Source organism: Actinoplanes sp. NPDC051851, assembly GCF_040681165.1.
Classification (GTDB): domain Bacteria; phylum Actinomycetota; class Actinomycetes; order Mycobacteriales; family Micromonosporaceae; genus Actinoplanes.
In genome coordinates, this window is sequence record NZ_JBFAYF010000016.1 from 1 (window position 1) to 57,671 (window position 57,671).

Sequence of the window (57,671 nt, forward strand, 5' to 3'; positions counted from 1 at the left end):
GCCACCCCCCCCCCCACCCCCCGCGGGGTGGGTCGGTGGTGCGCCGGGCCCCCCCACCCCCACCCCCCCCCCCCCACGCCGTGGGGGGTCAGAGGGCGTCGAGGGTGCGGCCGCTGACCAGGACGGTCAGGACGCGGCCGGTGACGTTCGAGGTGGGGACGAAACCCTCCTGGCGGGAGTCTTCGGAGACCGAGCGGTGGTCGCCGAGCAGGTAGAGGTCGCCGGCGGGCACGGTGACCGTGGCGCACTCGGTTCCGGGCTCGTCGGCCTGCGCGAACAGGTAGGGCTCGTCCAGCGCGACGCCGTTGCGGTAGACCCGGCCGCCCTGGCAGGAGATGGTGTCGCCGGGGAGGCCGATGACCCGCTTCACCAGGGTGCGCGTGGTCCCGGGCCAGGTGAACGTGATGACATCGCCGTGGTCGACGCCGGTGGCGCGGAAGGCGACCCGGTCGACCACGTAGCGGTCGAGGATCTCGTAACCGGGCTGCATGCTGCCGGAGAGGACGACGTCGACGGTGAGCACGTACTGGTTGACCAGCGCGCCGCCGAGGACGCCGAGCACCCCGACGAGCGCGACCCGCCGCCGGATCCGGACGACGCGGGGGAGTGCGTTGCGGCGTTCGAGCCGGACCGCGCGCAGACCACCGGCGGCCCAGCGCACCGCCTCCCAGCTCCCGGTGGTCTGATGGAATTCGGCCAGGATCGCCTCACCCCACTCGCTGCCGCCCTCCCGGCGCCGGCGCACGGCGAAGGTCAGGACGGCGTGCGCGAGGCGGCGGAAGTCGACTTTGAATGGCCAGACCGGGCGGGGCGTCGGTAGCTGTCGGATCCTGATTATTCCGCCGGCCCTCGGCGACCAGCTGTGATCACCGTGACCATGGCAGATAACCCTACTGAAATTGTAGGGTTACAGGAGTCGCGTTCAAGATCAACAGCGAGGGTGTCATGTCGCACGCGGAACACGCCGTCTGGCAGCAGGAACGTCGCCGGGCGGTGACCGGGGCCACCGGGAACCTGGCCCTCGTGGAGACCCGTTGGGGTGCCGTCGATCCGGCCGCCGCGCTCGACGGGCAGCCGTCCACGGTGACCGCCACCACGCTGAAGCGCCGCGACCCGATGACCGGAAACGATCAGCACGGGGTGCGGCTCTGGGATGCCGACTCGCCGGCGATCCGGCACTTCGAGCGGATCGAGACGTACGACTACGACCCGGCCTGGGTGGTCGAGGCGCGGTACACCGACGTGGACGACGCGCGGAAGGTGCCGTTCCAGCACGCCCAGGACGCCGGTTTCACCCGCGACCTTCCCGTCCCCGGTGACCTGCACCTCAGCCTGGGTGGCCGGGATTACACGCTGAGCGCCTTCGACGACGACGGCACGCTGCTCCTGGTCTTCGGCGACCCCACGAACGGCGTCGACACCTACGGCTCCGGCCGCTTCCTCTTCGTGGAGCGCGCGCCCGGTCAGGTGACGGTCACCCTCGACTTCAACCGGGCCTTCGTGCCGCCGTGCGGGTTCTCGTCGCACTACAACTGCCCGCTTCCGCCACCCCAGAACCGGCTCGCCCTCCCGGTTCACGCGGGGGAGAAGCGCCCGGTCTTCCAACCCGGGTTCGACCACTAAAACCTGAACTTACCGAAAAACGGAGATAAATCCCCCATGAAGCGACGGGTCCTTCTTCAGACTCTGGTGGCAGGCAGCCTGGCCGGAGTCCTCGCGGCCTGCGGTGACAAGGACAGCGGCAGCTCCTCGGCCGACAGCAAGGACGCGATCATCCAGATCGGCTCGGTCTACGAGCCGCAGAACCTGGACAACACCGCCGGCGGCGGACAGGGCGTCACCGAGGCGCTCAACGGCAACGTCTACGAGGGCCTCTTCGTGCTCACCGACGCCGGTGCCGTCGAGCCGCTGCTCGCCAAGGACCAGAAGGTCAGCGACGACGGCCTCACCTACACGTTCACCCTCCAGCCGAACGTGAAGTTCCACTCCGGCAAGGCGCTGACCTCGGCGGACGTCAAGTTCAGCATCGAGAAGGTGACCGGCGACGACTCCAAGGCGGCCCGCAAGAGCTACTTCGCCGGGGCGATCAAGGAGATCACCACGCCGGACGACTCCACCGTCGTGGTCACGCTCAAGCAGCGGTCCATCTCGTTCGTCTACAACCTCAGCTACATCTGGGTGCTGAACTCGGCGGCGACCGACTTCGCCACCGCCGCGGACGGCACCGGGCCCTACCAGCTCGGCGACTGGAAGCGCGGCTCGACGCTCGCCGTGAACCGCTTCGACGGCTACTGGGGCACCGCCGCGAAGAACGCCGGCGCGGTCTTCCACTACTTCACCGACGCCACCGCGCTCAACAACGCGCTGCTCACCAACGCGGTCGACGTGGTCACCAGCGAGCAGAGCCCGGACGCGCTCGCCCAGTTCAGCGGCAACTCGTCGTACACGGTGAACAACGGCAAGTCGACCACCAAGCTGCTGCTCGCGTTCAACGACAAGGTCGCGCCCTTCGACAAGGTCGAGGTGCGCCAGGCGGTCAGCCAGGCGATCGACGACGCGAAGCTGCTGAACTCGATCTGGGGCGACTACGGCACGCTGATCGGCTCGATGGTCCCGCCGAGCGACCCGTGGTACGAGGACCTGACCTCGGTCAACGCGTACAACGTGGAGAACGCGAAGGCGCTGCTGACCAAGGCCGGCTTCCCGAACGGGTTCACCTTCACGCTGGACACCCCGAGTTACGACCCGCACCCGACGGCCGCCACGTTCATCAAGTCGGAGCTGGCCAAGGTCGGCATCACGGTGAACATCAACACCATCACCGCCGACGAGTGGTACACGAAGGTGTACCAGAAGCACGACTTCGCGGCGACGCTGCAGGAGCACGTCAACGACCGGGACGTGGTCTGGTATGCCGACCCCACCTTCTACTGGGGCTACGACAATAAGCAGGTCACCTCGCTGATCGATCAGGCCGAGCAGGCGAAGACCACCGACGAGCAGGCTACGCTGCTCAAGCAGGCCAACAAGATCATCGCGACCGAGGCGGCCAGCGACTGGCTCTACCTCTACCCGCAGATCGTGGTCGCCTCGTCCAAGCTCTCCGGCTACCCCGTCAACGGCCTCAACGCCCAATTCTTCGCGTACGGAATCACCAAGGCCTGATGCTCCACTACCTCGTGCGGCGGACAGCGATCCTGATCGGGTCGCTGTTCCTCGCTGCCGTGGCACTGTTCGTGCTGCTCCGGCTCCTGCCCGGGGATCCGGCCAACGCCCTGCTCTCGGTCGGTGCGACCGCCGAGCAGATCGAGGCCGCCCGGCGGGACCTGGGCACGGACGGGCCGCTCTGGTCGCAGTTCCTCTCCTGGCTCGGCGACGTCTTCTCGCTGAACCTGGGGAAGTCGCTGATCAGCACGCTGCCGGTGGGCCCGGAGATCATCGCCCGGCTGCCGGTCACCGTCCCGCTCACGCTGGCCGCTTTCGTGCTGGCGGTACTGGTCGCGGTCCCGGTCGGCGTGCTCGCCGCGGCGCGCGCCGATCGCTGGTACGGCCCGGTGATCAACGCGATCGCGCAGCTCGGCATCGCCGTACCGGCCTTCTGGGTCGGTCTGCTCCTGATCACCGTCTTCGCGCTCAACCTCCAGGTCCTGCCGGCCGGTGGCTTCCCCACCGATGGGTGGTCCGATCCGGTCAATGCCAGCCAGTCGCTGGTCCTTCCGGTCGTCACGGTCGCGCTGGTCATGTCCGCTTCCCTCATCCGGTACGTACGGACGGCCACCCTCGAAGTGCTCGGGGCGGACTATCTGCGTACCGCCCGCGCGCTGGGCTCCTCGCCGCGCCAGGCGATGTGGCGCCACGGTCTGCGCAACGCGGCCGTGCCGGTCGTCGCCGTGCTCGCCATGGAGCTGGCCACCACGTTCCTCGGCGCGGTCGTGGTGGAGAGCGTCTTCGCCCTGCCCGGCCTCGGCAGCCTGCTGGTCCGCGGCATCAGCCAGCACGACTACCCGATCGTCCAGGGCGTCATGCTGGTCAGCACCGCGACGGTGCTGTTCGTCGGCTTCCTGGGCGACGTCACGCAGCGCCTGATCGACCCGCGGCTGCGTGCCTCATGATTCTTTTGAAGAAGCGTTCGCTTCATCTGATCATCGGGCTCACGCTGGTGCTGATCATCGCGGGCGCGGTCGTCGTCTCCTACCTCTGGTTGCCGTTCGCGCCGGACGACACCTCCGGCGGGCGGCTCGCCCCGCCGGGTGGCGACCACCTGCTCGGCACCGACAAGCTGGGCCGGGACCTCTTCACCCAGCTGCTGATCGGCGGCCGCATCGCGCTCGGCACCGGCCTCGGCGCGGTCGCCGTCGGCGGCGTGCTCGGTGTGACCTTCGGCCTGCTCGCCGGCTTCGCCACCCGCTGGCTCGACGACGCCGCCGCGGTCACCCTGGACATTCTGATCGCCTTCCCCACCCTGCTGCTCGCCATGCTGATCGTGGCCGGCACCGGCGCGTCCCTCGGCACCGCGATCCTGGCGATCGGCCTGGCCATGGCCGCCGTGGTGGCCCGCCTCACCCGGGTCCTGGTCAAGCAGGTGCTGTCCCGGGACTACATCACAGCCGCCCGGATCGCCGGGGTCTCCTGGCCGCGGATCGTGCTCAGCCACGTGCTCCCGAACATCGCCCCGGTCGTCCTCGTCAACCTGGCCCTCCAGGCCGGACTGGCCGTCCTCGCCGAGGCCAGCCTCTCCTACCTGGGCCTGGGCACCCCACCCCCGAACGCCTCCTGGGGCCGGATGCTCTACGAGGCCCAGGCCACCGTCCTGACCTCGCCGGTGGCCGCGCTCGCCCCCGGCATCGCGCTGGTCGCCCTGGTGGTCGGCGTCAACCTGACCGCGGACGGCCTGCGCGACCTGACCGACCCGACCCGGCGGAGGACGCGATGACCCTGCTCGCCGTGGAGGGCCTCACCCTCCGCAACACCGCCGGAACGACGCTGGTCGACGACGTCTCCTTCACCGTGTCGCCCGGCGACCGGACCGGCCTGATCGGCGAGTCCGGCTCCGGCAAGTCGCTGACCGCGCTCGCCGTGATGGGCCTGCTCCCACCCGCTATCACGGCCACCGGAACGGTCCTGCTGGACGGCGCCGACATGATCCGCGCCCCACGCGGCCGCGGCGACGTCGCCACGGTCGTCTTCCAGGAACCGCTGACCGCGCTCGACCCGCTGATGACGGTCGGCCGCCAGATCGGCGGCCCGCTGCGCCGCTGGCAGGGCCTGCGGGGCGACGCGGCGAAGGCGGCCGTGCGCGAGGCCCTTTCCGAGGTACGCCTGACCGACACCGATCGGATCGCGCGCTCCTACCCGCACCAGCTCTCCGGCGGCCAGCGGCAGCGCGTGGCGATCGCGATGGCGCTGGTTTGCCACCCCCGCCTGCTGATCGCCGACGAGCCGACCACCGCGCTCGACGTCACGGTCCAGGCCGAGATCCTGGAGCTGCTGGACCGCCTGGTCACCGAACGGGGCACCGCCCTGCTCTTCATCACGCACGACCTTCCGGTGGCGGCCCGGGTGATCCACGGAACCCACGTGATGCGCCACGGCCGGATCGTCGAATCCGGACCCGTCGCCGGCCTCCTGTCCGATCCCGAACACGAGTACACCCGGACGCTCGTCGAGGCCGCCCGGCGATTCGATGCCGCTTTGGAGAACACCCGCCGTGAGTGACCATCCGATCCTCGAGGCCGACCGGGTGGGATTCGCCTACCGGGGCGGCGCGGCGGCGCTGACCGACGTCTCCCTCGCGGTGCATCCCGGCCGCAACGTCGCCCTGGTGGGCGAGTCCGGCGCGGGCAAGACCACGCTGCTGCGCCTGCTGCTCGGCCTGGCCCGCCCGACCAGCGGCGAGATCCGCTTCTCCGGCACCGTGCTGAACCGGTCAGGCCTGCGGGACTACCGCCGCGCCGTGCAGGCCGTCTTCCAGGACCCGTACTCGTCGCTGGACCCGCGACAGCGGATCGCCCGGATCGTGGCCGAGCCGCTGCGGGGCCTCGGCCTCGGCGCCGACCCGGCCCGGGTGGCCGAGGCCCTCGACGCGGTCGGCCTGCCCGCCGACGCGGGATCGCGGTACCCGCACGAGTTCTCCGGCGGCCAGCGGCAGCGCATCGCGATCGCCCGCGCCATCGTCTGCCACCCGCGCCTGATCCTCGCCGACGAGCCGGTCAGCGCCCTCGACCTGACCACCCGCGTCCGCATCGTCGACCTGCTCGCTTCCCTCTGCGCCGACCGCGACCTGACCATCCTGCTGGTCTCGCACGACCTGGGCGTGGTCGCCGAGCTCTGCCAGGAGACCGCGGTCCTGGAACACGGCCGCCTGGTAGAGCAGGGCGAGACGGGTCAGGTGCTCGGCGCTCCTTCCCATCCGTACACGAAAAAGCTCTTGGAAAGCGTGCCCCGCCTGCCCTGACACGCGTGCGCATCGTCGAACCGCTCACCTCGCTCGGCGCCGAGCGAAACCTGATCATCCTGCTGGTCTCACACGACCAGGGCGTGGTCGCCCGGCCAGCTGTGGCCGCCGCACCCGCTGTCCGATGTCGACACGTCGCCGCCGATCTGGACTGCCCCGTCGACTGAGCCGCCGCTGCGTTTGGCCCGCCAGCCGCCGAATCGCCGGGCCAGGGCACGCCAGCGCGGCGCCCACAGGATGCGAACCCGCCATGCGCAGCCATCGATGCCGGTCACGGCGGCTGTCTACCGCGGCTTCATCACGACGATCGGGCACGGCGGCCCGGGCGATTTCGGCGGCGCGGGCCCCTACTACCCGTCTCTGTCGTCGCGCAGGCGGGGACCGGTTGTCCCTGGATGAGCTGGGCGTTCATCAGGGCGGGCGGGGCGCGCAGGATCGGGGCATGGATGAGATGGATCTGCGGGGGAAGCTTGCCGTCGTCACCGGGGGCAGTGATGGGATCGGGCTCGGGCTGGCGCGGAGGCTGGTGGGCGCCGGGGCCGAGGTGATCCTTCCGGTGCGTGACGCGGTGAAAGGGGCGGCGGCGCTGGAGCGGATCGGGCCCGGCGCGTCGTTGCGGACGCTCGATCTGGCCTCGCTGGAGTCGGTGGCGGCGCTGGGGGAGCGGCTGAACGCCGAGGGGCGGCCGATCGACATTCTGATCAACAACGCCGCGGTGATGACGCCGCCGAAGCGGCGGAGCACGGTGGACGGGTTCGAGCTGCAGTTCGGGACGAACTATCTGGGGCATTTCGCGCTGGTGGCGCGGATCCTGCCGCTGCTGATCGCCGGGAAGGCCCGCGTCACCACCCAGACCGCGCTGGCGGCGGCCATGGTGAAGGGGATGAACTGGGGGGATCTCCAGTTCGAGCGCGGGTACCGGGCCTGGCCCTCCTACGGGCAGTCGAAGCTCGCGGCGATGATGTTCGGGCTGGAGCTGGACCGGCGGAGCCGGGCGAACGGGTGGGGGATCGTCAGCAACGTGGCCCATCCCGGCTTCGCCCGGACCAATCTGCAGAACGGGTCGCCGTTCGATGTGCCGTTCCGGATTCTCGCGCCGCTCGGCTGGCCGGTGCAGCGGGTCGAAGGGGGTCTGCGGCCCGCACTCTACGCCGCGACCAGCCCCGATGCCGAGGGTGGGCGGTTCTATGGGCCGCGCGGGCTCGGGCACCTGACCGGGGCGCCGGTCGAGGAGAAGCTCTACCGCGGCGCGCGTGATCTCGAGGAGGCGAGCCGTCTGTGGGACGCCTCCTCGGAACTGGCCGGGGTCGTGTTCAGCCGATCGTGAGCGGGGTGCCGCGCCGCCAGACGGTGCACAGGTTCAGGGTGTCGTCGATGCGGGTGGTGGGGTCGCCGTCGACGAGCAGCAGGTCGGCGCGGAGGCCGGGGGCGATGCGGCCGCGGTCGGTGAGGCCGAAGCGGCGGGCCGGGGTGGCGGTCGCCGCGCGGAGGGCCTCGGCCGGGGTGAGGCCGGCCCGGACCAGGTAGCGCAGCTCGTGGTGGACGCTCGCGCCGTGCGCCACCCCGGCCATGAACGGCAGCGGGAACGGGGCGGCGTCGGTGCCGACGAGCAGGTCGACGCCGGCGTCGTGCAGGGCCTTGACCGAGGCGAGCACGTCGGCCAGGCGGCCCTGGGGGTAGCGGTCGTAGCTGCCGCGCAGCAGGGTGGTCCACGCCTCGCCGAGGCGAGGGCCGACCCGGGGGTCGTCGGCCAGGTCCGCCGCGGTGATGCCCATCATGGAGGCGTTCAGGACGACGCACGGGGTGACGAAGGCGCCGGACGCGGCGATCGCGGCGATGATGTCGGCGGTGTGCGGGCGGTCCATGAAGAGGTGGGCGAGGCCGCCGATCCCGGCGTCGACGGCCATCCGGGTCGCGTCGACGGTGAGGGTGTGCGCGACGGTGAGCATGCCGAGCCGGTGCGCCTCGGCCACGCCGGCGTCGAGGGTGGCCTGGTCGAGCATGGGGATGCCGGGGTGGCCCTCGACGGAGCCGTCGTCGACCATGAACTTGATGTAGTCCGAACCCGCCTCGACCAGCCTCGGTACGAAACCGGCGGCCTCCTCGGGGGTGGTGGAGAACGGCATCAGGGGCATGGGGCCGTCCGGTGCGGGGCCGCCGAACTCGAAGTCGTCGGGGATCAGCTCGCTGGGGTGCCCGCCGGGTGGGGTGATGCCGAAGCCGGCCGAGCGGACGTCGGCGAGCGTGTCGTCGCCGGTGATGTGGGAGCGGTTGTCCCGGGTGTTCGTGCCCTGCATCTCGAGCTCGGTCGTGACGCCGAACCGCAGGGCGGTCGCGAGGGTGCCGTCGGAGCTGTGCGTGTGCGCGTCGATCAGGCCCGGCAGCAGGGTCGCGCCCGTGCCGTCGATGATCTCGGCGCCGGCGGGTGGTGTCCCGCCGACCGCCGCGATCCGGGTGCCGTCGATGACGACCGTGGTGGCGTCGAGCGCCTTCTCGCCGTCGAAGACGCGCACGTTGGTGATGGCGGTGGTCATGGTGCTACCTCGATCCGATGGTGCCGTCCGTGTCATCTCGAACATTAATGACACGGTGCAGATGCATGCAACTTTGCATGTATGTGTGCTGCGGCACGCTATGCGCTAGGGTAGCGGGGTGACCAGCGAGAGTGTGGGCGAACGGGAATTGTTGGACGCGGTGGGCGGCGCCTTCGCCCGGATGCGCCGGCGGACGATGCAGGCCCCGGTCAACCCGCCGCCCGGCCGCAAGGACCTGACCCGCAACCTGGTGCTCAACCTCGTCGAGGAGGCGGAGGCGGACGGCCGGGAGATGACCGTCGGCGGCCTCGCCGACCATCTGATGGTCGACCCCTCGGTGGCCAGCCGGATGGTCACCGACTGCATCGCCAACCGCTATCTCGTCCGGGCCGCGTCCCAGCACGACGGCCGGCGCACGGTCGTCCTCTTGACCGAGGACGGCCGTGCGCTGCTCGACCGGTTCCGTCAGCAGTACCGGCAGGCCTTCGAGTTCGTCACCGCGGACTGGCCGGCGGGTGAGCGGCTGGAGCTCGCCCGTCTGCTCGTCAAGTACGCGGAGAGCGCCTCCCGCCTGCCATTGATCACGGAGCCCTAGTTGCGGGTCCAGAGCTGGTTGGTCGCGGAGGAGCACGTCCAGAGGACCAGTTTGGTGCCGTTGGTGGTGCCGGCGTTGTAGGCGTCCAGGCACTTGCCGGACGCGACGCCGACGATCGAGCCGTCGCTGTTGAGGGTCCACTGCTGGTTGGTGCCGCCGTTGCAGTCCCAGATGACGACCGTGGTGCCGTTGGTGGTGCCCGCGCCGTAGGCGTCCAGGCACTTGGACTCGTTCACCACCAGGCGCTTGTCGGAGTACGCGACCCAGGTCTGGTTCTCGGCGCCGGAGCAGTCCCAGAGCTGGGCCTGGACGCCGTTGCTGATCGAGTCCTGGTTGATGTCGAGGCACCGGCCGGAGCCGTTGCCCTTGATCTCGGTGCCGGCGGCGCCGGGCAGCGGGCGGACGGCGACGGCGTCCAGGTCGGGCGCCCAGGCCGACGCGTTGCTGACCGTGATGGTGTTGGTGGTCGCCTTGCGCAGCGAGACCACCACCGTCACGGTGCCGGGGGTGGACCAGGAGCCGGTCGGCGGGAAGGCGACCACGGTCGGCGTCGCGCCGTTGACCCGGACGGTCGCGGTACGGGCGGTGCTGTCGCCGTTGACGTACGCGATGGTGGCGGTCGCCGGGCCGGTCGCCGCGCCGGTCACGCCGGTCAGGGTGAGCGTGCCGCCGTTGCCGACGCCCCCGACGAGGGTGCCGCCGGAGCAGGCGGTGCAGCTCGCCGTGGCGGCGCCGCCCGCGAGGGTGCCCGCCTCGGCCTCGTACGTGGTGCTCGCGGACTCGGTGCCGGCGACGGTGAGCAGGACCGCCTCGCCGGCCGGGACGCTGGTGCTGTAGCTGGTCGCCGCCGTGGTGGAGGAGCCGGCCCAGACGTCGCGGACGGTCGCCGACGCGGTGGTCAGGCCGAGGTCGGCCCAGCGCACGGTCATCGTCGCGGCCGAGGTGGTGCGGTTGAGCAGGACCACGGCGCGCTTGCCGCTGCCGGTGAGCACCTTGGCGTACGTCTGCCGCCCGGTGGTGTCCTCGGCGACCTTGACCGCCTGGGCGCCGAGCGGGTCCTGGTCGACGGCGAGCATCTCGGCGTTGCCGAGCAGCGCGGCGGTGGAGCTGGACATGGTGGCCAGGTTGTTCCCGGCCAGCAGCGGCGCGCCGGAGATCGCCCAGAGGCTCAGGTGGGTGCGGTTCTGCGCGGCGGTCAGCCCGGTCATGCCGACCATCAGCATGTCCGGGTCGTTGACGTAGCCGGTGTGCTGGAACGTCGGGTGCTGCGCCTGGTCGAAGTTGGCGAAGACGCGGGACATCGTCGGGCTCTCGCCGTAGTAGATGATGTCGGTGCTGGTCCGCCACATCGGGGCGATGCCGGTGCCCCAGGTCCACGGCCGGTTGTATCCCCACTCGCAGACCGAGAGCACCATCTGGTGGCCGGTCTGCGCGGTGGCCGCGGCGATCGCGTCGCTGATCTGGGTGTACTGGGTCTGCGCGTCGAGGCCCTCGACGTAGCCGCCGCACCAGTCCACCTTGACCATGTCGTACCCCCACTGTTCGAACAGGAGCATGTCCTGGTCGTAGTGGTCCTCGCTACCGGTGCCGGCGTAGGCGGGCACGGTGGACGGCGTCGGGTAGTAGTAGCCGCAGCCGTCGTGGCCGGCGTCGGTGTAGATCCCGGCCTTGAGGCCCTTGCTGTGGATGTAGTCGGCGATGGCCTTCATGCCGCCGGGCCACTGGTCGGTGTCGACGGTGATGTTCCCGGAGCTGTCCCGGGCGCCCTTCCACCAGCCCTCGTCGATGTTGATGTAGTCGTAGCCGGCGGCGGCCAGACCGCTGGAGACCATGGCGTCGGCCTGCGCCTTGATCACGTCGTAGTCGATCTCGCCGAAGAAGGCGTTCCAGCTGGCCCAGCCGAGGACGGGCGGGGCGACGGCGACCTGGTTGGTGGTGACGGCGGCCGGCACCAGGGCGGGTGCCTGGCCGGCGCCGAGGGCCACGAGGGCGGCCGCGGCGACCAGCAACAGGGGTTGAACGGCGGCCAGCAACCGGCGCCGGTGATGCGAGCGGAGCATGGACGAACTCCCTCAAAAGACGTTTGTTAGCGTTAACAACAAGGGGTGCATCGGTGCCGGGGCAGGGGAGGGCGGGATCCCGGCATGTGTTACGCCGACGTTAAGGGCGGAGATTACGCGGTCCCGGGCGAAATATCCACGATCTTCGCTGTGAGTACTTTTCAATCACTTGACTTACGAAATGCGGGAGGATTGACTCAGATCGACCCGAGGAGGCACGCATGCAGGACAGGGTTCCCGTCGAGGAGCTGCTGAGCACCGCCGAGCTGCAGGTCGGCGCCGGGCGGACCGCCTGGCGGCACGTGCACGCCGAGTACGTGGACGTCGTCGACGACATCCTGGCTACCCTCGCACCGAGCGGCCCGTACGCGTACACGATCAGCCCGCGCCTGGAGGAGGGCCGCCAGGTCCCGACCCAGCGGATCGTCACCACCTACGACGAGATCGCCGCCACCTACCGCGACATGCACCGGTTCGCCGCGGTCGTCGAGATCCGGCCGATGACCGAGATCGGCGGCTCGTGGTACACGTTCATCTCCGGGGTCGGCCGGGGCCGGGACAAGAACACCGGCGCGGAGAGCGAACGGCCGACCATCGTGCTCTTCCCGACGATGGGCTCCGGCGGCATCACCGGTGAGCTCTTCTGGGGCCGGACCCGGCGCGACACGATGCCCGGCGACCCGGCCGAGGGACCGCTCGCCGCCCGGTTCGCGGTCGGCCGGGTGCAGCAGCGGCTGATCGGCGCGCTGCGCGAGGGCGACGTGCCGGCCGCGGTCGCGCTCGCCCACCCGGAGATCCAGACCGGACTCCGGGACTACGTACGGGAGACCGGCACCCTCGCCGCCCTGCACACCGCCGACGGGCTGCGCGAGCACCTCGCCGCGTTCACCGGCCGGTTCGAGGTGCTCTCCCTCGACGTGGTGCAGCGGCACACCGACGACTGGTTCTTCTTCCACGAGCTGCGCTGGCGCGTCCGGGACCGGGAGACCGGAGCCGTCCGTGTCCACCACACCGCCGAGTACGGGGAGGTGGACGCGGACGGCCGGATCGTCGCCTACATCGGGCACGGCACCGATCAGGCGGCGGCGAGCAGCTCCCGCTCCAGCCGGTACCCCTCCGGGTCGTAGGCGGCACCGGCCTCGGTGTAGACCTGCGCGCCCACCCCGCCGGGCCAGGCGCAGACGCCCCGGGAGACGAAGTGCACCCAGTCGGCGTGCACCGCGTCGGCGAGGGACTGCGGCGGGTTCGCGCCGAGCACGGTTTCGACCCCCGAAGCGTCCAGCAGGTCGAAGGCGAAGGGGATCTCCATGCAGTGCGCGGCGATCCCCTGCGCCGTGCGGCGGAAGTCGTAGAGCCAGGTGCGCTCGGCGCCCCGGACGGACGCGGCGTGCACGGCCGGGAGCCGGAACATCGCGCGCGCCAACAGCTGACTGCGGAGAAAGCCCGGCCCGATCTGATCGGTTTCGGCCATGAACGACCGTACCGAGGAGGAAGTAGCACCTGCTCCGGTCAAGGCGGCCGTCACCTCGGCCGGGTCCAGCAAAGGCGACGGGATCGGGAACTCGTGGAGCGTGGTGCCGAGCAGCAGCGGGATCGAGCGATGCGGGGCCTCCTCGAAGGGGAGCACCGTCACCCCGTCGACGACCGGCGCGAAGGCCAGGCCGATCTCCTGATCAGTGTCCCGGAGTCTCGCGACCAGTGAGGAGACCGGCTCGGGCTCGCCGACCATCCCGGCCATCTGCATCGGGAACTGGTGATCGAGAACGGTCTCCTCGCTGACCGCCAGCCACGACGAGAGACTGCCGTCGACACCGGCGGCCTCCGCCAGCCGTGCCGTGTTGGCGCGGGCGGCGGAAACGGTCAGGCGGCTCATCGCGCCGGACTGGGAGATCGCGCCGTGGAACAGGCCGCGGGCGAGCGGCGAGCACATCAGCGTGAGGACGCTGCCGCCACCGGCGGACTGACCGGCGATGGTCACCCGGCCCGGATCGCCGCCGAACTGGGCGATGTTCTCCTGCACCCACTGCAGCGCGGCGATCTGGTCGAGCACGCCGCGATTGTTCGGCGCGCCCTCGATGACCCCGAAGCCGTCGAAGCCGAGACGGTAGGAGACGGTCACCGTGACCACACCGTCGCGGTTGAAGGCACGGCCGTCGTACCAGGGGCTGGCGGCCGATCCGGCGAAGTAGCCGCCACCGTGGATCCAGACCAGGACCGGCAGTTTTTCGTCGACGGACGGGGTGAAGACGTTCAGATTGAGCGTCGCGTCGCCGGGGATACTCGGCTCCGGGATCGTGGTGACCGGCCCGAACGGTCGCCGTTGCGGGGTGGGGCCATAGGCGGTTGCGTCGAGCTCCTCGGCCCAGGGTGCGACCGGCGCGGGTGCCTGGAAGCGGTGCTCCCCGACGGGTGCGGCGGCGTAGGGGATGCCGAGGAACGCGAGGGATCCGGGGCGCTGCAGGCCGCGCACTTTTCCGGCACGGGTGGTGACGAGCATGACGAGCTTCCTTACCGTACGGACTTGATGGGCAGGACGAAGAGCGACGAGGCGACCACCGCGACGATCGCCCAGACGAAGATCGAGGCGTAGTTCCCGGCGAAGACCCCGAGCAGCCCGGCCGCGACGACCGGGGTGAGCGCCTGCGGGATGTTCGACGCGACGTTGAGGACGCCCAGGTCACGGCCCATGTCGCCCTGGGACGGGAGCACGTCGATCATCAGGGCCAGGTCGACGGCCATGTACGCGCCGTAGCCGATGCCGCAGATCGCGGCGTACACGATCATCGCGGTGGGGGAGGGCACGGCGAGCGGCACGGCGATGGCACCGGCCATCACGATGGTGGCGACGAAGACGAAGATCTTGCGGCGGCCGAGCCGGTCGGAGAGCTTCCCGAAGACGACCGTGCCGGCGACCATGGTGACCGAGCTGATCATCGAGGTGACGCCGTAGAGGCTGCCCGCGTCGGCGGTGCTCATGCCGAGGTGGTCGGTGAGGATGTAGAGGGTGTAGTTCTGCACCGCCTGGTAGCCGAGGACCATGAAGAACCGCCCGCCGAACGCCCACGCGTAGTCCGGGTGCCGCCGCGGGCTGACCCAGAAGCCGCGCAGGAAGGCGCCCCACCGGAACGGTGGGTGCTCGTCAGTGGCGCTGGACGTGTCCGGGTTGAGGAGCACGAACAGCACCGACATGGCGATCATCGCGACGCCGAAGGTGGTGTACCCGACGCCGAGGTGGGTGAGCTGCCGGCCGGCGAAGGTGATGCCGGCGGCCGCGCCGATCGCCACGCCGACGCCGGAGAGCGCCGAGGCGATGCCCCGCCCGTTCACGTCGACCCGGTCCGCGATGATCGCGGTGGTCGGGCCCTGCAGCGCGTTGAGCAGCACCTGGGCGAGTACCCAGACCGTGGTGAGCACTCCGGCGCTCGTACTGAACTGCAGGGCGATGACGCAGAGGCCGCCGCCGACGCCGCCGAAGACGATCCACGGCGAGCGGCGGCCCAGGCGGGAGCGGGTGCGGTCGGAGAGGGCACCGACGATCGGCTGGACGAAGAGCGTGGCGAGCGCGGACGCCGAGGTGACCAGGGCCAGGTTGCCGACCTTGTCGTCCGGGTCGATGTCGGCGACGTGCTGGGGGAGCAGGACGGCGATGACGCCGGCGTACGTCGCGAAGAGGACGAGGTTGCTGACGAGCAGCGACGTCATCAGGACAGAGCGGTGCCGTATATCTGCGGACTTTTCGGAAATAACCTCAGTGCTCACGCTGCTCCTCCTCGAGCCGGGCACGTGACCTACGTCATGTGGTGGCGGCATGTTAAGCAGGGATTACGAGTTAGTTCAACCCTTGAATCATGGGTTCATCGGTTGAACAATCGCGGTGATGCGAAGATGTGCCGGTGTCGACCGACTCCCGTGCCCACCTGGTCAGCAGCGACGTCCGCGACCACAACCTCGGGCTGGTGCTGACCACCGTCGATCGCCTCGGCGGTGCCGCCCGGGCCGAGATCGCGCTGGAGACCGGGCTGGCCCGCAGCGCGATGTCGAACCTCTCCGCCGTGCTGCTGGAGAGCCGTCTGCTGCGTCCCGCCGAGGAGCAGCCGGTGGCCCGGATCGGCCGCCGTATCGAGCGCCTCGAACTCGACGGACGGCACCTCGCGGTGGTCGGCGCTCAGCTGGAGGTGGACGAGGCACTGGTGCTCGCGCACGACCTGGGCGGCCGGGTGCTCTACCGCGAGGCGCTGCAGGTGCGGACCGCGCACGGCGACGCCGAGGCGATCGCCACGCTGATCGCCGAGCGGGTCACCGCCTGCCTCGCCGACCTGACCGCGCGCTCGATCACCCCGATCAGCCTCGACCTGGTCGTGCCCGGCATGGTCACCGACGGCGAGACCGTCAAGTACGCCCTGGACCTGGGCTGGATCGGCGTCCCCTTCCGGGAGTTGGTCGCCTCCCGGGTGCCCGCGTTCCCGGCCGGCGTGCATCTCGGCGGGGATGCTCCGCTCGCGGGATACGCCGAGTTCACCGCGCTGCGCGAGGAGCCCGGGCTGGCGGGGCTGACCAACATGTACTACCTCAAGTCGGCGACCGGCATCGGCGGCGCGGTCATCATGGACGGCCGGCTGCTCACCGGCTCGCACGGCACGCTCTACGCACCCGGTCACGTGATCGTCGTCCCCGACGGCCTGCTCTGCGCCTGCGGCCGGAACGGGTGCCTCGCCACGGTCGCCGACCCCGAGGTCGTACTCCGCAATGCCGGTCTGAGCGACTTCCGCGACCGGAAGGGCCTGCCCGCCGCGCTCGAGGAGCTGATCCGGCGCGCTCGCGCCGGCGAGGAGGTGGCGAGCGCCGCCGTCACCGAGGCCATGCGATGGTTCCGCATGCTCCTCGACAACACCATCTTCCTGTACGAACCAGAGCTGATCGTCCTCGGCGGATATCTGGCGTCGTTCGTGGACGAGCTGTCGCGGCTCCCGCAGCCGACACTGGAGTGGCTCGGGTGCGGTAACCTGCGTGGCCCCCTGGCGATCCAGCCCGCCCGCCGTGGCGCCTTCGCCGCCGTCCACGGCGCCATCACGCTGCGTAGACTCGAACTCCTCGCGGCACCCACCCGATGCGGACTGCTCGCAGTTGTCTGAGTTTTCGCATCGTCACTGGTGGCGCCATTTGCCAGAGACGGCCTCGCCGCGCGTCAATCAGCCGACTCTCCGTGCATCCGTGAGTGCTTATGGTGACGGGCGTGCCAGCGGCGGATCGCCACTGTAGATCGCTGTCCGGGGCCCTCCGCCGCCGCACGCTGATCATTCATGCGCAGGATTGACGGAGGAATCAACCATGCCTCGTCTCGGACATGGAAAGCCGATCACCAAGGACGACATCGCCGCCGCCCAGAAGGACCTCGCGGAGGGCGCGGCCCGTTCGCCGGTCTCCTTCGCACTGACCAAACCGGTCGACACACACCGCTTCGACCTGCTCTTCCCAGGACTGCAGGACGATGAGGCCAACCTGCTTCCCGAGGCCGCGAACACACCGGAGCTGCTGAAACGCCTCGGCGCGACGATGACCGACGACGACACGCCCGGCGCGGACAGCCCGATTCCGGCGGCGTACACCTACTTCGGGCAGTTCGTCGACCACGACATCACCCTGGAGACCCAGCGGGAGGGCGACGGCTCCGGAACGCTCGAGCAACTGCTCGACCCCGACATGACCCCGCTGCCGCTGGCCCAGGTGCGCAACGCCCTGGTCAACCGCCGGACCGGGACCCTGGACCTGGACAGCCTCTACGTCCCGCCCGCGGTGCGTGACCCGCACGACCAGAACCGGATGCTGATCGGCGACGTCAGCCCGGTGCCGCAGACCAATCCGCCCTCCTCGCCGACCCAGCGGCCGCCCGGCAAGGGCAACGACAACGACCTGCCCCGGGAACCGCCCCGGACCGGGACCACGCCGGAGGACCTGGAGCACGACCGCGCCGCCAAGATCGGCGATGCGCGCAACGACGAGAACCTGATCATCTCGCAGCTGCACGTGGCGTTCCTCAAGGCGCACAACGCCCTGGTCGACCGGGGCATGTCCTTCGAGTCGGCACGGCGGACGCTACGACAGCACTACCAGCACATCGTCGTGCACGACTTCCTGAAGAAGGTCGCCGAGAAGTCGATCGTGGACGACATCGTCACGCACGGCAACCACTGGTACGACGGTCTGGACAAGCCGTTCTTCATGCCGCTGGAGTTCTCCTTCGCGGCGTACCGGTTCGGCCACACCATGGTCCGCGCCGTTTACGACTTCAACCTCAACTTCACCCTCGACTCCGTCCCGATCAAGGGTACGCTGGATTTCCTCTTCACCTTCACCGCGCTCAGCGGCCAGCTCGGCGGCCCGCAGAACAAGACCCTCCCGGAGAACTGGATCATCCAGTGGGAGCGCATCATCGGCGGCAAGAACCCGCTCAAGGCCCGCAAGCTCGACACCCGGGTGGCGGCCACCCGTAACCGGGCGCTCTTCAACCTGCAGACCGTCGACGGGAAGACCGTCACCCCGCCGGACGGTGCCCGGCTCTCGGTCCGCAACCTGCTGCGCGGCTACCGGATGCGGCTGCCCACCGGGCAGGCCCTGGCGCAGCACCTCGGGCTGCCGGTGCTCGGCAAGGACGAGCTGCTGGCGGCCGCGGGCAGCCCCGACCAGGTCAACGCGTTGCAGGCCGGCGGGTTCGAGTCGCGGACGCCGCTCTGGTACTACGTGCTCGCCGAGGCCCAGCACCACCACAAGGGCGACCGGCTCGGCCCGCTCGGCAGCACCCTGGTCGCCGAGGTCCTGATCGGACTGGTCCGCCGCAGCGAGGACTCGATCCTGGCGGCGCCGGGCTGGAAGCCGTCCCTGCCGTCGGAGAAGCCCGGCGTCTTCGAACTCCCCGACCTGCTGCGCCTGGCGGGCGTGCTCGAGGGCCGCAAGGACCCGGACACGTACAAGGTCAAGAAGGGCGACACCCTGACCGGTATCGCCCAGTCGCAGCTCGGCGACGGCAAGCGCTGGCCGCAGATCTACGTGCTCAACCGCGCGTCGATCCGCAACCCCAACCGGATCATCCCCGGCCAGGTCTTCCTGCTGCCGCCCCGGCAGCCGGTCGGCCGGATCCCGAAGCTCTACACCGTCAAGCGCGGCGACAGCCTCTTCCGGATCGCCCAGGCCGAACTGGGCAACGGCAACCGCTGGCCGGACATCTTCGCCCTGAACCGCGACATCATCACCAACCCGGACCGCATCATCCCGGGCCAGATCCTGATCCTCCCGTCCTGATCCTCCCGTCCTGATCCTCCCGTCCTGATCCTCCCGTCCTGATCCGTCCGTCCTGATCCGGGGTCCCGGCGGCTCCGCGGAACGGAACGGAACGTGGGCCCGGTCGTGCCGTACGGCCGGGCCCGCCCCCTCGGCCGGCCCTACACTCCGGTGAGCCGACAGCGAGGGGCCACACACATGCTGCACGTCCGGGTGATCGCACCACAGCCGATCACCGCCCAGGTCCGGGACGCCCTGACGGGCGACGCCGCGATCACCCATCTGGTGCTGCTGCCCGGTGCCGCCCTGGCCCCGGCCGGCGACGTCGTCGAGTTCGACGTCGTCCGCGAGGGTGCCAGCGCGGTACTGGACCGGCTGCGCAAGCTCGGCCTCGACCGGGACGGCGCGATCGTCGTCGAGCGCATCGACGCGACCATGTCCGCGGCGGCGGACCGGGCCGCGCGCCGGGTACCCGGCCTCGGCGCCGACGCGGTCGTCTGGCACGAGATCGAGCACCAGACCGGCGAGGAGACCGAGCTCTCCGCGTCGTTCCTGGCGTTCATGGCCGTCGCCACCATCATCGCCGCGGTGGGCGTGCTGCTCGACCAGCCCATCCTCATCGTCGGGTCGATGGTGGTGGGCCCGGAGTTCGGTCCGCTCGCCGCCCTCTGCGTCGGCCTGGTCCAGCGCAAGTTCCTTCTGGTACGCCGGTCCGCGCTCGCCCTCGGTATCGGCTTCCCGTTCGGCATGCTCCTCACCGTCGGTGCCGTCCTGCTGCTGAAGGCCGCCGGCCTGGTCGACGAGTCGATGCTGCTGGCCGACCGCCCGCTGACCGACTTCATCTGGAAGCCCGACGCGCTCTCCTGGGTGATCGGCTTCCTCGGCGGCATCGCCGGCATCCTCTCGCTCACGTCGGCCAAGGCGGGCACCCTGGTCGGCGTGCTGATCTCGGTCACCACGGTGCCGGCCGCCGCGAACGCCGCGGTCGCCCTCACCTTCGGCGCCCACGACGAGGCCGTCGGCTCCGCCCTCCAGCTCGTCGTCAACCTCGCCGCGATCCTGGCGGGCGGCGTCCTGACCCTGCTCGTCCAGCACGCGGCGTGGAAGCCGAGCCGGGGCTGAGCCGCGCGGGCCGGGCCGGGCCCCGACGTGGTGAACCCCGCCTGGCGATCATGAGGTAGCTTCGTGTCGTCCGATTCGGAGCCGCGGGGGGCGACATGACAGACGGGGCAGGCGGCGTCGTGCACGTCGACCCGGATTCGCTGGCGCAGTCCGGGCAACTGCTCGGTCAGGCCGCCGACCGGCTCTCCGACCTCTCGGACCGGTATCGTGCCGCGCTCTCCGACTATGCCGAGGCCTGCGGCGGGGACGACATCGGCATGCTGCTCGCCACGACCGGCGAGGCGTGCGCCGGGATGTTCTTCGACCTGCTCGACGCCACCGCGGCCGACCTGCAGGACGACGCCGACGACCTGACGACCATGGCGACGGCGTACGCCGGTAACGAGGAGACGAACACGGGCCTGATGACCGACCTGAGCCGACGGCTGGTGGTCTGAGCGTGGGCCTGGAGTTGCCGGGTGAGCTCGTCGAGGCGCTCGGCTGGATCGGCCTGGACTGGCCTACCGCGGACGAGGAGCAGCTGTTCCGGCTCGGGCAGCAGTGGCTGGCGCTGGCGCCGCAGATCCAGCAGGTCGGCGCGGACGCCGGGGCGGCCGCGAGCGCGGTGTGGCAGGGCAACTCCGGTCCCGCGGTCGCCGCGTTCCAGAAGTACTGGACTGCGGACGGCGCGCCGTCCTCGCTGAACCCGGCCGGTGACGCCGCCATGGTGGTGGGCTGCGGCCTGATCGTGTATGCCGCGATCATCCTGGCCCTGAAGATCAACTTTATCGTGCAGCTCGTCGTCCTCACCATCGAGGTGATCGAGGCGATCGCCACCGCCGTCGCCACCTTCGGCGCCTCCCTGCTGGAGATCCCGATCTTCCAGCAGATCACCCGTACCGTGGTCGAAGGGCTGATCCAGCAGGTCACCATGGAGATCATCGGTGGTTAAGCGGCGGAAGCAGTCCGGCGCGGCGGCGAAGGCCGAGACGAAGCTCGCCAAAGAGGTCGAGGAGATCGTCGAGGACGCCCTCGAGCACCGGGGCAAGCGGCGGCGTAACCGGCGCGGCGACGCGGACGAGGACGGCGGCGCCACCCGGGACGGCCGCCAGGACGGCCAGGACGGGGAGACCGGCGGCTCCGCCGACGGCGACCCGTCCCGGCTGACGGCCGGCGGCCGCCGGAAGCTCGGTAATCTCGGTGAGTACGCGGGCGACCAGGCCCGGGACGCGATCAGGAAGCGGGGCGGTGGTGCCGCCCAGGTCTCCATGCTGGACCCGCGGTACCAGGAGATGACCGTCGCCGAGATCGCCAACCGGGCGGCCAAGGGCGACGCCGCGGCCGAGACCGCCATGAAGATCATCAAGCAGGCGTCGTCGAAGGCCGCCAAGTACGGACGGGGCGGACACTGAGACGGCGCATCACCGGCAGGCGAAAGAGACCGACGTGACGATCCAGGAAACGTTCACCGCGATGACCGAGCAGGGCGGCCCGCTGCGCGCGGTCACCTACCTGTACGACCCCGAGCTCCCCCGGGAGATCATCGCGATCCGGCTGGGCTTCGACGGCGGCGACTGGCTCGTCTCCGTGGACCCGGACGACGACACGATCGCCGTCGGCGTGACCACCGCCGACGGGCTGAGCGACCTGCACACCGCGGACGCCTCGACGCTGACGCCGTGGGCGGGCGCGCTGGGCAAGGGCTGCCGGTGGGCCTGGGTCGTGGAGAACCAGCAGGGCTACCTCGACGCCCTCCAGTGGGAGTTCACCGGCGCGGCGAACGGCAGCGCGGTGACCGTCCAGGTACTCGCGATCAGCTCCCAGCTGCGGGTCCGCACCGTCCTGCCGGTGGAGACGCCGTACCTCGGTGCCTGAGGGCTCCTGCCGGTGGTCACGGGTGTGTCGTTTCGCGCGGCGCACCGGTGAACACCAGCCGGAACCCGGCACCGTCACGGCCGGGCGAGGCGGCGGATCTCCTCGGCGATGAGGGCCGGGTCGGTGAACGGGACGTCGTGGGCCGAGTGCGCGGCGAGGACGTGGCGGCCGGACGGCGAGGTGGCCGCCCGGTGCGCGTGGGAGGCGTTCGCGGCGGCGCGGGCGGCCGCGTCCAGCCCGTCGCCGGTCCGGGTCCCGGAGATCACCGTGACCGGGATCGATCCGAGTGGCGGCGGGTCCGCCCGCCAGGCGGCGAGCTCGTCGAAGAACGAACCGGCCTGCACACCCGCGGTACGCATCACGCCCGGAGTGAACGCCTCCCGCCGCATCTGTGCCCGTACGTCGGCGGGGACCACGGCCAGCTGAGCCCGGAACAACAGGTGGAGCACGCCGAGGCGGGCGAGGACGGCCCCGGCACGCAACGCCCGGCGCTCGCCACGGCGGAAGTCCTCGCCGAAGAGCACGTCGGCGGTCTCGTCGACCGGTTCGACCAGCACCAGACCGGTGATCCGTTCCGGACGGCGCGCGGCGGCCAGCCGGACGATCGGACCGCCCGCGCTGTGCCCGGCCAGGACGAACGGCCCCTCGCCCAGCCCGTCGAGCAGATCGTTGAGGTCGTCGGCCATCCGGTCCAGGGTCCGCCCGGCCGGGTCGGAGGCGCTGCGGCCCAGCCCGGACCGGTCGTACGCGACGGCCCGGGCGAAATCGGCCACCCGCGGCTGCACCAGACTCCAGCTCAGCCGGGACGCCGCCGACCCGCCCTCGAACACCACCGTCGGGCTGCCCGCCCCCAGCGTCGTCGCGTGCAATCGGCGGCCGTCCCGGGTCGGTGCCCACAGCGAGGCGCCCTGCGTCGGTGTCATCCGCGCATTATCCGTGCCGGAGTGAACGATGGTGCCGTTGTGCCGTCCCGGCCAGGTTCAACGTCCCGCCTGCTCCCGCGTCTCCTGGGGCGTGGCCGCCGACCCGGGGGCCGGTCTCTCCTCACCTCCCGGATTCCTCCACGCGGGCGATCAGCAGCTTCAACCGCTTGATCTCCTCGGCGAGCGCCGCGGTGCCGGCCGTCGTCAGGGTGACCCAGGTGCGGCCGCGGCGGCCCTCGTACCCCTTCTCCACCTCGATCAGCCCGGCCGCCTCGAGGACGCTGAGATGCTTGGAGAGGTTGCCCGCGGTCAGATCCAGCTGGGTGCGCAGGTACCCGAACTCCACCCGCCGCGCCTCGTGCGCGATGGTGAGCACGCCCAGCCGGACCCGCTGGTGCACCACGTCATCCAGCCCGAGGACGGGGTGTGCGGCGTCGTGCGGCGCGGGGGCGGGGTGCGCGGCGTCGTCCGGCCCGGGGGCGGGGTGCGCGGCGTCGTCCGGCCCGGGGCCCGGGTACGCGGCCTTCCCGGCGTCCGGTTGCGGGGTGCCGGTCGTCGTGGTCACCGCTGCCGCCGGCGGACCGTCGCGAACCCGGCCGCGCCCAGCAGGAGCACCGCGGCGCCGGCGACCTGCGGCACCACGAAGTGCGCCCGGACGCCCCAGTGCAGCGGGCCCCAGCCCTCGTTCAGAGGCAGTACCAGCACCACCAGCGCCAGGTAGCCGACCGTGAACGTGAGCAGCGCGCCGTTGCGTTCCAGCCAGGCCAGCACCAGCAGCGCGAGCCCGATCATGGCCCACGGCATGACCAGCCGGTCCAGCACGAACCACCAGTAGGGGAGCGGGCCGGCGGGCACCGGGTGACTCTCCAGGTAGCGGCTCCAGGCGAACCACGCGATCGGGAACACCGCCGTCGTCACGGTGCCGGTGATCGCGTAGGGCAGCACCCGGGCACTCAGGCCCCGGTCCCGGGCGGCCCGCAGATAGGTGGCGGCGATTATCGCGTACGCCAGAGGAAGAGCCGGAATCCAGTAGAGCAGCATGCCCCGGCGCGCGAACGAGCAGCTGCCGTCGACCTGGCAGGTCACCACCATGCCGGCCCAGTCGACCGGGATCGCCACGAGGGTCGTGACGGCCAGCACCAGGAGTGCCGCCCAGGTCATCCGCCGGTCGAGGCGTGCCCGGCGGGCCAGGGCGCGGACGTCGGCGAGCAGCCGTCGCGGATCGCCGTCGGCGGGTATCGGTTCTGAAGTCATGCCAACAGGTTTCCATCGCCAACCTATCGGCGCAAGTGCTGATAGGGTTCGTCCCGATCGAGGAGGTGATCGTGCCGATCGACGTGATCGTGCTGAACGGCGGGTCGAGTTCCGGGAAGTCGGGGATCGTCGAGTCCCTGAAGGAGATCCTGCCCGACCCGTGGATCAACTTGGGCGTGGGCGACCTGTTCGACCGACTGCCGTCCGTGCTCCTCGGCACCGCCGCCGGGATCTCCTTCGGGCCGGATGGCGAGGTGCTGGTCGGCGACGGGTGGCGCACGCTGGAGACGGCGTGGACGACGGGCGTCGCGGCGATGGCCCGGGCGGGTGCGCGGATCGTCATCGACGACAACTTCCTCGGTGGCGGGGCCGATCAGGAGCGTCTCCGGGGTCACCTCGACGGGCTGCGAGTGCTCTGGGCCGGCGTGCACTGTGCGCCGGAGGTCGCCGAGGCCCGGGAACTCGCCCGGTTCGACCGGGTGCCGGGGATGGCGGTCCGGCAGGCGACGGCCGTGCACCAGGGTGTCGTGTACGACGTCGAGGTGGACACGACACACGCCACCTCCCGCGACTGCGCCGAGATCATCGCCGGGTACGTGGCCCGTACGGGAGGAATCAAGAACGGACAGGGACCGGCGACGCCGGCGTGACCGACTCGAGGCGCAACAGGGTGTGACGCGCCGCGCGCCGCTCGTCCTGAGCTTTCGCGGGCCGCCTGAGGCTGTCCTTATCGACAGTGCTCGACGGGCGCGTGGCAGGCTACCCCCGGTGGATCGATCACCACAGGTGGGAGGGGGCGTGGTCATGCATCCCGGTGAGCCGCACGACGCCGGTGTTTCCGGTCGGCTGAACTGGCTCCGTGCCGGTGTTCTCGGCGCCAACGACGGGATCGTCTCGACGGCCGGGCTGGTCGTCGGGGTGGCCGGGGCGACCACCTCGACCGGACCGATTCTGACCGCAGGGATCGCCGGCCTCGTCGCGGGCGCCGTCTCGATGGCGCTGGGGGAGTACGTCTCGGTCAGCAGCCAGCGGGACACCGAACGCGCCCTGCTGGACAAGGAGCGCGGCGAACTGGCCGACTTCCCCGACGAGGAGCTGGAGGAACTGGCCGCGCTCTACGAGGCGAAGGGCCTGAGCAGCCGTACCGCCTGGCTCGTCGCGCGCGAGCTGACCGAGAAGGACGCCTTCGCCGCGCACGCCGACGTGGAGTTGCACCTCGACCCGGACGAGCTGACCGACCCGTGGCAGGCGGCCGGCGCGTCGGCGGTCGCGTTCACCACGGGCTCCCTGCTCCCGCTCGCCGCGATCCTGCTGCCCCCGGCGGGCGCCCGCGTTCCGGTGGCCTTCCTGGTGGTGATCGCGGCCCTCGCGGCGACGGGCTACCTGAGCGCCCGTCTCGGCGGCGCCCGCCCGGCCCGCGCGGTGACCCGCCTGGTGACCGGCGGCGCCCTCGCGATGGCGGTGACCTTCGGCATCGGCGCCCTGGTCGGCACCGCCGTCACCTGACCACACCCGCCGCCCTGGCCGGCACCGCCGTCACCTGACCCCGCCGGGCGGCCAGCGGGCTAGAACTTCGCCGTCACGGTGTTGTTCCACGGAATCGCCTCGGAGATCAGCGGGCTGGCGCTCTCGTCGACGGTCAGTTCGCCGGGCGTCGTGACGTTCCGTTGCCGGAAGGCGAAGCGGTAGGTCGCGGTCGCGCCCGCCGGCGGCCCGTCGACGGTGACCGTGAAGCCATCTCCGGCCTTGGTGACCGCCGGCCAGCCCGACCCGCTGCGCTCCACGCCGGCCGGCAGGCCGAAGCTGAGCGCGAGCTTCTCCGGGTGGGCGCCCCAGAGGTGTTCGACCTGCACGCTGAGCGTCCCGTACCGGTACCCGTCGTCGCCGGTCGTGAGCTTCACCCCGGAGGTGGTCAGGCGGGTCTCGGTCACGTGCGTGCCGGCCGGCATCCGGGTCGGCCCGCTGACCTGTTCGAACGCCCCGTTCCGCCACCGGTACCCGCGCTTCTGCCAGATCTGCGGCGTACGGTCGGCGCAACACCGCTGGTAGTCGCCCACGCGGACCGTGACGAGCCCGTCCCGGGCGACCCGTGGGCTGTCATCCCGGATGTCCCGGACGGTCCCGGTCGTGCCGGTGATCCGCCCGAGCGTGACGATCTTCCCAGAAGCGTCCCGGTCGAACGCGATCACCTGCTTCGCGCCGCCCTCGATGAGGCACCCGACCACGGCGATGGTCTCGTCGCTGCCGTCCCCGTCGACATCACCGTAGGTGACCGACAGGATGAGGATCACCGCTGCGTGCGGAGGTTGACCGCTCGGTACCTGCTGCTCGTCGAGCACCACCTCGCCGTCCCGGAACCGCAGCGCCCCCGACGGCCCCTGAACGTTATCGGCCGGCCACGCCGGAATGTCGAGCGTCGCGTTCCGCAGCGTGGCGGCGTCGATATGACCGTTCGGCACCGGCGTCGGCGCGGTTACGACAGGCGCGGACACGGCGGACACGGAGGCGGCGGACAGTGCCAGAGCGGTGAGAAACGCAGCCAACATCGTGCTGGTATATCAGGATTTCCGCGATCGAATCGGAAATGTCACCGAGAAGAGGGCACTGCGTGAGGGGCACTGCGTGAGGGGCACTGCGTGAGGGGCAGGGGCGAGGGGCAGGGGTGAGCGGCAGAGCGTGAGGGGACCTTCGGCCCTGACCGTGGGGGAGTGACGGGCGGAGGCTTGAGGTGTCGGATCGGGGCTGGGAGGGATCCACGATGCGAGTCAGGGACATCATGAGCAGCCCGGTGTTCACCGTTGCGCCCGGAGCGCCGGTGGCGGCCGCGGCGGAGACGGTCACCGAGCACGGGATCACCGCGCTGCCCGTCGTGGACGAAGCGGGGCGGCTGATCGGGATGGTCAGCGAAGGCGACCTGTTGCGCCATCGCGTGCCCGAGGACCCGACGGCGCACATCCTGCCCAGGGCGTACCCCGAAATCGCGAAGCGACCGGAATCGATCGCGGAAGTGATGACCGGGAGCCCGCTCACCACCTGGCCGGGAGCGGACGTGGCCGACGTGGCGGAGGCCATGCTGCGGCACGACGTGCGCAGCCTGCCGGTGATCGAGGAGGGAGCGGTCGTCGGGATCGTCAGCCGCCGGGACATCCTGCGCGCGGTGATCCGCAGCGACGGGGCGCTGGCGACCGAGGTGCAACACCGGTTCGACGAGTACGGCGACGGCGAAGGGCGCTGGAACGCCACGGTCACCGACGGCGTCGTCACCGTGCACGGCGCGATCGGCAACGACACCGAGCGGGCGGTGCTGACCGTTCTGGCCCGCACGGTACCGGGCGTGACTGCGGTCCACCTGGCCGGCGCGGCATGAGCATCCGGTAGCGACCGCGGGAGGGGAAAGCCGATGATTCTGATGGACGGGGTGCGGGCGGCCGCCATGGCGCCGTCGTTGCACAACAGCCAGCCGTGGCGGTTTCGGATCGTGGCGAACACCATCGAGGTGTACGCCGACCCGGAACGCCGCCTCTCCGTGCTCGACCCGGCCGGCCGGGAGCTGCTGATCAGCGTCGGCGCGGCCGTGTTCACCCTGCGTGTAGCGTTGCGGGAGCACGGGGTGATGACGCTCTCCACGCTCTTCCCGGAGCCCCGGCGTCCCGACCTGGTGGCCCGGATCTACGCCGTGCACCATGCCGCGCCGACCGCCGCGTGCGAGGCCCTCGCCGCCGCCATCCCGCACCGGCACACGAACCGGTGGCCGTTCGCGAACCTCGCGGTACCCGCCGACGCCCTGGAACAGCTGATCTCCGCGGCCGGCTGGGAGGGCGTACGGCTGCGGGTGGCCGGCGCTACCGAACGCGACGCGATCCTCGGCCTCGCCCAGCTCGCCGAGTCGATGCTGCACGAGCGGCCGGGCTACGCCGAAGAGCTGTCCCACTGGCGTATCCCACCCGCTGCCCGCGGCCCGGCCGACGCCCTCGGCATCATGCCGACCCGCGACTTCGGCCCGCCACGCCCGGCAGACCCGCCACGCCCGGCGGGCCCTCCATGCCCGGCGGGCTCGGCCGGTGAGGGTGGGGCGCGACTGAGCCGGTCGTTCGAGCCGCACCCCACGATCCTGGTGCTGTCCACTGAGGGCGATACCCCGGCTGATCAGGTTCGGGCAGGGCAGGCGCTGCAGCGGGTGCTGCTCACCGCCACCTGGCTCGACCTGGCGACCGCCCCGATCAGCCAGCCGATCGAGATCCCGGAGATCCGGGCGCGGCTCGGCGGGGGCTACCCGCAGATGGTCCTGCGCGTCGGCTACGGCCAGCCGGTCGGTGCCACCCCGCGCCGGGACGTCACCGACACGTTGATCTCTGGCCGATAGGTAGGGCGCTGCGGGCGGTCCGCGTTCACGATCATGGCCGGCTGGGGCGGTGAGAATCCCCGATCGCTGATCGCGTCGTCGTAGCGCCCCTATGGCGGCTGCGCGGGCACACGGTCGCGGATCGTAGGCACCTACTGCCCCTGCTCACGGTTGATCGTGTGCGCCGAGCGCCCCTCCCGCGCCGTTCGTGTGCGCCCGCGGCCCTGCTCGTGCCGTTCGTGTGGCCCCAGCGTCCCCTCTCGGGCCGTCCGTGAACGCGCGCTGTGCGGAGGGTGCCGGTCAGGTGCGGCGGTGGATGACGGCGACCGGGCAGGCCGCGTTGCGGAGCAGGTGGCGTACGACCGGGCCGAGGGACGGCACCGGCCAGCGACGGCGGTCCTCCACGCCGATGACGACGAGGCGCGCGTCGTGGCTCGCCTCCACCAGTGCCTCCGCCGGGCGGGCGGCCGAGAGGTCGAGGCGTACCGGAATCGCGGGGTAACGGCCGTGCCAGGTGTCGAGGCGGCACATGGTGCTGGCGATCACCGCCATCGCCGGCTCGTCGGGATCCTGGGCCTGAACGGCCAGCGCCGGTGCACCGTGAGCGGCCGCGTGTCCGAAGGCGAACGCCAGAGCCCGTTCCGTGGTCGGGGTGTCGTCGATGCCGACCACGACCGGTCCGCGCGGGGCGCTGGTGCCGCGGACCACGACGACCGGGCAGCGGGCGTGCGCCACCACGCCGGACGCCTCCTCCGGACCGCCGTGCAGGCCGACCACCAGCATGCTGGCCCCGGACGACCCGGCCACCGCGGTGCCGGACCGGCAGTACTCCACCGTGCCGCCGACCCGGCCGGCCTCGTCGAGCGCCCAGCGTGCCGCCCGGGCCGCTTCGACGGAGTCGTCCTGGCTCACCAGAATTCTGCGCACGGCTCCATCGTGTAACGAAAGGGATACGTAGCGGTAGAGCCGAAGGTCCTCCCGCAGTGGAGTGTCGACACTCTTTTACCGGGGCCTTACAGAGGTGCCTCTTCGCGCCGGTCCACCGGCACCACCGCGACCGGGCACGGTGCCCGCATCGCGACGGCCATCGGGACGTCTCCGGTACGCACCCGCCCGATCACCCCGCGGCGCTTGTCCCCGACGACGAGCAGGCGGGCCCGTGCTCCGGCCCGGATCAGCTCCTCGGCGACCGCACCGTGCCGGTACTCGACGCTGACCGGGACGTCCGGGTACCTCCGCCGCCACGGCGCGATCTCGCCGGTCAGAAGGGAGCGCCGCCCGGAAGCCTCGGCCGCCGACACGTGGACGGCGGCCACCGGGAAGCCGTGCGCCGCCGCGTACCCGAAGGCGAACTCCGCCGCGGTCCGCCCCGCCGCGCTCCCGTCCACGCCGACCACGACGTGCCCGGCGAAGGGCGCCGGCCGCCGCACCACCACGACCGGGCAGTGCGCGTTCCGGATCACCCGTCGCACCGTACGGCCACCCTCCCCGGCCCCGATCACCAGTACCTCGACCCGCGCGGAGACGTCGACGAGCCTGCTCTCCGCCTCGCCGGCCCGGACCGCGAGCGTGACCCGCCGCGCGCCGAGCCGGTTCCGGTTGGAGGTGACGGCTCGCGCGAGTCCGGGATCGATCAGTTCGAGCTCGGCGGGCACGGGCTCGCTGGAGACCCGCTCGAGGGGCGACCCGGGCGCACAGACGTGCACGAGCACGAGCCGGTTCCCGGTCGTCTCGGCCTCCTCGGCGGCCCAGCCCAGCGCCAGCCAGCTGCCCGCCCCGCCGATACCCGTACCGATGGCTCGCCGCATGCCCGCACCCACCTCTCTCCCGTCCACTCTCCCGGGGCAGACGTGACCGGGGCAGGGGCGACCGGCCCTGGTCCGGGGTTCCGGTGGCCCCTACGCGACGGACCGCCGGGTCGCGGCCCTGGACGCGGAGATCGCCCGGCGAGGCGACCTCCGCACCCGCCTGGCCGCCCGGATGACGCCGGACGGCGAGAAAGGCGGGGAGCGGGTGGCGCCGGGTGGTGAGGGGCGGGTGGTCAGTGGGCGTGGTGGTACTGGTGTACCACGGCGTGGCCCCGGCCGCGGGCGATCATCCACCGGTTGACCGGGGTGGTGAGCGCGAAGGCGACGGCCAGGGAACCGGCCAGGGAGATCCAGAAGAGGGGGCTGGTCAGGCCGGCGTTCATCGCGCCGGGGACGGCGAGCACGAACGCGTTGTCGAGCAGCTCCATCAGCGCGATCGACACGGTGTCGGCGGCGAGTGCGACCTTGAGAGCGTCCCGCGGGCCGACGCCGGCGCGCAGCACGCCGCGGGCGGTCAGGCCGTAGCCGAAGACGAAGGCCAGGGCGATCGAGAGCAGGACCGTGGCGGTGCTGGGCAGGCCGGCCGCGGTGCCGATGACCATGCCGAGCACCTCGCCGATGGCGCAGCCGGTCAGGCAGTGCAGCGTCGCCGCGGCGGCGGCCGACCAGGTCGCGGTGGGCCGGGCCTGGTGGTCGTGTTCGTGGTGGTCGTGTTCGTGGTGGTGGTCGTGGTCGGGTGTCATGGTGGCCTCCTCGACCCGAATATACCCCTAGGGGGTATCGGTCGCGTAGCCCGCGATCCGCCCGGCCCATTCGCGGACGACGGTGCGGAGTTCGGCGGGCCGGTGGATGACGAAGGGCAGGTCCAGGCCCGCGAGGAGGGCGGGGAGCCAGTCGAGCTTCTCCGCTCGCAGCCGGACCACGACCCGGTCCGGGGATTCCTCCGTCACCTCCGCCAGGCCGGTGGGCAGCTTTCGGCGTACCCGGGAGACAGGACCTTGAACCGAGACGACCACCTCGTGCCGCCACGGGGTCGCGGCCAGGCCGGCCAGCACCGTCGCGGCGGGCCGGAAGTCCTCGGGGGGTGTGAACGTACCGTCGGCCGGCCGGACGCGCAGGACGCGGTCGAGCCGGAAGGTGCGGGTCTCGGCGGAGCTCTCGTCGAGGGCGGCGAGGTACCAGCGTCCGTTGTGGGCGACGATGCCGTACGGGTGCACGGTGCGCTCGCTCTCCCGGCCCTCGCGGGAGGTGTAGGCGATCACCGCGGGACGCCGGTGCAGGGTCGCCTCGGCCAGCAGGAGCAGGATCGCGGCGTCGGTGGGCGGTGACTCGCGGACGGTCGCGGTGAACTCGGCCGTGGTGAGCAGCGCGTCGAGGCGGGCCGCGAGAGGCTTGGGCAGGACCCGGCGGATCTTGGCGGTCGCGGTGCCGGCGGCCTCCCGCGAACCCGACGTACCGGCCAGGCCGAGCAGGACGGCCAGGGCCTCCTCGCCGGTGAGCATCAGCGGCGGCATCCGGAATCCGGGGGAGAGCCGGTACCCGCCGTGGCGGCCGCGCACCGACTCGACCGGGATCTCCAGGTCGAGCAGGTGGCCGACGTAACGGCGGACGGTGCGCTCGTCCAGTCCCAGGCGTTCGGCCAGGTCGGGCGCGGTGTGGGTGCCGCCGTTCTGCAGGATCTCCAGCAGGGTCAGCACGCGGGCGGTGGGCCGGGTCATGCCCGGAATTCTGCCGCGGAAACCGGGCGGATCCTGTCCGGTATCCCTCGTAGCGTGTGCCGGGACAGTGGTACACGGCACGAGGGAGAAGAGATCATGAAGTTCGCGTCGGTTCGTCTCATCACCGACCAGGTCGGCCGTCTCACCGACTTCTACGAGCAGGTCACCGGGGTCGAGGCGCGGCGCTACACGCCGGACTTCGCCGAGGTGATGACCTCCGGGGCGGTGCTCGCGATCGGTAGCGTCGCGACGGCCGGCTTCGCGCGAAAGGGATCGGCCGCCATCCTCGAACTCCGGGTCGAGGACGTCGACGCGGAGTTCGACCGGTTGCGCGAGGTGATCGGCGAGCCGGTCCAGGGGCCGACCACGATGCCGTGGGGGAACCGGTCGCTGCTCTTCCGCGATCCGGACGGCACCCTGATCAACCTCTTCACGCCGGTCAGTCCCGAGGCGATCGCCCGCCAGGACCGTTAGGCCGGGTCACCGGCGAGGACCGTCAGGCCGGGTCACTGGCCGGGACCGTACCCGCCGCCGCCCTGGCCCGGGCCGGGGCCGTAGTTCTGGCCCTGGCCGTACGGGTTCGGCTGCGGCGGCTGCGGTGCCATCGAACGGCCCTCGTTCGGCCGCGGCACGTACGCGGACTGCAGGGCGCTCGCCGCCGCGTGGCCGCCGCCGTAGTAGCCGCCTCGCCCGTACTGCTGCTGCTGTGGCGGCGGGCCGTAGCCGGGCGGCGGCTGCAGCATGTGCTGCACGCCGGGAGCAGGGTTGTGGTAGCTGAACGGCGGGGGATCGTACGGATTCATCTGCTGATGCTGCTGCCGGATGGCGAAGTCCCGCCGGGAGGACTCCATGGCGTAGTTGACCACCTGCGTGCCGTTCGGGCCCCACCGGGTGTCGGGAGTCCCGTGGTACGTGTTGTTCGCGGCGGCCTCCATCCGCTCGCTCACGGCCATGGCGGCGTTGTCCCGGGCAAGGTACGGGTCGCCCCGCTGGGCCGCGGCGATGCCCTCCTGCATCTCCTGGCGTTCCGCGTTGCGCACCGCGGCCTTCCCGGCCTCGCCGCCGTTGATCCACAGCTGCTGGCGTACGGAGATCTGCCACCGGATGTACGCGTCGTTGTTCTCCGGAGCCCGGTCGAACGCGTTCCGCCACACGGCGGTCTGGGCGTCGATGGTCTGTTTCTGCTCGTCCGTCAGTCCCGGGACGTTGCCGGTTTCGAGAGTTGGCATCGGTGACACCCTTTCCTGCGAATGTGTTGCCTGTTCTCGTTGCCACGGTGTATGACGGACGGCCGTATTCGGATGTTCACTGTGGATTCAGCGCATTCTCTGTGCGGAGTCCGTTTCGTGGATGTTCTGCGTGCCCAGGACGACCGCGAGCGTGAGCCGTTCGGCGTCCTCGGTGCCCGGCTCGGCGGTGTAGACGGTGATCCGCAGGTCGTCCATGGTGACCACGAGCGTGTCGCAGTCGAGGGTGATCCGGCCGACCGCGGGGTGGTCGACGACCTTCCGCTTCCCGGGCTCCGGCGCCGGCGGGGCCGCGTCCGACTCCCACAGCTCGGCGAAGCGCGGACTGGCCGCGGTCAGCTCGCCGATCAGCCGCCGCAGCCCGCGGTCGGCCGGGTACCGGGAGGCGGTCAGCCGCAGGTCGGCGACGAGCCGGGCCTCGTGCTCGGCCTGCTCCCGCGCGGTGTGCACCACCCGGGAACGCGGGCCGAGCAGGTTGCGCCAGATCGCGTTCCGCTCGATGCCGGTCCAGCCGGTGGTGTCGCCCATCAGCGCGTCGTACGGCGCGTTCGCGGTCACCAGCGTCCAGGTCGCGTCGTAGACCACCACCGGGGTGTTCGCCAGCCGGTCGAGCAGCCGCTGCACGCTCGCGGTGACCCGGGACGGCACCACGCCGTACCCCGGCGCCGCGTGCCCGGCCAGCCGGAACAGCAGGTCACGCTCGTTCTCCGCGAGCCGTAGCGCCCGCGCGAGGGCCTCCACCACCTGGGCCGAGGGCGCGGTCGCGCGGCCCTGCTCGAGCCGGGTCAGGTAGTCGGCGGAGATCCCGGCTAGCCCGGCCAGTTCCTCGCGGCGCAGCCCGGTGGCCCGCCGCCGCCGGCCGACCGGCACACCGACCGCCTCCGGGGTCACCCGATCCCGGCATCGCCGCAACATCCGCCCGAACTCCCACGTCTCCACCCGGCAATTCTGCTCGTGCCCACGATGGTTGTCCTGGCCCTGGCAGTCCTACGACATCCAGACGTCTGCCTGCCCGGCCGGGGTTGCCCGAATCTGGGAACCATGACGACCATCACTGGAAGTGTTCTGATCACCGGGCCGACCCGGGGGCTGGGCCGGGCCGCGGTCCTCGCGATGGCCGCCCGGCCGGCCGGCGAGCGTCCCGATCTGCTGCTGGTCGGTCGCTCCGGCGCCGCGATGGCCGAGGTCGCCGCCGAGGCTCGCGCTCGCGGGGCGGTGGTTCACGAGATCGGGTGCGACCTTGCGCATCTGGCCGACGTCCGGGCCGCGGCCTCTACCGTACGCAACCTGATCGCGACCGGTCAGGTCCGGGAGATGCGGGCCCTGGTCGCCAACGCCGGCACGATGACGACCGACACCCGGCTGGCCTCCGCGGACGGCTACGAGCTGACCTTCGCCGTCAACTACCTGGCCCACGCGCAGCTGATCGGCGACCTGCTCGGCACGCTGACCGGCCCGGCCCGGATCGTGCTGCTGGGGTCGAACACGTACCGCGCGAACGTCTGGCGTCGTCTCCTGCACGTACCCGAGGCGCGCTGGGCGGACCCGATCGCGATCGCCCGCCCGGACACCGGGGACGTCAACCCCGGGATGGGCGCGGGCGGGATCGCGTACTCCAACGCCAAGCTGGCGATCCTCTACTACGCCCACGAGCTGCAGCGGCACGCCGGGGACGACGTGCGCGTGTCGGTCTTCGAGCCCGGCTGGATGCCCGGCACCGCGCTGGGCCGGGGAGCCCCGCCGGCCGCCCAGGCGGTCATGCGCGGGATCGCCCGGATCCCCGGGGTGGCCACGCCGGAGCGGTCCGGGCCGGTGCTGGCCGCGATGGCCCTCGACGCGGAGTGGGCGCACCTGCGCGACGGCGCGTTCGTGGTCCGCGACGAGGTGCGCGAGGTGTTCCCGGTCGCGCGGGACCGCGACCGGGAGAGCCGGTTGTGGGCGGCCACCGCCGAGCTGCTGGAGCGGGCGGCGGCCGTCGGCTGAGACGGGCCGGGCTCAGCGAGCGGGCGGCGGCCGTCGGCGCAGGCGCGCCCGGCTCAGCGAGGGGGCGGCGGGAGCTCGTACGGGGTGGTCGTGGTCAGGGCGGTGAAGCCGAGGCGGGCGAGGATCGGGCGGCTCTCGTCGGAGGCGTCCACCTGCAGGTACTCGTAGCCGAGCTCGGCCGCGATCCGGGTGCGGTACGCGACCGTCGCCCGGTAGACGCCCCTGCCGCGCCACTCGTGGACGGTGCCGCCGCCCCACAGGCCCGCGAAGGCGGTGCCCGGGACGAAGTCGATGCGCGCGCCGCAGACCGGGCGGTCGCCGGCCATCGCGACCACGATGCGGGTGCGGTCCGGGGCGTCGGCGAGCTGGTCGATCAGGCGTTCCCGGAGCCAGGACCGGGACTCGCCGAAGGCCTCCTCGGCCGCCCGGATCAGCAGGTCCACCCCGTGTTCGTCGGTGACGGGCTCCAGGCGTACGCCGTCCGGAAGGATCACCTCGGTGGGCAGGTCGGCGACGGCCGCGACCATCACGGTCTCCGGCTCGTCGGCCACCAGGCCGGCGGCCGTCAGCCGGTCGCCCAGGTCGGCGGGGGCATCGTGGCTGTAGTGCTTCCACTCGAAGCCGAGCCCGAGCGACCGGAAGTAGGCGACCTGCTCGGCGATGACGGCGTCCGCGGTGGACTCGTCGAGATCGGACCAGAGGACGGCGTTCCAGTCGTGCGCGTTCGTGCCGACGTTGCGGACGACGCGGTCGTCACGCTCGATCCGGGTGGTGCCACCGTCCCGCTCGGCCTCACGGCGCAGCTGACGGTCGAGGAGTGCGAGAACTTCTACCTGATCCACCGGGGAACCTCAGCACTCCCCGAACGACGGCGCAACCCATTTCGATTCAGGTGAGTTCGATCCGGGTGAGTTCGATCCGGGTGAGAAGGTCGCCCGCGCGACCTCGTCCGGTGCCGGACCGGCCTCGGCGAGCAGGGCGCCGTCGGCGGCCCAGATCCCGGATCGGCCGGACGTCCGGGCGAACCCGCCACCCGTGGGACCGGCGAAGGCCGCCGTGGCGACCCAGACGCCGTGCTCCGCGGCGACCCTGCGGGCGCGTTCGCCGTGCACCTGCGCCTCGTGATCGTGGTGGACGACGCCGGCGAGGTAGCCGTCGATGCCGAGCGCGGCGGTCCGCTCGGCGTGCTCCGGGATGCCGGTGTCCCGGCAGACCGCGAGCCCGAGCCGCCAGCCGTCCACGTCGAGCACGACCGGCTCGCCCGGCACGAAGCGCACGCTCTCGCTGCCGTGCAGACAGACCTTCCCGTACGCGATCCGGACCCCGGCCGCGTCGATCGCGAGGACGCCGATCATCGGGCCGGGGACCGGGGCGCCCACCAGCGCCAGGGTGCCGGTCTCGGCGCAGGCCTCCCGGATCGGTGCGAGGCGTTCGTCGTCCGGCTCGACGACCGCGGCGTCCAGTTCATAACCGGTGAGCGACATCTCGGGGAAGACGACGACCCGGGAGCGCGCGGCCCGGACCGCCGCGGCGTGCGCGACGGCGTTCCCGGCGACGTCGTGCGCCGTGCAGCGGGGCTGGGCGACCGCGACGGTCAGTTCCTGCTTCACCCGGCCACACTACGTCCCGGCCGGTGCGCCGCGACCGGGACGACGGTCCGGATCATGGTCAGGCGATCTGCTGCCACCACGGGTCGATCTCCGGCGGGCAGTCGATGTCGATCCGCTCGCCCGGGCGGGGGACGACCAGCCGGACGTCGCGGGCCTTCGCCTCGCGCCAGGCCCGGTCGACCGGCTCGGACCAGCGGTGCGGGGCCAGCTCGAAGGTGCCCCAGTGCACCGGGATCATCACGCCGCCGCGCACGTCGACGTGGGTGGCGACGCCGTCCTCGGGGAACATGTGGATGTCGGGCCACTCCACGCCGTACATGCCGACCTGGACGAGGGTGGCGTCGAACGGGCCGTGCTCGGCACCGATCCCGGCGAAGCCGGGGAAGTAGCCGGTGTCGCCGGAGTAGAAGACCCGGCGGGACGGGCCCTTGATCACCCAGCTGGCCCAGAGCGTCTCGTCGCGGCTGAGCCCGCGGCCGGAGAAGTGCCGTGCCGGGGTGGCGATCAGCTCGATCGCGCCGACCCGGGTGTTCTCGTTCCAGTCCAGTTCGGCGATCCGGCCGGCGGGCACGCCCCAGCGCTCCAGGTGCGCGCCGACCCCGAGCGGGACCGCGAAGACCACGTTCTCCTGCAGCGTGGCCAGGGTCTGGACGGTCTCCATGTCGAGGTGGTCGTAGTGGTCGTGGGAGATCACCACGGCGTCCAGGGCGGGCAGTTCGGCGAGCTCGACCGGCGCCCGGTGCATCCGGCGCGGCCCGGCGAACCGGGTGGGGGAGCAGCGCTCGCTCCAGACCGGGTCGAGCAGGATCCGGTGTCCCTCGATCTCGATCAGCGCGGTGGAGTGGCCGTACCAGGTGATGTGCAGACCCTCGGCGTCGCCGGTGCCCGGGTCGAGCACCGGGATCGGCTGGTGCGGGCGGCGCTGCTCGCCGCCGGTGAACGCGGCGACGGCGACCCGGGGGAAGGCGCTCAGGGAGAGCCCGGACCGGGTGGGCACGTTGTTGCGGAACTTCCCGTCGGCGAACTGCGGCGAGGCCTCCACCCGAGCGAGACGGGCGCCTTCGGCCTTGCCACCCAGCTGAGCAATCGGTGTCATGCCCCTAATGTAGGCGGTGATAACAATGTTGGCAACGCCTACATCGGGGTAGGGTGGTGCCATGAAGGCCCGGCCCTACCACCACGGCGACCTGCGCGCCACGTTGCTCGCCCTCGCGGAGGCCACGCTGCGTGACCGGGGTCCCGGTGAGCTGTCCCTGCGCGAGCTGGCCCGTGAGGCGGGGGTCAGCCCGGCCGCGCCCAGCCGCCACTTCCGGACCAAGCAGGCGCTGCTGGACGCTCTCGCGCTGGAGGGGTTCGACCGGGTCACCACGGCGATGACGAAGCTCCTGGCCGAGACCGGCGACTCGTTCGCCGAGCGTATCGGGGCGTTGACCAGGGCGTACCTGACGTTCGCGATCGCTAACGCGGCCCTGCTCGACCTGATGTTCAGCCGCAAGCACGACCCGGAGGCCTCGGCGGAGCTGGTCGCGGCGCCGCGGCGGCTACTGACCCTGGCCACCGACATCCTCGCCGACGGCCAGCGTCAGGGCGCGGTCCGCGCGGGGGAGATCGAGCGGCTGGCGGTGCCGCTCTTCGCCGCGCTCCAGGGGCTGACCGGGCTGGCGGTGAGTGCCGGGTTCACCGCCGAGCAGATCGACGAGAGCATCGCCGACATGGTCGTCTTCGTGCTGCGCGGTTACGCGCCCTGACGCTGCCCTCGGGCGAGTCGCTGGGATACGACCTGGCCGGCGCCGCGACGGTGACCCCGACCGTCACGGACACCGTCGCCACGTACCCGGACGTGCTGCCCGGCACCGACCTGGAGCTGCAGACCTTCACCGAGGGCGTGAAGGAGACCCTGGTCCTGGCGTCCCCCGACGCGGGCAACGAGTGGGTGTTCCCGCTGCGACTCGGCGGCCTCACCCCACGGATGACCGACGACGGCTCCGTGGAACTGGTCGACGCGGGCGGGACGGTCCTGGCCTGGTTCCCGCACGGCTCGATGAAGGACGCGAAGTTCGACGACCGTTCCGGCGACATGGCCTACTCGTCGGCGGTCGAGATGTCGCTGACCGAGGTCGACGGTCAACCGGCGCTGAAGGTGGTCGCCGACCGCGCCTGGCTCGACGATCCGGCCCGCGTCTACCCGGTCCGGGTCGACCCGACGATCACCACGGTCGACACCGGCGACGCCTACGCGGACAACGACTCCTCCATCACGGCGTCGACGGCAACCTGATCACCCAGGTCACGAACAAACGCCGCCGACAACGTGATCACCACGACGCAGGCGGTCGGGTCGGGCAGCGTGCTCTTGGTCTCCGATTACCGGTACGACGCCGAGGGCCGGATCACCGCGGAGACCGCGCACAACAGCGACCCGGCGACCACGCCGATGGCGCGCTGGAGGCTGAACGGAAGCGCGGCGTTCAAGCTCGCCTACCTCGCCTCGGTCGACAAGTGGCAGGCCGAGGGCACCGTCCGGCTCGCCGACGGCACGTCCGGCTGGTGGAGCGCGGCCAGCGCCGCCGGCCTGCCGGCCCTGAACGCCTGGACCCATCTGGCCGTGGTGGTCGACCCGACCGCGGGCACGGTGAAGGTCTACGTCAACAACGCCCAGCCGTCGGCCGGGAAGGTCGCCCGCAGCTCGTCGGTCCTGGACGAGGGTGGCCTGGTTACCCGCTCCTTCGACGCGCTGGGCAACGCCACCGACGTCAGTTACGACGCGGCCGAGCGGCCGTCGATCCCTGCAAAGTCGCGGCAGGGTCACGTGCCAGCTTGGATCAAGCCGGTCAGCAGAGTTACGACACGTTGCAGGGTGCTGTAGGAAGGGCACGCGGAGACCACGCTGCCATCCGGGATAACCTAGGCCCGAATCAGGCTGGCCGCACGGATGTGCCGTTCTACATTCAGCGGATGTGGGCCGGTACTGCTTTGGAGAAGGCTGTGGCAGCAGACCCCAGGGTGGTCGCGGACGGCAACATCGCTCATGTCGGCGCATCCAAGCCCGGACAGGCAGAACCCGACTTCGTGATCGGCGGTAGCTACAATGTCGATGTGACGGGTGCAAGTAGGACATCAATTAACCAGCATATGGATCGGGACTACTATAAACACGCTGATCAGCTAATGACCTACCCACGCTAGGTGCAGACGATATTGTAAAAATCTTTGGGGGAGTCGGCCAAGGATGAATGTCGTAGAGAAATGTTCGTTTGAGCGTCTCCGTCAATACGGTAGCGGGCGGGTCTTTAGTGAGCTTGATTTGAGGAGCGTTAAGTTCAGCAGCTGTACGCTATCTCAGCATGACGACCCCGGGTTCGGACTTGTCGTGCGGGATTCCACGCTCCGGAATTGCGCGTTCAGTGCATGTGTTATGGCGGGAGTGAAACTCGACAATGTTGTTATCGAAGGGGCGAGGTTTTCTAGGAGTTCAGTCACTGGATGCGCCTTCGAGAATGTGACATTGCGGGGAAAAATCGGTCAGCTCATCCTTGGTGGCCCGGTCAGGTCGCTTCCTCCCGAGATGTTCAAGGCATTTTCCGAGGCGTTGGTCGACTTCTACCGTGACGTCGACTGGGCATTGGACATCAGCGATGCGGTATTTTCGGACGCCGCAATCCGGGCCGTGCCGGGTGAGTTGATCCGGAGGAATCCGGAAAGGCACTTCCTCATCCGTCGTCACAATAGAGAAGTTGTATTGTCGCTACCGGATGCTCCGGATCTCGTGAAGGCGTACTTCAGGGACTTTGATCTCACGCCGTTCGACTCGATGATGGCCGTCGCCGCACAAGGTTCGAAAAATTTTGAAAAGCAACTGGTTGACCTGCAATGGCTTCGTGAGCGGGGCCTCGCCGAATAGTTGAATGCGGAACAGCCTGCTGAACTGATCTCAGAAGCGCGAATGTGTTGATTGGTGCGAAACGGGTGAAAGTTGGCGAGACCGGGCGGTGCTGGAAAGGGGCGCGGAGCCCTCGGCAGGAAGGGTCGCGACATCATCGTCGACCGGGATCCCTGCGTTGCTTGCCAGGAGACGCTGACAGCCGCCGCGGTTCACCATCAACGCGAAGACAACCGTGATCGTGAACAGGGCCGCACCCGCTGATGTCAGCATCACTTACCGAGACCGTGCTCCTGCAGCGACCCCTGGGCATGCCGTGCCCGACAGTCGTCACCGATGGTGACCGGCGGAGCCTGTTCATCGCGTGGGAGTAACCGCTCGACCCTGGTGAACCCGCCGCATGCATACCGCGCCGTACCGTTGATCAGCGGAGATCCGGCGGTGAGTGCGTGCCGCTCGGGACCTGGACCTTCGCCAAGGGTGCGGCCGGCAGCGTGCTGATCCGCACTGCCGGCACGACCGGCAACGTCGTGGCCGACGCCGTCCGTTTCATCCTCGCCTGACAGCGGCCGCGGCCCGCGGGCTTCTCAGCCCAGCAGCTTCGCCACGGTGCCGGTCAGGTCAGCGGCGGACACCCGAGTCACATTGGGCGTGCCCGGGGCGGCGCCGTCGATGACCAGGAACTTCTGCTGGGTCTGCTGGGCCGCGACCGTCCGGACCGCCTCGTCGGCGATGCCCGGCGCCGCGACGATCACCGCGCATTGCCCGAGGATCAGGGTGCCGGCGAAGGTCTGGGCGTTTGCGGCGGTCTGCTCGCCGGTGACCTCGAGGTAGCGCGCTTGGCCGAGGGTCTGCGCCGAAGCGGTCTGCATGGCTGCCCAGAGTGGGGCGGCATTCTTACCGGCGACGCCCTCCTGGTCGGTGAGCAGGCAGGCGGTGACGTCGCGGTATTCGCGCGGGCGCGGCTCAGTCTCGTCGCCGGGCAGGGCCGCCCAGATCAGGCCGGCGACCGCGAGCAGGGCGGCGACGCCGCCGGCCAGTGTGGCCTTGCGGCGTTGAGTCCATTCGATCGGCGTACGCCGGTTCAGCGGCTGCCGTGGGCCGCGCATCGAACCCCGGAGTCGCTTGTCTACCTGTCCACCCAGCACGGCGCAGAGCGTAACCACCGTGTCAACGCCGTCCGCGCCTGGTCTAAACCCTACCGTCCGACATGGATGCCAAATCGTTATGAGACTTCGAGGATCTTCACTGTTGACTCCCATGATCAGCACAGCAAATACTCGCCGTGCCTATCGCATCACGTACGGGGGAGTCGATCGCGATGTCCTGGTGGCGGCGCTGTGCTGTTTTCACCCTTCTGCTCTTCGGCCTCTCGGTAGCGGTACCCGCGCAGGTGGTGCAGCCCGGCGGGAGCTTCCCGCTGAGCTGGCTGACCGACCTGTTCACCCTGCGCACGGCGTGGGCCGCGGTGACCGGGCTGCCGGTGCAGCAGCGGCGCGACCCCGGCCATGGTGGATACACCTCGGCGGCGGCGACCACCGCGAACGGCGGGCACGGCGAGGCGCAGGAGATCGCGCCGGGCGGCCTCGACGGCTACCTGCCGCACGACGCCTCCGACGGGACCACGAAGACCGACCCCGCGCAGGTGGGCTACGTCGCCAAGACCAGCAAGCGGCAGTCCGGCAAGTCCAAGGCGGGCATGAGCCAGTACGCGAACGCGGACGGCTCGCTCACCCAGGTCTACTCGGCGGGCCGCTCCAACTACAAGGCGACCGACGGCACCTGGCAGCCGATCGACACGACCCTGGTGAAATCCGGGTCGCGCTGGTCGATGAAGGCGAACTCCCTGGATGTCTCCCTCGGCGCGGTCGAGGAAGAGCCCGTCACCGTCCCGTCGGCCGCACCGTCGGCACCGGTGGAGGAGCTGCGGGACCCGCTCGTCTCGATGACGATCCCCTCCGGCGGCTCGGTCGGATACGACCTTCAAGGCGCCGCCACGGTCACCCCCACCGTTGACGGCACCGTTGCGACGTACCCGAAAATCCTGCCCGGCACCGACCTGGAGCTGCAGACCTTCACCAACGGTGTGAAGGAGACCCTGGTTCTGGCGTCGCCTGCGGCGGGGAATGAGTGGGTGTTCCCGCTGCGCCTGACCGGGCTGACCCCGCGGATGGCGAAGGACGGCTCGGTCGAGCTGGTCGACGCCGACGGCGCGGTGAAGGCCTCCTTCCCGCACGGCTCGATGAAGGACGCGAAGTTCGACGAGCAGTCCGGCGAGATGACGCACTCGTCGAAGGTCGAGATGTCGCTGATCCAGGTGGACGGCGCCCCCGCGCTGAAGGTCGTCGCCGACCGCGCCTGGCTCGACGACCCGGCCCGCGTCTACCCGATCCGGGTCGACCCGACGGTGACCACCGGCGACACCGGCGACGTCTACGTGGACAACGACTCGGACACCACGTCGAGCGACCAGAACGGCGACAACCTGCCGGTCGGCACGTACAACAGCGGCACCACCAAGGCCCGCTCGTTCATCCACTTCGGCGACTTCAGCACCTCCGGGGTGACCGGCGGCCGGGTCACCGCGGCGAGCCTCAAGCTCTACCTGACCTGGCAGTACGCCTGCTCGGTGGACCGCGCGTTCTACGTGCACACCGCCGCCGAGTCGTGGACCGTGGCGAACCTGAGCACCGTGGCGTACCCGGGCGCGGACGTCAGCACCGACCCGATCGGCTCGCTGACCGTCACCGACCCGGGCACCGCCTGCACCAACACCGGCGCGGACCGCAGCATCGGCAAGTGGGTCACCGTGCCGCTGAGCGTGGCGACCTTCAACGACTGGTCGTCCGGCGGCTCCAACCTCGGCCTCGCGCTGCTCTCCTCGGTCACCGACTCGTACGCCTGGAAGCGGTTCACCTCGGCGAACTACTCCTCCGGCGACTACAAGCCGCAGCTGAGCCTGACCTACACCGCGAACGTGCTGCCGCAGGTCGACACCCGGTACCCGGGGAACAACGCGATCGTCGAGACGCTGACGCCGCAGCTGGCGACCCGGGCGCACGACCCGGACGCGTACCCCGCAAAGGGTTTGACCTATAACTACACCGTCTACAACAGCGCCGGCACCGCGTTGGTCTCGTCGGGTGCGGTGACCACGCAGGGCTGGCAGGTGCCCGCGGGCAAGCTCGCCTGGAACAGCACCTACTACTACACCGTCAAGATCGGTGACAAGGTCGGCACCACCGCGGAGTCGGGGGCCTACGCCTTCACCACACCGGTGCCGCAACCCCGGCTGACCTCGGATCTGGCGCAGAACCCGGGCGCCGGCTTCGACCCGAACAACGGCAACTACACCACCTCGGCGAGCGACGCCCAGGTCACCGGCGTCGGCCCGGCGCTGGAGATCTCGCGGAGCTACAACAGCCTGGACACCCGGCGGACCGGTGCTTTCGGTCAGGGCTGGTCGAGCATCCTGGACGTCAAGGCCACCGAGCGGTACGACACCACCGGCGCCGTGCAGACCGTCGTGGTCACCTACCCGAACGGTTCGGAGGTCGCGTTCGGCCGCAACACCGACGGGACGTTCACCGCGCCGTCCGGCCGGTACGCCGTCTTCACCAAGCAGACCACCGGCTACACCCTGACCGACAAGGACGCCACCCAGTACGTCTTCGGCCGGGACGCGACCGGCGGCGTCTACAAGGTCACCCAGATCATCGACGCGAACGGGCGGGCGCTGACCTTCGCGTACGACGCCACGACCGGCCTGATCGCGACGATGACCAACGCGTCCGGCCGTACCCTCACTCTGACCTGGACCGGAACGCACGTCGCGACGGTGACCACCGACGCGCCGACCGCGGGCGGGACCGGCTACACCTGGACCTACGCGTACGGCACCTACGACCGGCTGACCACGGTCTGCCCGCCGGGAACCACCACCGACTGCACCGTCTACAACTGGGCCAACTGGAACAACCAGTACGCCAACGCGGTGCTCAACCTGAACCCGTACTCGTACTGGCGGCTCAACGACGCCTCCGGCACCTCCGCCGTGAGCTCGGTGCTGACCAACGCCGGCACGGACAACGGCACCTACAAGAACGTCACGCTCGGCGGGGCCTCCGGCCTGCCCGACTCGGGCGCCACCACCGCCGCGTTCACCGGCTCCGCGTCGTACGTGCAACTGCCCGGCAAGCTCGTCGCCGACGGCTCGTACCAGACGGTCAGCATGTGGTTCAAGACCAGCACCGCCGGTGGCGTGCTGTTCAGCTACAGCGCGGGTGCGATCACCGCGGGGACCACGGCCAGCAACTACACCCCGGCGCTCTACGTCGACAAGAACGGCTACCTGCGCGGTGAGTTCTGGCAGGGCTCGGCCAGCCCGATCAAGTCGAAGTCGACGGTGATCGACGGCGCCTGGCACCACGTGGTGCTCTCCGGCGCCGGCGCCACCCAGACCCTCTACCTGGACGGCGCCGCGCAGGGCTCGCTCGCCGGCACCATCTCGCTGTACCAGACCGGCGGCTCCGCCTACGAGTACGTCGGCGCTGGCTTCGTCGGCAACAGCTGGCCGGACCACGCCAGCACCGGCGTCTCGCCCGCCGTTGCCACCTACTTCACCGGCTCGATCGCCGACGTCGGTTTCTTCACCAAGGCGCTGACCAGCACCGACGTCAGCGGGATCTACTCGGTCGCGAAGAACTCCAGCTCGGCGATCCGGTACATCAAGTCCCCGGCCGGGCGGATCCAGTCCCAGGTCGCGGTCAGCAACGTCACCGGCCAGGTCACCTCGGTGACCGACGAGAACAACGGCGTCTGGACGATGGGCACGCCGACCATCGCCGGCAGCAGCGACGTCTACGCCGCCTCGGTGCTCGGCGCCAAGCCCACCAACTACTGGCGGCTCGGCGAGACCGACACCGACACCACCGACGCGGTCAACGAGGTCGCCGGCGACACCGCGACGTACAGCGGGGTGACGCTCGGCGCGACCGGCCCGTTCAGCGACGCGACCGCGATCACCCTGGACGGCACCGCCGGCAACGTCGCGCTGCCCAGCGGGGTGGCGCCGGCCGGGGCGAACTCGGTCAGCGTCTGGTTCAACACCACCGCCACCGGCAAGGTGCTGCTCGGCTCGCAGGCCGGCGCGCTCGGCGAGACCACCGCGCCGGGCCTGCCGACGCTCTGGGTCAGCTCGGACGGCAAGCTGCGCGCCCTGGCGCCGTCGACCACCCCGACCGGGCCGCTGCGCTCGGCGTACGCCGGAAAGTGTGTCGACAACGCGAGCAACCTCACCACCAACAACAACCCGATCCGGATCTACGACTGCAACAACAGCGCCGCGCAGAACATGACGCTGCTGGCCAACGGCTCGATCCAGGTCTCCGGCAAGTGCCTGGACGTGCCGAACGCCGCCACCGCGAACAACACCCTGATCCAGCTCTACACCTGTAACGCCTCGGCGGCCCAGCTCTGGGAGCCGTACAACGGCGGCTTCCGGAACCCGAACTCCGGCAAGTGCCTGGACCTGCCGAACGGCACCACGACCAACGGCACGCAGCTGCAGCTCTACACCTGCAACAGCAGCAACCCGCAGAAGTGGACGCTGTCGCTCTCCTCGACCGCCGTGGTCAACGACGGCAAGTGGCACAACGCGATCCTGACCTCGTCGGGCACCGCGCAGACCCTCTACATCGACGGCGTCAAGGCCAGCGCGAGCACCGGCACGGTCGCCTTCGCGCCGGGCGCCCAGCCGTACGCGTACCTCGGCGCGGGCCTTACCGGCACCGGCTGGTCCGGCCTGACCGCCGCGACCACCTCGTACTTCTCCGGCAAGATCGCCGAGGCGGCCTTCTACCCGAGCGAGCTCACCGCCGACCAGGTGACGGCCCAGCTCGAGGCGAGCAAGCAGACCGTCGCGGTCGCGGTGACCACGGTCGACACCACGGTCAAGACCATCACCATGCCGGTCAAGAACGTCACGGTCACCGACCCGGGCGGCAAGACCATCTCGTACGCGTACGACCTGCTGAACAACCGTCAGGTCGCGGAGACCGACGCGCTCGGCAACGTGACGAAGTACGGCTACGACATCGGCGGCTACTCCAGCCTGGTGTACGACCCGAACGGCGTGCGGACGCAGACCGTGCAGGACGAGCGCGGCAACACGATCCAGCAGATCACCTGTCAGGACCAGTCGGCGAACCTCTGCGCCAGCACGTACTTCGGCTACTACCTCAACACGGCCAGCCCGGTCGACCCGCGCAACGACGTGATGATCACCAGCCGGGACGGCCGTTCGTCATCGGCGACCGACACCACGTACCTGACGACGTACAACTACGACGCCAAGGGCAACCCGCTCGGCACCACCGACCCGCTGGGCCGGACCACGAGCACGCTCTTCACCGACGGCACCACGATCGCGGGCTACGACGGGGGTTATGCGCCGGCGGGTCTGCCGTACCGGATCGTCAACGCCGGTGGCGGCGTGCAGGGCATCGCGTACTACGCCAACGGTGACCTGGCCAAGACCATGTCGCCCTCGGGCGAGGTGTCGGTCTACACGTACGACAAGCTCGGCCGGAAGCTCACCGAGACGATCACCACCGGGACGTTCCCGGGCGGCCGGACCTCGACCTTCACCTACGACGCCCAGGGCTTGGTCCTGACCGAGACCGACCCGCCGGTCACCAACCGGGTCACCGGCGCGGTGCACACCGCGGTCACCACCAACACGTACGACGCCGACGGCAACATGACGTCGCAGACCACCGCGGACAGCACCGGCGGCGACGTCGCCCGCACCCAGACGGTCACCTTCAACTCCCTCGGGCAGAAGGACTCGCAGACCGACGCGGTCGGCAAGTCGACGAACTTCACCTACAACGCGTACGGCCAGGTGATCCTGGAGACCGATTCGGACGGCGGCTCCACGGCCTACGACGTCGACGCCGAGGGCAACGTGCTCTCCGAGACGATGAAGGGCTGGACCGGCGACCCGAACAACCCGTCGACCGCTTCCGATCTGGTCACCGAGACCAACGTCTACGACCCGGACGGCCGTCTGGCCAGCACCACCGACGCCATGGGCCGGACCACGTCGTACACGTACACCGACAACGATCTGACCGCGAAGGTCACGATCACCGACGGCACCAGCACGTACGTCCAGGAGCAGAACTCCTACGACTACGACGGCAATCTGACCACCCAGCTGACCAACAACGGCAAGACCAAGACCGTTTTCGCGTACGACGCCGCGGGCCGCCAGACCACCACGACGGTCGACCCGTCCGGGGTCAACCGGGTGACCACGAACGTCTACAACGTCACCGACAACGTGATCACCACGACGCAGGCGGTCGGCACCGGCAGCACCCTGTCGGCCACCGACTACCGCTACGACGCCGAGGGCCGGATCACCGCGGAGACCGCGTACAACAGCGACCCGGCGACCACCCCGGTGGCACGCTGGAAGCTGAACGAGACCAGCGGCACCCGGGCGGCCGACAGCGCGGGCAACAGCCCCGGCACCACCTCCGACGTGACCTGGTCGACCGCCGCGCCGACCGGCCTCTCCGGCAGCGCCACCTTCACCGGCAGCGGCACCTCGAAGGTCCTCACCGACGGCCCGGTGGTGGACACCACCCGGGCGTACACCACCAGCACCTGGGTCAAGCTGACCAGCAAGGCCGCCGACGGCTACGTGCTGGCTCAGCCCGGCGCGAACGGCAACTCGACGTTCAAGCTGGCCTACCTCGCCTCGACCGACAAGTGGCAGGCCGAGGGCACCGTCCGCCTCGCCGACGGATCGTCCGGCTGGTGGTCCGCGGCGAGCGCCGCCGGCCTCCCGGCCCTGAACGCCTGGACCCACCTGGCCGTGGTGGTCGACCCGACCGCCGGCACGGTCAAGCTCTACGTCAACAACGCGCTGGTCGCGACCAGCACGGTCGGTGTGAACGCCTTCAACAACCAGGCCACCGGCCAGCTCAACATCGGCAACCAGTACGGCGCCAGCGGCTTCACCGGCTCCATCGCCGACGTGCAGTTCTTCCAGCGGGCCCTCTCCGCGACCCAGGTCTCCGCGATCTACGGCAACACCCAGCCGACGGCCGCGAAGGTCTCCCGCACGTCGTCGACCCTGGACGAGGGCGGCCTGGTCACGCGCTCCTTCGACGCGCTGGGTAACGCCACCGACGTCACGTACGATGTGGCCGAGCGCCCGGTGATCACCACGGCGCCGGCGGTCACCGCCGAGACGTTCACGGGTCAGACCGTCGCCCGCCCGGTCAGCTACGCCGGGTACGACACGTTCGGTGACCAGACCGAGAGCGTCGACGGCAACGGCAACAGGAGCACCTACCTGTACGACCGGGCCGGCCGCGCCTACGAGACCCACGGCGCGACCTACACGACGCCCGCCGGTGCGACGATCAACCCGGTGTCGACGACCACGTTCGACTCGCTCGGCCAGACCGTCTCCTCGACGGACGAACGGGGCAACACCACCGGTTACACGTACGACCAGCTGGGCCGCCTCGCGAAGACGGTCGCGCCGAACGGTGCCACCACGACGGTCACCTACGACCTGGCGGGTGAGCCGCTGACGGTGACCGGCCCGACCGGTGCGGTCACCGCGATGACCTACGACTACCTGGGCCGCAAGCTCACCTCGACGGAGGCGGTCCGGCAGACCGGCCAGTCGCTGACCACCACGTACGGCTACGACGACGCCGGGCTGCTCGCGTCGATGAAGACCCCGGCCGGGGTGACCGAGTCCTACACCTACAACAGCGTGGGTGAGCAGGTCACCGTCAAGGACGGCGCCGGGCAGACCAGCACCACCGAGTACGACGGCCTGGGCCGGCCCACCGGGCAGATCGCCCCGGACAGCGTGTACTCGACCACCACGTACGACATGCTGGGCCAGACCACCGCGTCGGCGACGTACGCGTCGAAGACCAGCACCACCGCGCTGACCTCCTCGTCGCAGACGTACGACTCCGCCGGGAACGTGCTGACCAGCACCGACGGGCGGGGCACGACGACGTCGTTCACCTACGACCCGACCGGCATGCCGCTCACCGAGAGCCAGCCGACCGCTTCGGGCGCGGCGATCACCACCTCGTTCGGGTACGACCTGCTCGGCAACCAGACCCGGTTCACCGACGGCCGGAACAACGCGTTCTGGACCACGTACAACTCCTGGAACCTGGCCGAGTCGACGATCGAGCCGGTCACCAGCCAGTACGTGTCGACCGCCGACCGCAGCTACACGATCACGTACGACGCGGCCGGGCAGGCGGTGAAACAGACCTCACCCGGCGGGGTCGAGCAGACCTACAGCTACGACAACATGGGTCAGCTGACCTCGCAGGCGGGCACCGGCGCCGCCGCGGCCACCAGTACCCGGTCGTTCTCCTACGACCTCGGTGGCCGGGTCACCACGTTCTCCTCGCCGTCCGGGGACAACACGGTCACCTACGACGACCGGAACCTGCCGACCGCGATCAGCGGCCCGTCCGGGAACTCGTCGTTCAGCTACACCTCCGACGGCCTGATGGCCTCCCGGACCGACAGCGCGGGCACCACCGCCTACACGTACGACGGCGCGGACCGGCTCTCCACGCTGAAGAACACCACCGCCGGGACCGACCTCTCGTACGCGTACGACACCACGTCGGCGATCTCGACGATCACCTACGGCTCCGGTGACTACCGGTCCTTCACCTACGACAAGCTGCACCGGGTCACCGCCGACGAGCTGAAGACCTCGGCCGGCGCCTCGGTCGCGAAGGTCGCGTACACCTGGGACGCGAACAGCAACGAGACGTCGAAGACCACCACGAACTTCGGCGGCAGCGCCACGATCACCAACACGTACGGGTACGACCTCGCCGACCGTCTGACCTCGTGGAACAACGGGACCACGACGATCGGCTACACGTACGACGCGTCCGGCAACCGGACCGGCAACGGGTCGACCACGTACACCTACGACCAGCGGAACCGTCTGGTCACCGACTCCGCCGGGGTCTCCTACAGCTACACCCCGCGGGGCACGCTGACTTCGGTGGTCGGCCCGTCGGCGGCGTACACGACGACGTCGGATGCCTTCGACGAGGTGATCACCCAGTCGTACGGCTCGGGCACCGAGACGTACGGCTACGACGCGCTGGGCCGTGCCCTGCAGACCGGTTTCTCCTACACGGGTACCGGCAACGACCTGGCCACCGACGACTCGGGCGCGACCTACGTGCGTGACCCGGGCGCCGATGTGGTCGGCACGGCGTCGGGCAGCAATACCCGCCTGGTCTGGACCGACCTGCACGACGACATCGTCGGCCAGTTCACCTCCACCGGCACCGCCCTCTCCGGCTCCACGGTCTACGACCCGCTGGGTACGGTGAAGGCGACCGGCGGCATGCTCGGCAGCCTCGGTTACCAGTCCGAGTACACCGAGTCCTCCACCGGCCGGACCAACATGGCCGCGCGCTGGTACAACACCGGCACGGGTCAGTTCGACTCCCGCGACACCCAGTCGAACAGCCCGATCCCGGACTCGGTCAGCGCCAACCGCTACCAGTACGGCGACGCGAACCCGCTGACGGTCACCGACCCGTCCGGCCACGGCTGGTGGAGCAAGGTCACCTCCGCGGTGTCCCGGGTGACCAGCACGGTCTCCTCGTACGCTTCCCAGGCCACGTCGTACGCCAGCAGCTACGCGTCGTACGCCTACCACTCGGTCTCCTCGAGCTACTACAGCGCCAAGGCGAAGGTCCTGAGCAAGGTCGCCCACGTCGCGAAGCGGGTGGGTTGGAAGAGCCTGGCGAAGAAGGCGGACTCGGGCCGGAAGAAGGCCGCGAAGAAGTCCCGTGAACAGCATCGTCGCGCGACCAAGGCGCATAAGGAGGCCCAGCGTAAGGGTCACGCCCTGAAACAGCGGGTTGTCCGCGCGGCGAAGAAGGCCGTCAAGGTCGTCAAGGACGCGAAGAAGAAGACGGTCGCCTTCGTCAAGAAGCACAAGAAGGAGATCATCGCGATCGCGGCCACGGTGGCCACGGTCGTCGCGGTGGCCACCCTCGGCCCGGTCGGCGGCATCGTCGCCGGCATCGCGATCAGCGTCCTCAAGGACGCCGCTTCCGGCGACATCCACAACCTCTCCGACCTCGGCGGCTCCCTAGCGAGCGCCGCCTTCACCGGCGTCCTCGGCGCCGCAACGGGCGGCTTGGGCGGCGCGATCGGCGGCAAGCTGGCCGGCATGGCCGCTTGTAAGCTCGGCGCCGGCCTCCTCGGAAAGGCCGTCTCCGGCGCCATCGGTGGCGGTGTCTCCGATGGTTTCGCCGACGCGGCCGAGCAGTTGGCCACCACGGGCAGCATCGACTGGAAGCAGACCCGCAACGCCGCGGCAACGGGTGCGCTGATCGGCGCCGTGACCGGCGGCGCGGCCAAGTGTCACAGCTTCGACCCGTCCACCGAGGTCGTCATGGCCGATGGCACGACGAAGCCGATCGCTGAGGTCGAACTCGGCGACAAGGTCCTGGCTACTGACCCTGCGACCGGTGACACCGAGGGCAAGCCGGTCAGCGTCCTGCACCACCACCAGGACACCGACTTCGCCGACGTGACGGTCAGGGACGACAAGACCGGTAAGACAACCACGGTCGAGTCGACCGCGAACCATCCGTTCTGGAACGCTACGACGGGCGAGTGGACCGAGGCCAAGGACTTGAAGGCGGGCGACAAGCTCCGCAACGCCGACGGCGAATCCACCCAGACGGTTGCCGCGATCAAGCTCTGGACCGGCCTCAAGTGGATGGACGACCTCACGGTCAACGACATCCACACGTACTACGTGCGTACTGGTTCATCGCAGGTTCTCGTGCACAACTGTGGCGGTTCGAAAAACGCTCCCAGCGGTCAGCCTCACTCGAAGAAGTGCACATGTGACACCGGTGGTAACCCGCGGATCGTGCGTAACACGGGTGGTATCCGTGGCGACCGGGCGACCCGAACGCAGGACTACGGCCTTCAGTTCGACATCATGGATGCGAACCCGGACTGGAAGCACATCGCAGGTGGCACCAAGAAGCAGAAGAGGGTCTACTCGGCGGACCGGAAGAAGTACAAGCAGCCGGACCTGATCTTCGAGAACGAGATGGGCGAGAAGATTTACTACCAGACCGCCGATGTCAATCCGGATGGAAGCTTCACGGATCGTGAGATCGAGAATTCTCAGTGGCTTGCAGAGCATGGTGAGGGTCAGGTAATCATGATCCCGAAGGTCTAGGCTGTACGCTGCAGGGATCGATTGAGGTGGGGCATGGCGGGTTCGCGAGCCACGGAGATATTTTTGCTGCCTGAGGACGAGGAAGCGATAGTTTCTGCGATCAGGATAGCTTTGCCCGGTGCGGTGATCATCGATGATGACTGGCAGGAGTTTGGGCGGCCTCCCGTGCGAGAGCGGGTTGCCGACTGTGGTCGCTACGTCGGTATCTGGAATCGGGAGGCCCGCCCGATGCTTGCGCCTCGTGTGCGAACCAATGGGCGGATAGAGAGCCCGGAGAGCGACTACATAGTCCAGTGGCAGAGGAGTATCGAGAAAAGTCCGGGTGCGCTGGAGATTGGTCAATGGGCGACCACTTTGACCGTTGGTGACGTCCCGGATATGAAGCCGTTCATCGGTGCCCTCTGGCGGGTTCTGATGCGAATGACAACTAATCGCCTAAGGTGTATATCGATGCCGGATCCGCACACTCCGGAACGTCGTTTCCGTGCCGGAAAGTTTGCTGTGGAAAGAGCCAGGAAAGGCGGCCTCGTATTCACTGCAAACGCGTTACGTCTTGCGCCGGAGGAAGTTCGCTAGGTGTTCTGACCCCGGTGGCCGGCAGGGGACGCCCGTCCGGGTTCACATCGAGCAAGGTCGGCGTGGGCGTCAGGCTGCGTTGACACGGAAATCGGGGTCGATCAGGATGGGCTCGTTGTTTTTGAGAGGCGCGGCGGTGGGCTGCGAGGGGGAGTTCGCAGGATGTCGCGTCTGGTTGGCCGACGGCGTCTTCTTCAGCTCGGTGGGGTGACCGTCCTTCTGGCCGGCGGTGGTGCCACTGCGGCGGCGCTCTGGTCTCGCCGCGGGCCGGAGCTGGTTGACGCTGATCTCGTCGTCTATGGGGCGACCGCGGCCGGGCTCGTCGCCGCGATCCAGGCACGGCGGATGGGGCACACCGCCGTCGTGGTCGAACCCGGACAGCACGTCGGGGGGATGACCACCGGAGGGCTCGGGGCGACCGATGGTGGGACTGTCGAGTCGATCGGGGGGATCGCTGCCGAGTTCTACCGGCGGGTGCACGCGAAGAACACCGCTGTTCCGCAGTTCCGGTTTGCGCCCAGCGTGGCGAGCGCCGTACTGGCCGAGATGGTCAAGGAAGCCGGTGTGGACGTCTACCTCGGGGTGCGGCTCCACGCCGTCGCCAAGGTCGGGAATCGGATCACCGAGCTGGTGGGCGAGAACGGTCACGTGTTTCGTGGGCGGATGTTCGTGGATGCCGGGTATGAAGGCGATCTCATGGACCGGGCCGGGGTGAAGTGGGTCGTCGGGCGGGAAGGGAACGCCGCCTACGGGGAGACGATCAACGGGGTGCAGCTGCGGTCCGGGCACCAGTTCGATCGTGGGGTGGATCCCTACGTCGTGGCCGGGCGGGCGTCGAGCGGGCTGCTGCCGGGGATCTCGGCGGGGCCGGTGGCGGCGAGGGGCAGCGCGGACGGGCTGATCCAGGCCTACAACTTCCGGATGTGTCTCACCCAGGATGCCTCGCGGATCCCGTTCACCCAACCGGACGGGTATCAGGCGGCGGATTATGAGCTGCTGTTCCGGCATGTCCAAGTGGGATATCGAGGGCCGTTCTTCAACACCGAGAGCGTCGGGGGCGGGAAAGTCGACGCCAACAATGAGGGGCCATTTTCGACCGATTATGTCGGCGGGAACTATGCCTATCCGACCGCGAGTCACGCCGAGCGGGAGTCGATTGTCGCGGCGCATGTGGCGTACCAAAAAGGTTTGATGTGGTTTTTGGGGAATGATCCGCGGCTGCCCGCAGAGATCCGTGAGGCGACCGGGAGCTGGGGGCTGGCGGCGGACGAATTCACCGGCAACGGGGGTTGGTCGCCGCAGATCTACGTGCGTGAGGCGCGGCGGATGCTCTCGGCATACGTCATGACCGAGCACGACTGCCGGGGGGACGTGACCGCGAACGATCCGGTCGGGCTGGCGAGCTATCAGATGGATTCGCATAACTGTCAGCGCGTGGTCGTCGACGGTGTGGTGCACAATGAAGGGGACGTGCAGGCGAGCGTTCCGGGCGCTTTTCCGGTCAGTTTCCGCTCGATCGTTCCGATCGAGACCCAGTGCGAGAATCTCACGGTTCCGGTCTGCCTTGCGGCTTCCCATATCGCGTACGGATCGATCCGGATGGAACCGGTTTTCATGATGCTGGCGCAGTCCGCGGCGACGGCGGCGATGCTCGCGCTGGCGGCGAACGTGCCCGTGCAGCGGCTCGACTACGCGACGCTGCGGGCGAAGCTGCTGGCCGACGGACAGGTCCTGCACTGGCCGCCGATCGAGGACGGCGAGGTCGTCGTGGACAACGCGATGACGAAGGGCGTGACGCGGAAGGGCGAGTGGACGCACGCTTCGGGGGCGCCCGGCTATTTCGGCGCCGATTTCGAACACGACAGCGACGCGAACAAGGGCACGGCCAGCTTCCGTTTCACCCCTGACCTGCCGGCCGCCGGGCGTTACACGGTGAAGCTGCGCTGGACCGCCCACGAGAACCGTGCCGCCGCCGTTCCGGTCGACGTCATCCACAGCGCCGGAACCGTGACCCGCACCGTCGACCAGCGCACTTCCGGCGGCGAATGGGTGCCGCTCGGCACCTGGACTTTCCGAAAAGGCACAGCCGGAAGCGTGCTGATCCGCACCACCGGAACGACCGGCTACGTCGTCGCCGACGCGGTCCTTTTCACCCCGGCCTGACCCGCGCTGCTTGCCGTCGTTCGTGCGGCGGTGGTCTCCTCGATTGATGCGCGTCTTCATCACCGGGGCGAACGGGTTCATCGGGCGGGCACTCGCCGTGCGGTTGCGGGAGCAGGGGCATGCGGTCGGCGGGGTCGACCTTTGCGCGGACGAGCCGGCCGGGGTGGTCGCGGGTGACGTCGGTGAGGTGGGCGAGTGGCAGGACGCCGTGCGCGGTGCCGATCTGGTCGTGCACGCCGCGGCGGTGGTGTCGAACGCCGTGGGGCTCGCGGAGCAGTGGCCGGTCAACGTCCTGGGGACGCGGAACGCGGTCGATGCGGCGGTGCGGGCGCAGGCCGGGCGGTTCGTGCAGCTCTCGTCGATCCGGGCCTTCTCGGACCTGGGGTTCCCGGACGGGGTGACCGAGGACCGCCCGGTCCGGACCGATGGGAACCCGTATGTCGACACCAAGATCGCGGGGGAGCAGGTGGTGCTGCAGGCCCACGCCGAGGGGCGGATCGCGGTCACGGTGGTACGGCCGGGCGACGTCTACGGGCCCGGCTCCCGCCCGTGGACGGTCCTGCCGGTCGAGCTGATCAAAAAGGGACGTTTTTTGCTGCCGGGGCGGGGCGACGGCATCTTCAGCCCGGTCTACGTCGACGATCTCGTGGACGGGCTGCTGCTGGCGGCGACGAGGCCGGAGGGCGCGGGCCAGGTCTTCACCCTCACCGGCGGGGTGGGCGTGCCGTGCCGGGAGTTCTTCGGTCACTACTACCGCATGCTGGGCAAGCGCGGGCCCCGAACCCTGCCGGCCGGGCTGGCGGTCGCGATCGCGGAGGTGGCCGGGCGGGCGGCGGCGCTCGCCGGGATCCGGACCGAGTTCAACGCGACCTCGATGCGCTACTTCACCCGGACCGGAACCTATTCGATCGCGAAGGCCCACCGGATGCTCGGCTACACGCCCGCGGTCGGTCTGGTCGAGGGGATGGCCCGCACGGAGCGGTGGCTGCGAGAACGCGGGTTGATCCTTGACGAGGTCAATCCGTAGCGGCATCGTTTCGCTGAGTGATGATCTCTCGCCGTAGCTTTATGGCTGTGACGGCTGCAGGAGCTGCTCTCCCAGGGAAACCGGCGCGGAAGGTGGTCCGCCCACCCGCGCTCCGACCGGGTGACCGGGTCAGAGTCGTCGCGCCCGCAGGCGTCCCTGACGAGCGGCTGGCCCGGGGTATTCAGATCCTGCAGGGCTTCGGGCTGGTGGTCGAGCCCGGCGCCCACCTCTACGACCGCTACGGCTACCTGGCCGGCACCGACGCGGACCGCCTCGCCGATCTCAACGCGGCCTTCCGAGACCCCGGTGTGCGCGGCGTCTTCGCGGCCCGGGGTGGCTACGGCACGCAGCGGATCATCGACGGCCTCGACCTGGACGCGGTGCGCCGTGATCCGCGGGTCTTCGTCGGGTTCAGCGACCTGACCGTGCTCTCCGGCCGCCTCTGGACCGCCGCCCGCCTGGTCAGCTTCTACGGGCCGATGGTGAACTGGACCGACTCGCGAACCGGTCCCACCGAGATCGAGTCGCTGCGCCGGGCGGTGATGACCACCGACCCGATCGTGCTGACCCGCGACCCGGCCGAGCCCAGCGCGGCGGTGAGCGTCCCCGGCGTGGCGACCGGCACCCTGCTCGGCGGCAATCTGAGCATGCTGCAGGCGAGTGTCGACACCAAGGATCTGCCCGATCTGAGCGGCGCGATCCTGCTCTTCGAGGACACCGACGAGGCGCCGTACAGCTATGACCGGATGTTGACCCACCTCATCCGGGTGGGTGCGCTGCGCCGGATCGCCGGGGTGGCGATCGGGCAGTTCACCGACGCCGCGGTGGTGAGCGGCCAGTGGACGGCGGCCCAGGCGGTGCAGGACCGGCTCGGCGGGCTGGGCGTGCCGGTGCTGGGCGGCCTGCGGATCGGCCATGGCACCGGCCAGCTGACCGTTCCGCTCGGGACCA

At 70.3% G+C, this 57,671-nt stretch carries 50 protein-coding genes (1 of these 50 running past the window's edge); 31 read left to right on the forward strand and 19 right to left on the reverse strand.

Features of this window, described 5'->3' with window-relative positions:
• Positions 1-88: 88 nt before the first annotated feature.
• Positions 89-745: a signal peptidase I gene (gene lepB / locus AB0M08_RS17500; RefSeq protein WP_364493756.1), complete on the reverse strand. Its 657-nt coding sequence runs from the start codon at positions 743-745 to the stop codon at positions 89-91.
• 200 nt (positions 746-945) lie between these two features.
• Here lepB and AB0M08_RS17505 point away from each other — a divergent pair, with 200 nt between their 5' ends.
• The 8 genes from AB0M08_RS17505 to AB0M08_RS17540 all read left to right on the forward strand — a co-directional run bounded on the left by AB0M08_RS17505 (position 946) and on the right by AB0M08_RS17540 (position 7,781).
• Positions 946-1,623 carry a DUF1684 domain-containing protein gene (locus tag AB0M08_RS17505; RefSeq protein WP_364493759.1) on the forward strand — a complete coding sequence of 226 codons (678 nt, stop codon included), beginning with the start codon at positions 946-948 and terminating at the stop codon, positions 1,621-1,623.
• A 36-nt stretch (positions 1,624-1,659) separates the two neighbouring features.
• Entirely contained in the window at positions 1,660-3,165 is a 1,506-nt protein-coding gene (locus tag AB0M08_RS17510; RefSeq protein ID WP_364493762.1) for an ABC transporter substrate-binding protein, read from the forward strand.
• A complete protein-coding gene (locus AB0M08_RS17515; protein WP_364493765.1) occupies positions 3,165-4,112 on the forward strand; it encodes an ABC transporter permease in 948 nt (315 codons plus the stop codon). Before AB0M08_RS17510 ends, AB0M08_RS17515 begins: the two co-directional genes overlap by 1 nt.
• The gene (locus AB0M08_RS17520; RefSeq protein WP_364493768.1) at positions 4,109-4,933 is read left to right on the forward strand and encodes an ABC transporter permease; all 825 of its coding nucleotides are present in this window, start codon (positions 4,109-4,111) and stop codon (positions 4,931-4,933) included. The genes AB0M08_RS17515 and AB0M08_RS17520 overlap by 4 nt, the downstream gene beginning before the upstream one ends.
• Positions 4,930-5,715, forward strand: coding sequence for an ABC transporter ATP-binding protein (locus AB0M08_RS17525; protein WP_364493771.1), 786 nt, complete (start codon positions 4,930-4,932; stop codon positions 5,713-5,715). Before AB0M08_RS17520 ends, AB0M08_RS17525 begins: the two co-directional genes overlap by 4 nt.
• On the forward strand, positions 5,708-6,454 hold the full coding sequence (locus AB0M08_RS17530; protein ID WP_364493774.1) for an ABC transporter ATP-binding protein: 747 nt from the start codon (positions 5,708-5,710) through the stop codon (positions 6,452-6,454). The genes AB0M08_RS17525 and AB0M08_RS17530 overlap by 8 nt, the downstream gene beginning before the upstream one ends.
• Before the next feature lie 5 nt (positions 6,455-6,459).
• Complete coding sequence (locus AB0M08_RS17535; RefSeq protein ID WP_364493777.1) at positions 6,460-6,621, forward strand: hypothetical protein; 162 nt, start codon at positions 6,460-6,462, stop codon at positions 6,619-6,621.
• Positions 6,622-6,896: 275 nt separating this feature from the next.
• Positions 6,897-7,781 (forward strand): SDR family oxidoreductase, encoded by an 885-nt coding sequence (locus tag AB0M08_RS17540; RefSeq protein ID WP_364493780.1) that lies wholly within the window; start codon positions 6,897-6,899, stop codon positions 7,779-7,781.
• Here the strand turns inward: AB0M08_RS17540 and AB0M08_RS17545 are convergent.
• The gene (locus AB0M08_RS17545) at positions 7,768-8,988 is read right to left on the reverse strand and encodes an amidohydrolase family protein (RefSeq protein WP_364493783.1); all 1,221 of its coding nucleotides are present in this window, start codon (positions 8,986-8,988) and stop codon (positions 7,768-7,770) included. The genes AB0M08_RS17540 and AB0M08_RS17545 overlap by 14 nt on opposite strands.
• Positions 8,989-9,106: 118 nt before the next feature.
• On the opposite strand from AB0M08_RS17545, the gene AB0M08_RS17550 reads away from it, so the two are divergent.
• Entirely contained in the window at positions 9,107-9,583 is a 477-nt protein-coding gene (locus AB0M08_RS17550) for a MarR family winged helix-turn-helix transcriptional regulator (RefSeq protein ID WP_364493786.1), read from the forward strand.
• Here the strand turns inward: AB0M08_RS17550 and AB0M08_RS17555 are convergent.
• Positions 9,580-11,643 carry a ricin-type beta-trefoil lectin domain protein gene (locus AB0M08_RS17555; RefSeq protein ID WP_364493789.1) on the reverse strand — a complete coding sequence of 688 codons (2,064 nt, stop codon included), beginning with the start codon at positions 11,641-11,643 and terminating at the stop codon, positions 9,580-9,582. The genes AB0M08_RS17550 and AB0M08_RS17555 overlap by 4 nt on opposite strands.
• A 221-nt stretch (positions 11,644-11,864) precedes the next feature.
• Between AB0M08_RS17555 and AB0M08_RS17560 the strand changes: the two genes are divergently transcribed.
• A complete protein-coding gene (locus AB0M08_RS17560) occupies positions 11,865-12,770 on the forward strand; it encodes a nuclear transport factor 2 family protein (RefSeq protein WP_364493792.1) in 906 nt (301 codons plus the stop codon).
• On the opposite strand, the gene AB0M08_RS17565 is transcribed toward AB0M08_RS17560, so the two are convergent.
• On the reverse strand, positions 12,719-14,140 hold the full coding sequence (locus AB0M08_RS17565; RefSeq protein ID WP_364493795.1) for a carboxylesterase family protein: 1,422 nt from the start codon (positions 14,138-14,140) through the stop codon (positions 12,719-12,721). The two genes, AB0M08_RS17560 and AB0M08_RS17565, sit on opposite strands and share 52 nt — an antisense overlap.
• Positions 14,141-14,151: 11 nt before the next feature.
• A complete protein-coding gene (locus AB0M08_RS17570; protein ID WP_364493798.1) occupies positions 14,152-15,345 on the reverse strand; it encodes an MFS transporter in 1,194 nt (397 codons plus the stop codon).
• Positions 15,346-15,536: 191 nt separating this feature from the next.
• On the opposite strand from AB0M08_RS17570, the gene AB0M08_RS17575 reads away from it, so the two are divergent.
• From AB0M08_RS17575 to AB0M08_RS17605, 7 genes are all read left to right on the forward strand, one after another.
• A complete protein-coding gene (locus AB0M08_RS17575; RefSeq protein ID WP_364493801.1) occupies positions 15,537-16,775 on the forward strand; it encodes an ROK family protein in 1,239 nt (412 codons plus the stop codon).
• 196 nt (positions 16,776-16,971) lie between these two features.
• The gene (locus tag AB0M08_RS17580) at positions 16,972-18,939 is read left to right on the forward strand and encodes a LysM peptidoglycan-binding domain-containing protein (protein ID WP_364493804.1); all 1,968 of its coding nucleotides are present in this window, start codon (positions 16,972-16,974) and stop codon (positions 18,937-18,939) included.
• Positions 18,940-19,116: 177 nt separating this feature from the next.
• Positions 19,117-20,040 (forward strand): DUF389 domain-containing protein, encoded by a 924-nt coding sequence (locus AB0M08_RS17585; RefSeq protein ID WP_364493807.1) that lies wholly within the window; start codon positions 19,117-19,119, stop codon positions 20,038-20,040.
• A gap of 95 nt (positions 20,041-20,135) precedes the next feature.
• Complete coding sequence (locus tag AB0M08_RS17590) at positions 20,136-20,477, forward strand: PE domain-containing protein (RefSeq protein WP_364493810.1); 342 nt, start codon at positions 20,136-20,138, stop codon at positions 20,475-20,477.
• A 2-nt stretch (positions 20,478-20,479) separates the two neighbouring features.
• Positions 20,480-20,971, forward strand: coding sequence for a hypothetical protein (locus tag AB0M08_RS17595; protein WP_364493813.1), 492 nt, complete (start codon positions 20,480-20,482; stop codon positions 20,969-20,971).
• On the forward strand, positions 20,964-21,431 hold the full coding sequence (locus AB0M08_RS17600) for a hypothetical protein (RefSeq protein ID WP_364493816.1): 468 nt from the start codon (positions 20,964-20,966) through the stop codon (positions 21,429-21,431). Before AB0M08_RS17595 ends, AB0M08_RS17600 begins: the two co-directional genes overlap by 8 nt.
• 34 nt (positions 21,432-21,465) lie before the next feature.
• Positions 21,466-21,894: a DUF6334 family protein gene (locus AB0M08_RS17605; RefSeq protein WP_364493819.1), complete on the forward strand. Its 429-nt coding sequence runs from the start codon at positions 21,466-21,468 to the stop codon at positions 21,892-21,894.
• Between the two features lie 74 nt (positions 21,895-21,968).
• Here the strand turns inward: AB0M08_RS17605 and AB0M08_RS17610 are convergent, their stop codons facing one another.
• The 3 genes from AB0M08_RS17610 to AB0M08_RS17620 all read right to left on the reverse strand — a co-directional run bounded on the left by AB0M08_RS17610 (position 21,969) and on the right by AB0M08_RS17620 (position 24,071).
• On the reverse strand, positions 21,969-22,817 hold the full coding sequence (locus tag AB0M08_RS17610; RefSeq protein ID WP_364493822.1) for an alpha/beta hydrolase: 849 nt from the start codon (positions 22,815-22,817) through the stop codon (positions 21,969-21,971).
• A 121-nt stretch (positions 22,818-22,938) separates the two neighbouring features.
• Positions 22,939-23,229, reverse strand: coding sequence for a transcriptional regulator (locus tag AB0M08_RS17615; RefSeq protein ID WP_364494084.1), 291 nt, complete (start codon positions 23,227-23,229; stop codon positions 22,939-22,941).
• Positions 23,230-23,378: 149 nt separating this feature from the next.
• Positions 23,379-24,071: a hypothetical protein gene (locus AB0M08_RS17620; protein ID WP_364493824.1), complete on the reverse strand. Its 693-nt coding sequence runs from the start codon at positions 24,069-24,071 to the stop codon at positions 23,379-23,381.
• A 35-nt stretch (positions 24,072-24,106) separates the two neighbouring features.
• Between AB0M08_RS17620 and AB0M08_RS17625 the strand changes: the two genes are divergently transcribed.
• On the forward strand, positions 24,107-24,721 hold the full coding sequence (locus AB0M08_RS17625; protein ID WP_364493827.1) for a chloramphenicol phosphotransferase: 615 nt from the start codon (positions 24,107-24,109) through the stop codon (positions 24,719-24,721).
• Positions 24,722-24,875: 154 nt separating this feature from the next.
• Positions 24,876-25,577 carry a VIT family protein gene (locus AB0M08_RS17630; RefSeq protein ID WP_364494086.1) on the forward strand — a complete coding sequence of 234 codons (702 nt, stop codon included), beginning with the start codon at positions 24,876-24,878 and terminating at the stop codon, positions 25,575-25,577.
• 59 nt (positions 25,578-25,636) lie between these two features.
• Here the strand turns inward: AB0M08_RS17630 and AB0M08_RS17635 are convergent, their stop codons facing one another.
• The gene (locus AB0M08_RS17635) at positions 25,637-26,563 is read right to left on the reverse strand and encodes a hypothetical protein (protein WP_364493829.1); all 927 of its coding nucleotides are present in this window, start codon (positions 26,561-26,563) and stop codon (positions 25,637-25,639) included.
• A gap of 266 nt (positions 26,564-26,829) precedes the next feature.
• Between AB0M08_RS17635 and AB0M08_RS17640 the strand changes: the two genes are divergently transcribed.
• Both AB0M08_RS17640 and AB0M08_RS17645 read left to right on the forward strand, forming a co-directional pair.
• Entirely contained in the window at positions 26,830-27,438 is a 609-nt protein-coding gene (locus AB0M08_RS17640) for a CBS domain-containing protein (protein WP_364493831.1), read from the forward strand.
• A 33-nt stretch (positions 27,439-27,471) separates the two neighbouring features.
• Positions 27,472-28,434 (forward strand): nitroreductase, encoded by a 963-nt coding sequence (locus AB0M08_RS17645; protein ID WP_364493834.1) that lies wholly within the window; start codon positions 27,472-27,474, stop codon positions 28,432-28,434.
• Positions 28,435-28,713: 279 nt separating this feature from the next.
• On the opposite strand, the gene AB0M08_RS17650 is transcribed toward AB0M08_RS17645, so the two are convergent.
• The 4 genes from AB0M08_RS17650 to AB0M08_RS17665 form a co-directional block, all read right to left on the reverse strand.
• On the reverse strand, positions 28,714-29,340 hold the full coding sequence (locus AB0M08_RS17650; RefSeq protein WP_364493837.1) for a universal stress protein: 627 nt from the start codon (positions 29,338-29,340) through the stop codon (positions 28,714-28,716).
• A gap of 86 nt (positions 29,341-29,426) precedes the next feature.
• Positions 29,427-30,221, reverse strand: coding sequence for a universal stress protein (locus AB0M08_RS17655; protein WP_364493840.1), 795 nt, complete (start codon positions 30,219-30,221; stop codon positions 29,427-29,429).
• Positions 30,222-30,454: 233 nt separating this feature from the next.
• The gene (locus AB0M08_RS17660) at positions 30,455-30,964 is read right to left on the reverse strand and encodes a DUF4396 domain-containing protein (protein WP_364493843.1); all 510 of its coding nucleotides are present in this window, start codon (positions 30,962-30,964) and stop codon (positions 30,455-30,457) included.
• 27 nt (positions 30,965-30,991) lie between these two features.
• Complete coding sequence (locus AB0M08_RS17665) at positions 30,992-31,939, reverse strand: YafY family protein (RefSeq protein ID WP_364493845.1); 948 nt, start codon at positions 31,937-31,939, stop codon at positions 30,992-30,994.
• A gap of 96 nt (positions 31,940-32,035) precedes the next feature.
• Here AB0M08_RS17665 and AB0M08_RS17670 point away from each other — a divergent pair, with 96 nt between their 5' ends.
• The gene (locus AB0M08_RS17670) at positions 32,036-32,413 is read left to right on the forward strand and encodes a VOC family protein (RefSeq protein WP_364493848.1); all 378 of its coding nucleotides are present in this window, start codon (positions 32,036-32,038) and stop codon (positions 32,411-32,413) included.
• Between the two features lie 32 nt (positions 32,414-32,445).
• Here AB0M08_RS17670 and AB0M08_RS17675 read toward each other — a convergent pair whose 3' ends face one another.
• Both AB0M08_RS17675 and AB0M08_RS17680 read right to left on the reverse strand, forming a co-directional pair.
• Positions 32,446-33,168, reverse strand: coding sequence for a hypothetical protein (locus tag AB0M08_RS17675; RefSeq protein WP_364493851.1), 723 nt, complete (start codon positions 33,166-33,168; stop codon positions 32,446-32,448).
• Positions 33,169-33,255: 87 nt separating this feature from the next.
• Entirely contained in the window at positions 33,256-34,101 is an 846-nt protein-coding gene (locus AB0M08_RS17680) for a helix-turn-helix transcriptional regulator (RefSeq protein ID WP_364494088.1), read from the reverse strand.
• A 126-nt stretch (positions 34,102-34,227) separates the two neighbouring features.
• On the opposite strand from AB0M08_RS17680, the gene AB0M08_RS17685 reads away from it, so the two are divergent.
• Positions 34,228-35,169 carry an SDR family NAD(P)-dependent oxidoreductase gene (locus AB0M08_RS17685; RefSeq protein ID WP_364493854.1) on the forward strand — a complete coding sequence of 314 codons (942 nt, stop codon included), beginning with the start codon at positions 34,228-34,230 and terminating at the stop codon, positions 35,167-35,169.
• Positions 35,170-35,222: 53 nt separating this feature from the next.
• On the opposite strand, the gene AB0M08_RS17690 is transcribed toward AB0M08_RS17685, so the two are convergent.
• The 3 genes from AB0M08_RS17690 to AB0M08_RS17700 are packed head-to-tail and all read right to left on the reverse strand — an operon-like array spanning position 35,223 to position 37,875.
• Positions 35,223-36,011: a GNAT family N-acetyltransferase gene (locus AB0M08_RS17690; RefSeq protein WP_364493857.1), complete on the reverse strand. Its 789-nt coding sequence runs from the start codon at positions 36,009-36,011 to the stop codon at positions 35,223-35,225.
• Between the two features lie 9 nt (positions 36,012-36,020).
• Positions 36,021-36,779 carry a carbon-nitrogen hydrolase family protein gene (locus AB0M08_RS17695; RefSeq protein WP_364493860.1) on the reverse strand — a complete coding sequence of 253 codons (759 nt, stop codon included), beginning with the start codon at positions 36,777-36,779 and terminating at the stop codon, positions 36,021-36,023.
• Positions 36,780-36,837: 58 nt separating this feature from the next.
• Complete coding sequence (locus AB0M08_RS17700) at positions 36,838-37,875, reverse strand: MBL fold metallo-hydrolase (protein WP_364493863.1); 1,038 nt, start codon at positions 37,873-37,875, stop codon at positions 36,838-36,840.
• Between the two features lie 61 nt (positions 37,876-37,936).
• On the opposite strand from AB0M08_RS17700, the gene AB0M08_RS17705 reads away from it, so the two are divergent.
• From AB0M08_RS17705 to AB0M08_RS17720, 4 genes are all read left to right on the forward strand, one after another.
• Positions 37,937-38,527: a TetR/AcrR family transcriptional regulator gene (locus AB0M08_RS17705; protein WP_364493866.1), complete on the forward strand. Its 591-nt coding sequence runs from the start codon at positions 37,937-37,939 to the stop codon at positions 38,525-38,527.
• 50 nt (positions 38,528-38,577) lie between these two features.
• Positions 38,578-39,057: a hypothetical protein gene (locus AB0M08_RS17710; RefSeq protein ID WP_364493869.1), complete on the forward strand. Its 480-nt coding sequence runs from the start codon at positions 38,578-38,580 to the stop codon at positions 39,055-39,057.
• A 33-nt stretch (positions 39,058-39,090) separates the two neighbouring features.
• Positions 39,091-39,645 carry a LamG-like jellyroll fold domain-containing protein gene (locus tag AB0M08_RS17715; protein WP_364493872.1) on the forward strand — a complete coding sequence of 185 codons (555 nt, stop codon included), beginning with the start codon at positions 39,091-39,093 and terminating at the stop codon, positions 39,643-39,645.
• A 363-nt stretch (positions 39,646-40,008) separates the two neighbouring features.
• A complete protein-coding gene (locus AB0M08_RS17720; RefSeq protein ID WP_364493875.1) occupies positions 40,009-40,680 on the forward strand; it encodes a pentapeptide repeat-containing protein in 672 nt (223 codons plus the stop codon).
• Between the two features lie 566 nt (positions 40,681-41,246).
• Here AB0M08_RS17720 and AB0M08_RS17725 read toward each other — a convergent pair.
• A complete protein-coding gene (locus AB0M08_RS17725) occupies positions 41,247-41,807 on the reverse strand; it encodes a hypothetical protein (RefSeq protein WP_364493878.1) in 561 nt (186 codons plus the stop codon).
• A gap of 137 nt (positions 41,808-41,944) precedes the next feature.
• Here AB0M08_RS17725 and AB0M08_RS17730 point away from each other — a divergent pair, with 137 nt between their 5' ends.
• From AB0M08_RS17730 to AB0M08_RS17745, 4 genes are all read left to right on the forward strand, one after another.
• Positions 41,945-52,954: a LamG-like jellyroll fold domain-containing protein gene (locus AB0M08_RS17730; RefSeq protein WP_364493881.1), complete on the forward strand. Its 11,010-nt coding sequence runs from the start codon at positions 41,945-41,947 to the stop codon at positions 52,952-52,954.
• Between the two features lie 783 nt (positions 52,955-53,737).
• Complete coding sequence (locus AB0M08_RS17735; protein ID WP_364493883.1) at positions 53,738-55,693, forward strand: FAD-dependent oxidoreductase; 1,956 nt, start codon at positions 53,738-53,740, stop codon at positions 55,691-55,693.
• A 46-nt stretch (positions 55,694-55,739) separates the two neighbouring features.
• The gene (locus AB0M08_RS17740; protein WP_364493886.1) at positions 55,740-56,720 is read left to right on the forward strand and encodes an NAD-dependent epimerase/dehydratase family protein; all 981 of its coding nucleotides are present in this window, start codon (positions 55,740-55,742) and stop codon (positions 56,718-56,720) included.
• 41 nt (positions 56,721-56,761) lie between these two features.
• Positions 56,762-57,671, forward strand: the 5' portion of a protein-coding gene (locus AB0M08_RS17745; RefSeq protein WP_364493889.1) for an LD-carboxypeptidase. It continues 59 nt past the right edge of the window; the window shows 910 of its 969 coding nt (coding positions 1-910); its start codon is at positions 56,762-56,764; the stop codon falls past the right edge of the window.

Coding starts and splice junctions, on each gene's coding strand:
- AB0M08_RS17560 (WP_364493792.1), top strand. CDS start 11,865: ATGCAGGACAGGGTTCCCGTCGAGGAGCTGCTGAGCACCGCCGAGCTG.
- AB0M08_RS17685 (WP_364493854.1), top strand. CDS start 34,228: ATGACGACCATCACTGGAAGTGTTCTGATCACCGGGCCGACCCGGGGG.
- AB0M08_RS17505 (WP_364493759.1), top strand. CDS start 946: ATGTCGCACGCGGAACACGCCGTCTGGCAGCAGGAACGTCGCCGGGCG.
- AB0M08_RS17510 (WP_364493762.1), top strand. CDS start 1,660: ATGAAGCGACGGGTCCTTCTTCAGACTCTGGTGGCAGGCAGCCTGGCC.
- AB0M08_RS17670 (WP_364493848.1), top strand. CDS start 32,036: ATGAAGTTCGCGTCGGTTCGTCTCATCACCGACCAGGTCGGCCGTCTC.
- AB0M08_RS17645 (WP_364493834.1), top strand. CDS start 27,472: ATGATTCTGATGGACGGGGTGCGGGCGGCCGCCATGGCGCCGTCGTTG.
- AB0M08_RS17660 (WP_364493843.1), bottom strand. CDS start 30,964: ATGACACCCGACCACGACCACCACCACGAACACGACCACCACGAACAC.
- AB0M08_RS17655 (WP_364493840.1), bottom strand. CDS start 30,221: ATGCGGCGAGCCATCGGTACGGGTATCGGCGGGGCGGGCAGCTGGCTG.
- AB0M08_RS17570 (WP_364493798.1), bottom strand. CDS start 15,345: ATGACGTCGCTGCTCGTCAGCAACCTCGTCCTCTTCGCGACGTACGCC.
- AB0M08_RS17520 (WP_364493768.1), top strand. CDS start 4,109: ATGATTCTTTTGAAGAAGCGTTCGCTTCATCTGATCATCGGGCTCACG.
- AB0M08_RS17675 (WP_364493851.1), bottom strand. CDS start 33,168: ATGCCAACTCTCGAAACCGGCAACGTCCCGGGACTGACGGACGAGCAG.
- AB0M08_RS17740 (WP_364493886.1), top strand. CDS start 55,740: ATGCGCGTCTTCATCACCGGGGCGAACGGGTTCATCGGGCGGGCACTC.
- AB0M08_RS17700 (WP_364493863.1), bottom strand. CDS start 37,875: ATGACACCGATTGCTCAGCTGGGTGGCAAGGCCGAAGGCGCCCGTCTC.
- AB0M08_RS17620 (WP_364493824.1), bottom strand. CDS start 24,071: ATGACTTCAGAACCGATACCCGCCGACGGCGATCCGCGACGGCTGCTC.
- AB0M08_RS17585 (WP_364493807.1), top strand. CDS start 19,117: ATGCTGCACGTCCGGGTGATCGCACCACAGCCGATCACCGCCCAGGTC.
- AB0M08_RS17565 (WP_364493795.1), bottom strand. CDS start 14,140: ATGCTCGTCACCACCCGTGCCGGAAAAGTGCGCGGCCTGCAGCGCCCC.
- AB0M08_RS17525 (WP_364493771.1), top strand. CDS start 4,930: ATGACCCTGCTCGCCGTGGAGGGCCTCACCCTCCGCAACACCGCCGGA.
- AB0M08_RS17515 (WP_364493765.1), top strand. CDS start 3,165: ATGCTCCACTACCTCGTGCGGCGGACAGCGATCCTGATCGGGTCGCTG.
- AB0M08_RS17580 (WP_364493804.1), top strand. CDS start 16,972: ATGCCTCGTCTCGGACATGGAAAGCCGATCACCAAGGACGACATCGCC.
- AB0M08_RS17720 (WP_364493875.1), top strand. CDS start 40,009: ATGAATGTCGTAGAGAAATGTTCGTTTGAGCGTCTCCGTCAATACGGT.
- AB0M08_RS17555 (WP_364493789.1), bottom strand. CDS start 11,643: ATGCTCCGCTCGCATCACCGGCGCCGGTTGCTGGCCGCCGTTCAACCC.
- AB0M08_RS17705 (WP_364493866.1), top strand. CDS start 37,937: ATGAAGGCCCGGCCCTACCACCACGGCGACCTGCGCGCCACGTTGCTC.
- AB0M08_RS17610 (WP_364493822.1), bottom strand. CDS start 22,817: ATGACACCGACGCAGGGCGCCTCGCTGTGGGCACCGACCCGGGACGGC.
- AB0M08_RS17640 (WP_364493831.1), top strand. CDS start 26,830: ATGCGAGTCAGGGACATCATGAGCAGCCCGGTGTTCACCGTTGCGCCC.
- AB0M08_RS17540 (WP_364493780.1), top strand. CDS start 6,897: ATGGATGAGATGGATCTGCGGGGGAAGCTTGCCGTCGTCACCGGGGGC.
- AB0M08_RS17665 (WP_364493845.1), bottom strand. CDS start 31,939: ATGACCCGGCCCACCGCCCGCGTGCTGACCCTGCTGGAGATCCTGCAG.
- AB0M08_RS17590 (WP_364493810.1), top strand. CDS start 20,136: ATGACAGACGGGGCAGGCGGCGTCGTGCACGTCGACCCGGATTCGCTG.
- AB0M08_RS17630 (WP_364494086.1), top strand. CDS start 24,876: ATGCATCCCGGTGAGCCGCACGACGCCGGTGTTTCCGGTCGGCTGAAC.
- AB0M08_RS17680 (WP_364494088.1), bottom strand. CDS start 34,101: ATGTTGCGGCGATGCCGGGATCGGGTGACCCCGGAGGCGGTCGGTGTG.
- AB0M08_RS17545 (WP_364493783.1), bottom strand. CDS start 8,988: ATGACCACCGCCATCACCAACGTGCGCGTCTTCGACGGCGAGAAGGCG.